The organism is Marinomonas lutimaris (genome assembly GCF_019426345.1).
Lineage (GTDB): Bacteria > Pseudomonadota > Gammaproteobacteria > Pseudomonadales > Marinomonadaceae > Marinomonas > Marinomonas lutimaris.
This window is the reverse complement of the sequence record NZ_JAHLLW010000002.1, coordinates 288,358-346,028: the sequence shown is the minus strand read 5'-3', so window position 1 is coordinate 346,028 and position 57,671 is coordinate 288,358. Positions and strand designations below refer to the sequence as shown.

Below are 57,671 nucleotides of genomic sequence, written 5' to 3'. Positions count from 1 at the left end.
TTCTTATTTAATTAAATTAGAATAAACTTATATAAACCTAAAAGGCTTCAAACATGGATACTATTTTTAACCCGCTGGTCGGTGGCCTTCTGATAGGTCTCGCCACAGTCATTTATCTTCTGAGTGTAGGCAAAGTCATTGGCATTAGCGGAATACTATCTCAAGCGCTCTTTAGTAAAGAGCGTTTTTTGCCCTTTCTATTCATTGCTGGGCTCATCATCGGTGGTAGCGCATACGGTATTTTGACTGAGCAAACCGTTGCTTTTCCTGAAACAAGGAGTCCTCTTCTTTTAATCATATCTGGATTACTCGTCGGTTATGGAACAAGGCTTGGAGGTGGTTGTACTAGCGGGCATGGCGTTTGTGGGATATCGCGACTATCCCCTCGCTCAATAATCGCCACTTTGGTCTTCATGGCTGCCGCAATTATCACTGTTGCAGTCCTTAAATAGGAGAATAGTTATGTACGCAATTATCACGCTCGTAGCAGGTTTATTATTTGGTCTGGGTTTAGCCTTTTCAGAAATGACGAATCCTACTGTCGTTATTGGTTTCTTAGATATTTTTGGCAATTGGAATCCTTCCTTAATTATCGTAATGGCAAGCGCCATTGCCGTCGGCATGATTGGCTATGCTATTAAAGGAAAACGTTTAGCACCTTTTCTAGCCAGTAAATGGCAAGTTCCAACACTTCGTAATATTGACGCAAAACTCATTATTGGGTCGTCACTTTTTGGTATTGGTTGGGGGATTAGTGGTTACTGCCCTGGACCAGGATTAACAGCTTTAGTGAATAATCCAAGTGAAGGTTTTTACTTTATGGCGGCTGTAATTGCTGGCAGTGGGTTACATTATTTCCAGACTCGCAACATACAAAAGTAGTGCTAGAAATCCCTAAATAAAAAGGAGACTTTTGTAGTCTCTTTTTTTTAGTCTAAAATATGAAAAAATACTTGACCCAAGACGCCTTGCGTCTTAAATTTCGCCCGCGTCATTGCTGAACATAATCCGCACCGCTTCAACTGCTGCGCTAGTCGCTTAAGGCTTTATAGCCGGATAAGTAACAGCCATAAGTAGGACGGGAGAAGGTAAAGACGTTTACTTATTTAATCGGTTTATGTTTTGCATAATTAAGGAGCCTCTAGCCCATGACTATTGACGTCAATTCTTTTTACACACCTGAGCGTTTTGCCCGTTTTAAAGCGTTTGCTGAAACTAAAGACACCCCTTTTGTTGTTATCGATACAGACATTATTGATGAAGCTTATACTGAACTTACAAAAGGCTTTCCTGTTGCTGATATTTTTTATGCCATTAAAGCAAACCCAGCACCAGAAATTCTGACTCTACTTCGTGACCGTGGCTCAAACTTTGATGTGGCGTCTCGTTATGAGTTGGACAAACTATTTGCAATCGGTGGCATCTCACCTGATCAAGTTAGTTATGGCAATACCATCAAGAAAGCAAAAGACGTTCGTTACTTTTACGAAAAAGGCGTGCGCATGTTTGCGACAGATTCTGAAGCCGATTTGCGTAACATTGCAAAAGCGGCTCCAGGCTCTCGCGTTTATGTTCGCATCTTGACTGAAGGTACAGTAACGGCTGATTGGCCACTTTCTCGTAAATTTGGCTGTCGTCCAGATATGGCGATGGACTTACTAGTACTTGCAAAAGAACTTGGTCTGATCCCTTACGGCATTTCTTTTCACGTTGGCTCTCAGCAGCGTGATATCGGTGCATGGGATGCTGCAATCGCTAGTGTTAAAGTAATCTTTGAGCGTCTTAAAGAAGAAGATGGCATCGTTTTAGAAATGATCAACATGGGTGGCGGATTCCCTGCAAACTATATTGCTCGTACTAATGACCTTGCAACTTATGCGGAAGAGATTACTCGTTTCTTGGAAGAAGACTTTGGAACAGATTTACCTCGCATCATTTTGGAACCTGGTCGCTCTTTGATCTCTAACGCAGGCGTTCTAGTAAGTGAAGTCGTTTTGATTTCTCGCAAATCACACACCGCGCTAAATCGCTGGGTCTTCACTGACGTCGGTAAATTTTCAGGCCTTATTGAAACGTTAGATGAATCTATAAAGTACCCGATTCATGTTGAAAAAGGTGGCGAGTTAGAAGAAGTTATTATCGCAGGTCCTACCTGTGACAGTGCCGATATTATGTATGAAAACTACAAATATGGTCTACCACTGAATTTGGCTATTGGGGATCGCATGTACTGGCTATCAACTGGCGCTTACACAACAACTTACAGCGCAGTAGAGTTTAACGGCTTCCCACCTTTGGCTTCTTACTACTTGTAAGTACTTTTTGTAAATAATTTGCCTAGATAGCAATAAAACGCAAGCCTCAGAAATTGATTTTCTGGGGCTTTTTTATTGGAATGATCTTATTGCTAAGTAATAATAAGGTCTAACTAACAAAAAACTTAAAAGGGAATTTTCATGCAGTACACCCTAAGTGAACTCGTCATCTATCCAATAAAATCCATCCAAGGTATCTCTTTGCCATCAAGCCATGTTGAGAGTGCCGGTCTTTATGGTGATCGACGTTATATGCTGGTAAAACCTGATGGCGAATTCATTTCCGGTCGAAAGCACCCTAATCTAACATTAGTAACGGCCAAGCGAGCTAAAAGTGATGCATGGCATCTTTCTCATCCAGAAATACCCAACGATCTTATTATGGATTCATCGACCTTTTCCAGTAACCACACAGAAGTCACAGTGTGGGACAGCACAGTTAATGCACAACTTGCCCAAGAAGAGGCCAATGCGTGGTTTAGCGAGGTAGCAGGCGAAATCGTAAAGCTGGTTTATTTCAGTGAAAAATCAGAACGCTTTACAAACCGTAGACCGGAAGTCCCTGTTGGTTTTGCTGACGGCTATCCTTTTTTATTGACGACAGAAGCTTCACTAAATGAACTTAATCGAACTTGTCCAGAAAAGATTCAAATGGCTCAATTTCGTCCAAATTTAGTTGTTAAAGGGAATAAGCCGTTTGAAGAAGATGGCTGGAAACGAATTCGTATTGGTGAAGTAGAATTTGAAAATGTTAAGCCTTGTGATCGTTGTATTTTCACAACATTGAATCCAACCACAGCGCAACGAAGTAAAAAAGGTGAGCCGCTTAAAACACTAGCCAAGTTCCGCCTACTCGGAAAGGAAAGTATTACTTTTGGCCTTAATATGATCGCGTTGAACACTGGAACGGTTAACGTAGATGACAAAGTTGAAGTTCTTGAATACAAAGAACCAGAAGTGTATGTAGACAAACGTAAGGCCTAAACACTTTAAGCCACTCTCATCTTTTTCCACCATTAAAAATACATAAAAAAAGAAGGCCGAGCGCCTTCTTTTTTTAACAAAATATAGCTTCTTAGCTTAGCCTTCTATTTTAGCCAAGTACTCATCGTATGTACCGTGGAAGTCGACGATGCCTTCACTAGTAACTTCTACAATGCGAGTTGCCAAAGAGGACACAAATTCACGGTCATGACTGACGAAAATCAAAGTACCAGGGTAGTTTTCAAGTGCCAAGTTCAATGACTCGATGGATTCCATATCCATGTGGTTAGTTGGCTCATCCATAACTAGAACGTTAGGCTTTTGCAGCATCAACTTACCGAATAACATACGACCCTGTTCACCACCAGACAGCACTTTTACAGATTTCTTGATGTCGTTTTGTGAGAAAAGCAGACGACCTAACGTGCCGCGAATCACTTGCTCATCATCGCCTTCTTGTCCCCATTGCCCCATCCATTCGATTAGATCAACGTCTTTTTCGAATTCATGAGCATGATCCTGTGCGTAATAACCAATATTCGCATTTTCAGACCATTTCACATCCCCTTTGGTTAAATCGGTATCACCCACCAAACATTTTAGTAGAGTAGTTTTACCAATACCGTTTGGACCGATAACCGCAATACGCTCCCCTACTTCGACCATCATGTTTAAACCACTGAACAGCTCTTCATCGTAAGACTTGGCAACGTTCTCAATTTGCACCGCCATACGATGTAGTTTTTTCTCTTGCTCGAAACGGATGAATGGATTCTGACGGCTTGAAGGTTTAACTTCTTCAAGTTGGATCTTATCAATCTGTTTAGCACGAGATGTCGCTTGTTTAGACTTAGATGCGTTGGCAGAGAACCGGCTAACAAACGATTTTAGTTCGTTAATTTGCGCTTTTTTCTTCGCGTTGTCAGACAATAGACGTTCGCGAGCTTGAGTCGCTGCAGTCATGTACTCATCATAGTTGCCAGAGAACAAACGCAATTCGCCGTAATCCAAATCTGCCATGTTAGTACAAACAGAGTTCAAGAAGTGACGGTCATGAGAAATGATGATCATGGTGCAATTACGCTCTACCAAGACACCTTCCAACCAACGGATAGTATTGATGTCCAAGTTGTTTGTTGGCTCATCCAACAAAAGAATTTCTGGGTCAGAGAACAAAGCTTGAGCAAGCAAAACTCGAAGCTTTAAGCCCGGAGCTACTTCACTCATCAAACCATAATGCTGCTCTGTAGGAATACCAACACCTAGCAATAGCTCTCCGGCACGCGCATCAGCAGTGTAACCGTCCATTTCAGCAAATTCAGCTTCTAGGTCACCTGCACGCAAGCCATCTGCTTCCGTCATTTCTGGGTTAGCATAAATAGCGTCTTTTTCAGATTTGATCGCCCAAAGCTCTGTGTGACCCATGATAACGGTGTCAATAACAGAATATTCTTCGTAAGCAAATTGATCCTGTTTCAATTTACCAAGACGCTCATTAGGATCTTTGGAAACATTGCCTGAGCTTGGTTCCAAATCGCCACCTAGAATTTTCATGAAGGTGGATTTACCACACCCATTCGCACCGATAAGACCGTAACGTTTTCCTTCTCCGAATTTCACAGAGACGTTTTCAAAAAGAGGTTTTGCACCAAATTGCATGGTGATGTTGGCCGTCGTTAACAAAGTATTCTTCCGTTTATCATGAGGTAAATAATTGTGCTCTTAATAGACTAAATCGTCAGAGCAAAGCTGATGCGCGCATTATCGCACAGATTAGCTCGACTCTTTAAGGGTGAAAATGCTTATTACTAAAAAAAGCTCGAACTTACTGTTACAGATAGAGTCCAAAAAGTTGTAAATAGCATACAAAACAACACTACCTGTTTAGCATGAATAAGCCTAAAACTAATATAGCTCACTCGGCTATCAAGCAATTCATTTTTGGGCCGATGATATAAAAGAACTCATATCGACGGAGAGAGAAATGAAAACCGTCCTAGTAAAAGAATCACAATACGATATATCGCCAGCACATTTGAAAGAAGGCTCTATTTTTGGTGCTTTATCAGATACATCTATACAGTTCCTGTTAGATGAAGGTATTTTGCACAAAGTAGCTAAAGGTGATGAGGTTTTTTCTTATGGCAGCAAGGGTGGCAGCTTTCATACAGTACTGCATGGTAAGCTGGATTTTTATAAGCAGCATGGTGATAAAAAATTACGAACTAGAACCATTTGCTTTGGGGAAGCAATCGGCTTTGTCTCAATGATTGCCTTACATGAGCGAGCTGGTAGCCTTTACACGTTAGAAGAATGTTTATTGTTAGAAATATCGAGTCAGTTATTTAGCGACTTCCATGACAAGTATCCATTCGATTTCGGGATTTTGCTGATGAATCTATCACGCGATATGGCGAGAACCATCCGTGTGTTAAGTAATGCTATGGTTGAAAGTGACGTGATAGTGAAACAGAACTAAAACTTGACGAGATAGGCTGACACGATGCCTGCCTATCTCAGGGTATTATTTTATTGCAGCAACAACGGATATTTCAACCAGCAACTCAGGTCTTGCCAATCGGGCTTCTACACATGCTCTAGCTGGAGCATGTCCTTCAGGAATCCACGCATCCCAAACAGCGTTCATCGCTGCAAAATCCTTCATATCACGAAGATAAATAGTAGCTGATAAAATATAGGATTTATCGGTAGCAGCCTGTTCCAACAACACATCCACTTTATCTAACATTGTGCGTGTTTGCTCAGTGATGTCCGTATTTGCATCAGCACCAACTTGGCCGCAAAGGTATACCGTTTCATTGTGCTTAACAATACGACTCATGCGTTGACCAACTTCCATGCGCTCAATGGTTGCCATAAAAACCTCTATTAAATTGAGAGTGAAAAAATCATAATTTTATTATTAGAATATGCCCCACAAGATTTTCTAAAAAATCACAGGGCGACTAATATAAAACGACAAAGCATTAAAACTCCAGCCCTTTTTGCGCTTTTATTCCTCGTTTAAATGCATGTTTTACTTCTTTTATCTCGCTGACTGTATCAGCCAATTCAATCAGAGCATCTGAAGCGCCGCGACCAGTGACCACAAGATGCTGATTCTCAGGACGATTCATCAAGCCATTAAGTACATCATCTTCAAGTAAATACTCATAATGCAATAAGTAGGTTAACTCGTCGAGCACCACCAAATCGATACTTGGATCGGTCAACATAGCGGCGGCTTTTTCCCATGCTTGTAGTGAGGAAGCGATATCAGATTCACGGTTCTGCGTTTCCCAAGTAAACCCCGCTGGCATGATTTCCCATTGCACGTTTGCTTGCTGCTTGAAGAAATCGATCTCGCCTGTGTTCCATTCACCTTTTAAAAACTGAACCACTCCAACCTTCATACCATGGCCCAAAGCACGAGCAACCATACCCAACGCAGAACTCGATTTACCTTTGCCATTACCTGTCAAAAGAACAAATGTACCTTTGTCTTCTTGGGCTTTAGCAATACGTTTATCAACATGTGACTTAATAGCTTGCATGCGTTTTTTATGTTGATCTGGATCTTTAATGGCTTTTGACATGTAAATACCCTTTTTAAATAGAAAAAACCTAAGCTGCGCGAACTAGCGACACAGATTAGGCTTGATCAAAAAAAAACTATAAAGAAAAATTAAATACGATCGTCTTCAGGATCATAACCAAGATTTGGTGCTAACCAGCGTTCAGCTTCATCTTTGCTCATTCCTTTACGCTCTGCATAGCTATCCACTTGATCTGGGCCGATTTTACCGACGCCAAAGTAAGTAGCATCTGGATGAGCGAAATACCAGCCGCTTACCGCTGCTGTTGGCAGCATGGCAAAGCTCTCAGTGATCTCCATATCAATTTTTTCTTTTACATCCAACAAGGCCCAAAGCTTGGCTTTTTCAGTGTGATCAGGACAAGCTGGATAGCCTGGCGCTGGACGAATACCTTGGTATTTTTCTTTGATCAATTGCTCGTTGGTTAGCTCTTCAGCTGCTGCATAACCCCAAAACTCTTTACGCACTTTTTCATGTAAATACTCTGCCGTCGCTTCGGCTAAGCGGTCTGCAACCGCTTTGATCATAATAGAGTTGTAATCATCATGATCTGCTTCATATTTCGCCACAAGAGGATCAATACCAAAACCCGCAGCACAGGCAAAAGCACCAATATAATCCGCTACGCCACTTTCTTTTGGCGCCACAAAATCCGCCAAGCTGTGGTTATATTTACCCGGAGCCGTTAACTCATTCTGAATTCGAAGGAAAGACAAACGTTCGACGACTTCGCTACGAGATTCATCTGCATAAATTTCAATATCGTCATGATTTGCTTGGTTAGCAGGGAATAAACCAACCACTGCGCGAGCTTGCAAGCACTTAGTAGCGATTACTTCATCTAACATCTTCAATGCATCTTCGAAGACACGCGTCGCCTCGACACCGACTACTTCATCGGTAAGAATGCGCGGATAAGCGCCAGCCAATTCCCATGTTTGGAAGAATGGCGTCCAATCTATGTAATCTTTAACCTGATTAAGATCGATATCGTTTTCCGTTAACACTGTGATGCCAAGCTTTTTAGGCTGAACCACGTTATTACCATCAAATGTAATCGGAGCTTTATTCAGGCGAGCTTTGTCCAAAGAGACGCGACGGCCTGCTTTGGCACGATCTTTATAACGAATTCGGGTCTTCTCATAATCAGCTTTAATTTCATCGACAAACTTCTGATAGCGCTCTTTGTCTTTGCTTAACAAAGCACTGGCAACACCTACGCTGCGAGATGCATTGGTCACATGAACCACTTGATTGCGCTTGTAGTTTTGTTCAATTTTTACTGCAGTGTGGGCTTTTGATGTTGTCGCACCACCAATCATGATGGGTAAATCAAAACCCTGACGCTCCATTTCTTTTGCCACATGCACCATTTCATCAAGCGATGGCGTGATCAAGCCAGACAAACCAATCATGTCAGCACCGACTTCTTTTGCGGTGCGCAAGATTTTTTCAGCAGGCACCATAACGCCAAGATCGATAACTTCGAAATTGTTACATTGCAGAACAACGCCAACAATATTTTTACCGATATCATGTACATCACCCTTCACGGTAGCCATAACGATTTTACCGTTACTTGAAGAAGCGGTGTCCATGTTTAGGCGTTTTTCTTCTTCGATAAAAGGCATTAAGTAAGCAACGGCTTTTTTCATCACTCGTGCTGATTTAACCACTTGAGGCAAGAACATTTTACCGGAACCAAACAAGTCACCGACTATGCTCATTCCATCCATCAATGGCCCTTCAATTACTTCTAAAGGACGAGCAAAAGCTTGGCGCGCCTCTTCCGTATCGTCATCAATAAATTCAGTGATGCCTTTAACCAGTGCATGACTAAGGCGTTCAGACACAGGTAAACTACGCCATTCTTGAGTTTCTTTTTCTGCCACTTCGCCTGTTCCAGCAAACTCACCAGCCATAGCTAGCAAGTTGTCTGTTGCATCTGGCGTACGGTTAAGTACCGCGTCTTCTACGGCATTACGCAGTTTAGTAGGGATATCCTCATACAAGGCAAGCTGCCCTGCGTTGACGATACCCATCGTCATGCCTTGTTTGATCGCGTGATATAAGAACACCGCGTGAATCGCTTCACGAACAGGGTTATTACCGCGGAATGAGAAAGACACGTTAGACACACCACCCGACACCTTGGCATAAGGTAATTCACGAGTGATGTCACCTGTTGCTTCGATAAAGTCCAAGGCGTAACGGTTGTGTTCTTCAATACCTGTCGCGATAGCAAAGATATTTGGGTCGAAAATGATGTCTTCAGGTGGAAAGCCTACTTCATCGACCAAGATGTGATAAGAGCGGCGGCAGATCTCTATTTTACGCGCCCGCGTATCCGCTTGTCCTACTTCATCAAATGCCATAACGATAACCGCAGCGCCGTATTTCATTAGCTTACGCGCTTGTTCGCGGAATTTATCTTCGCCCTCTTTCATACTGATAGAGTTAACGACGCCTTTACCTTGGATCCATTTCAAACCCGCTTCAAGGATTTCCCACTTCGAAGAATCCAGCATGATAGGCACACGAGAAATATCCGGTTCAGACGCGATGAGCTTAAGAAAGCGCTCCATTGCAGCTTGCGAATCCAACATGCCTTCATCCATGTTAATGTCGATTATCTGCGCACCGTTTTCCACTTGCTGACGAGCCACATCCAAAGCGGTATCAAAGTCACCTTCTTTAATCAGGCGCTTAAACATGGCTGACCCGGTGACGTTGGTTCTTTCACCCACGTTCACAAACAAGCTATTGCCATCAATATTAAATGGTTCAAGTCCCGACAAACGACAGGCTTTTTCGATTACAGGAATGACACGCGGTGTCGCGTCTGCAAACGCTTTTGCAAAGGTTTCAATGTGCGCTGGTGCGGTACCACAACAACCGCCGATGATATTCAAAAATCCAGAGTCAACCCAACCCTGAATCTCTTCAAGCATCTCTTCTGGTGATTCATCGTATTCACCAAAGGCATTCGGCAAACCAGCATTAGGGTGAGCAGATACGTGAGTGTCGGCAATACGTGAAAGCTCTTCCACATACTGGCGTAACTCTTTTGGACCTAAAGCACAGTTCAAGCCAACAGAAATAGGTTTAGCGTGAGAAATAGAATTCCAGAAGGCTTCAGTGGTTTGGCCAGATAAAGTACGACCAGAGGCATCTGTGATAGTGCCAGAAATCATAATTGGATAACGAACACCGCTTTTCTCGTAATAGTCTAATACTGCATAAATAGCGGCTTTGGCATTCAAGGTATCAAAGATAGTTTCGATTAAAATGATATCAACGCCACCTTTAATTAAACCATCAACGGCGGTCGTATAAGCTTCGACTAATTCATCAAAATGTACATTACGAAAGCCAGGATCGTTAACATCAGGAGAAATGGTACAAGTGCGGCTAGTCGGGCCAACAGCCCCAGCCACAAAGCGTGGTTTATTTGGGTTTTGTTTAGTGAATTCATCTGCAGCTTCACGTGCTAAACGAGCGGATTCGAAGTTTAGCTCATAGCTAAGATCTTCCATGTGATAATCAAGCATGGAAATGTAATTGGCGTTGAAAGTGTTGGTTTCAATGATGTCAGCGCCAGCAGCAAGATAGCTAGAATAAATGTCTTTGATGATCTTTGGCTGAGTCAAAGAAAGCAGGTCGTTATTGCCTTTTAAGTCACTATTCCAATCAGCAAAACGTTCGCCTCGATAATCTTGTTCTTCTAATCTATATCCCTGAATCATGGTGCCCATGGCGCCATCAAGAATCAATACGTTTTCAGCTAGTCGTTTCTCAATAATAGAATACGAATCGGACTTTACCACTCTCACCACCTCAAAAAAGAATATGCAAACGTACTATACCGAAAAGTGCAGCTTTGCGCGTTGAAAAAAAGTAATGAGGAGTTGAATGATCCGAGGGAAAGAAAAATGCGAAGCCAACAAATCAATGCTAGCTTCGCAGTTTTTGTAATCTAGTAATGGTTTTAAGAATTTAGCTCTTGATTGCTTTTTGATTTATTAACACGACCAATAAGAAAACCGCCTAACAAACCAAGCAAAATAGCGCCCCCCCAATAACCATACTTCTCAAACAAATTAGTATTGATTAAAGATAAGGTTTCATTGCCTCGGTAAACTTGTCGTTGAATCGTTTGATCTTGGAAAGCAATTTGCTGACTAACAAATAAATTAAGTTGAGCTTCCGGCTTTTCGTTTAAACCAGCTACGCGCCAACGCCATTGCAAACGACCATTTTGCACAACTGCACTCGCGACTCGATCACTGATCATTTGAATATCACTGTCTGTTACTAATTCCGCTTGATAGACCTGACCGGAAAGCGAAGGACTGACGTCAGCAGAAACCAAAATTTCAAAATTGTTATGTAAAGCGATTTCATTTGGCACTTGCCACTTTACGTTCTGTAATGCAGAGCTCATTTGCGACTGCAAAGCTTCTATTGCGGCAGTAACTGATATACCGCTATTTTCTTTTACTTCTAAAGCCTGTTGTGTGCTGGCCAAACGTGCAGACAAAGCACTAAGTTCAGCCTGGCTAGCGGCGAGCTGCTCTCCAGTAGCATTAAGTTGAGCGGTTAGCTCCGCATTATTTTGTTGCGCTTGAGCTAGCTTATTATCAAGATCTTTCCAGCGAGCTTCATAATCTGCGCCTTCATCAAGCACAGATTCTAATTTTAAGATGTCATTTTTGTATTCTTCAATAAGCGCTTTTTGCTCGACCAGTTGATTTTTTAAGTTAGCCAGCTCAATACGCATTTGCGCATTTTCACGCTCATAATTAACATCGTCATTGGCAAGGGGTAATGGTTTTGTGTCGATTATTGGCTGTGCAGATTCCGGCTGCCCACCTCCCAAAGAGCGAATTTTATCCCACAACACTTGATGCTGGGCTCTCGCATCAGACAAAGCGCCACCTAGCATGAGATTCTCTTTCTTAAGCGCAGTAAGTCGTTTTTGGTTAGCTTGATTGTCTGCCTCTAAATTGGCATATTTTTCCTGTAGCTCGGTATTCTCACCTAATAGATTAAGGTAGCTTTGCTTGAAGCCATCTTGGGTTGTGGGCATGTTTTCTAAGCTTGACACCTGCCGCTTTAGTGAAGAGTTTTCATTTTCCAACTGACCGATACGACGCGTAAGTAAATCATTATCTAATTTTAACGCGGCATAACGTGATTCAAGCGATTCACGTAATTTTTTTTGTTCTTCTAATGCCGCTAAAGATTTAGCGCTCGACGGTGATTTCTGCAAGTTGGCAATGATGATGTCTTTATCATCAAGAGATTTATTTAAGGAAGCAAGCTGCCTTTTGTTATCAGCAAGTTGCTTTTGAAGGGAATCAATAAGAGATTCTTTTGACTCTACCTCTTTTTCTAATTCTATTTCTTTTGCGCTAACAACTGTGGTTTGAGACGTAATTGGAGATACTGATTCGGCAGAACTCACAGCTGGCTCAATCATAGAGTCAGTCTGCTGGCGTGACGATGTCGTGCAGGCTGACATCATTAGGCCCAATGTAACGGGAATCAAAATCGTCGCATGTGCTTTCATGTTTCGCTCCTTAATAAACTCAAGGTCGACAATAGGTTACCTCTCTTATGCCAGATTTAAGTATAGAATGCAAAGAAGTAGTAAAGACAACTCTCTAAACAATATCAAGCAAACCATAAAAAAGCCCTTGTGGAAAAATCCGCAAGGGCTTTAAATCACTTAAATATGTGCTTTCTAAGTTTTAAGCAAGGCTTTTAGAAATCACTTCATAAACATCTTTAGACAAATCTTCCGCTAAAATTCGCTCAAGTTCCGCTTTCATTTTTACACTTAGCTCTGGCTGCAATTTTTTCCAGCGAGTTAATGGTGTACAAAGACGAGAAGCAATTTGCGGATTGCGTTTATTTAATAAAATAATTTGGTCAGCTAAGAAATGATAACCGCTGCCGTCTGCCTTATGGAAACCTGCAACACTCTGTCCAAAACCTCCAAGTACAGAACGAACTTTGTTTGGATTCTTCAAATCAAAGGCCGGATGTTCCATCAAGCCTTTAACAGTAGCCAAAGCAGTTTCTTGCTCTTGGCTAGCACTTAGCATTAACCATTTGTTCACAACCAATGGTTCCTCTTTCCACTGCTCATAGAAAGCAGCCAATAGGTCTGCAGCCTGCTTGTGTTGAGAGTTAACAGCAATAGAAAGCGCAGCAAATTGATCTGTCATGTTATTTGCAGTCTGGAATTGCGTCACAACCTCTTGCTGAGCAAGCTCATGGCCAGCTTCAACCCAATAAGCTAAAGCAATATTCTTCAATGAACGATGCGCTATATCTTTCGCAGTCGCTTGGTAGTCACCTTGGATTTTATGCTCACGATACACTCGTTCAAAATCCGTTGACAACGCATGAGCCAACTGAGCTTTTAAATATTGGCGTGCTTGTTTAATGGCGGCTGGATAAATTGGGTTCGCGAGTTCAGACAAATACGCCTGGCTAGGTAAAGCCAAAATCAATGCAACCATCGCAGGGTCTAGCGTTTCATCATTTAATAAGGCTTTAAAGCCATGGACCAACTGAGAATCAATCGATAATTCTTTTCCTTCAATTACTTGATTGATTAACGCTGTAAGATCATTAACCGCCAATTGTTGCGATGCACTCCAGCGATTGAAGCCATCAGTATCTGCAGACAACAACAGCAATAAATCTTTTGAAGAATAGTCGTAGCGTAATTTCACTGGCGCCGAAAAGCCACGTAGCAAAGATGGCACAGGCTTCGCAGTTAAACCGCGAAACTCAAAAACTTGCTCACTAGATTTCAAATGCAGCACATGATCTTTTGCAACAATGCCATTCACTTCTGTTGACAAAGCTGCGCCCTGCTCATCAAGCAAACCGACACGCACAGGAATATGCAAGGGTAATTTTGTTGGTTGACCAGGAGTAGCTGGTGTATCTTGTTTCATCGTTAACCGATATGTTCCTGTTGCTTCGTCAAAGCTATCAATCACTTTGACAATCGGCGTACCTGCTTGGGAGTACCAGCGTTTGAATTGAGAAAGATCCACCCCGGAAGCGTCTTGCATCGCAGCGACAAAGTCATCACAAGTCACAGCTTGACCATCATGACGATCAAAATATAAATCTGAACCTGCTCGAAATTTTTCAGCGCCTAACAATGTATGAATCATACGGACAATTTCTGCGCCCTTTTCATAAACAGTCAGAGTATAGAAGTTAGATATTTCAATGAAAGACGCTGGGCGTACAGGGTGTGCCATTGGACCTGCATCTTCAGCAAACTGCGCCGTTTTCAGGAAAGAAACGTCTTCTACGCGTTTTACGGTTTCTGAATGCATATCAGCAGAGAAGGTTTGATCACGGAAAACAGTAAAACCTTCTTTTAAGCTCAACTGGAACCAATCACGGCAAGTCACACGATTGCCGGACCAGTTATGGAAGTATTCGTGAGCAACAATGGCTTCTACACGCAAATAAGTATCGTCAGTTGTTGTTTCTGGGCTGGCTAACAAACAAGATGAATTGAAAATATTCAGCCCTTTGTTTTCCATGGCGCCCATATTAAAGTCATCAACGGCGACGATCATAAAAATATCCAGATCGTATTCACGCCCGTAGGTTTCTTCATCCCAACGCATAGAGCGTTTTAGTGCTTCCATTGCGTAATCGACTTTATCGATGTTATGAGACTCAGTGAAGATTTGCAGCTTAATTTCGCGTTTGCTTTGAGTGGTAAATACGTCATTTTTTACCGCAAGATCACCCGCAACCAAAGCAAAAAGATAAGCAGGTTTAGGGAATGGGTCGTGCCATACAACAACTGTTTTACCCTCGTCCGTTTTTCCGCGTTCGATTTCATTACCGTTAGACAACATAACAGGGTAACGAGATTCATCGGCAATAATGGTTGTGGTAAACACAGACATCACATCAGGACGATCTAGGTAATAAGTAATATGGCGGAAACCTTCGGCTTCACACTGGGTGCAGAACATAGAAGACGAACGATATAAACCTTCTAAACGTGTGTTGTTTTGCGGCTCAATTAAGGTTTCACAGGTCAGAATAAATTCATCAGCGGTCGCAGTAATAATCAGTTTATCTTCACTGATGCGGTATTCTTCTGGAGGCAAGGCATAGTCATCCATAGCAACACCAATCAATTTAACATCTTCGCCACCGTCTAGAATCAAAGGGGCTGTTGATTTGCCAAATGCTGGGTTACGGCGCATATGTAAACGCGAAGTGACAATGGTTGTTGCTTCGTCTAGATCAAATGTGAGCTCTGTTTTATCAATGAGAAAAGGAGGAACTTTATAGTCTTTTAAATAAATCGCTGAAGGTTGACTCTCTTTCATGTGCTCTCTCCTAAAAGTTCAATGTCGCTTGATAACCGGTGTATTTACGAATGTTTATCACGCCAGTGTCTAGCATCCAATATTGGCCTTTAATTCCCATCAAAGTGCCTTCGATGAGTGGCGTTTTTTCTGCGTTAAGGCTAGTGATTTTGGTCGGATATTCTAAGACTGGATAGGTAAATTGATGAGTTTCATTTTCATCGGACAAATCGGTGATGGACTGCAAGCCAAATTCATTTTGCAAGGAATCTAAACCTTCATAAAGTCGATCGATTAAACGCTCTTGCTCATGCTCAAGGTCCATCTCGATTGATGATCCTTTGAGCATATTGCGCCAATTGGTTTTATCAGCCACTTGGGTTTTAAATAAGGTTTCGACTAAACCAGACATTCGTCGGTTTTGTACTCTAAACAAGGCTCTAGCCTGGGTGGCACCCTGATCTATCCAACGCGTGGGTAATTGATCACCACGGGTAATACCTACTTTTAACGCTGATGAATTGGCCAAATAAACATAATGGCTTTGCATGCAATACTGCTCGGCCCACTCAGGTTCCCGACACGTTCCTAAGTGAAAATGGCATTTTTCTGGGCTCATGATGCAAGTATCGCAGGCGGCTAACTTTCGAAAGCAATTAAAGCAAAAACCTTGGCTGAACGATTTTTTGGTCACCTTGCCGCAATTTACACAATGAATCGTGCCATCAAGATGCAAAGAAACTTTTTCACCTAACAAATCGTTAACCAGTACACGATCGTTTCCTAGGTTCAAATGATAATACACTTGGCCATCACGAACCTCAGTCGACATTTTTTTAAGGTTACCCTGTAACATCAAACTTGTCCCTCGGGACCATCGCCAACCCATTTAATGGTATCTTGCTCTTTTGTTGGATCTTTTTTACCGACGTTTTTGTGGCCTGTGGTATCGATGTAACCAACACGATCTTTTTCTTCTTTATTGCTGTAGTCATAAGTTATAACAGCTTGAAGACATAATTCTGTTTGATCAGGCGTTAATCTCACACCATTGGGCCATTTACCAAGTTCTACTGCTTGTTTCAGTCTGACGTACACTTCAGGCGACATATTGTCGATCATTTCTTTAAAATTCATTTTTCGTATCTCCCTGCGTTCAAGCAGGCCGTTGTTAAAATCTGATAAGTAAAATATAAGTTAAAAGCCCAGCTTAATTAACTCTGACGGCGTTTGGTTGCGAGCCAATAGATAACACCAAGCACTAATCCCGACAACAAACCAATCGTATGTGCGGTATTGGCAATACTGCCAAGTCCTAACATTGCAGGAAAAGGTGTATAACCTATACCCAGCCAAATGACAAAAAACACCATCAATTGTTTACTGATAATGATTGGCCAACGCTTGCTTAAAATAGGCAACAGCCAAGCAAAACCAATTAAACCGTACACCACACCAGATAAACCACCAAACAAAGGGTAACCACTTATCTGATACTGTAAAACGTTACTTAGTACAGCAATGATGACAACACCAACACTCCAAACAGCCGACCCTAGAATACGCTCTAATTTACCGCCAATATCCCAGACCCATAAGGTGTTAAAGACAATATGGAGCACACTAAAATGCAATAATGCTGGAGTAAAAAAACGCCAATACTCACCTTTAGAGAAGACTTCTGCTAAATCATAAAAGTAAATATGCCCATTTTTAATATCGAATGGACTGATAGAAAAATAGCCAACTGTCTTGATGTCTGCACCAAGTTGAGTAATCACCGCCACAAGCAAAGTTAGCAATAATAAGATTGTCGTTACTGGAGACAGTTTGAGCTGAGAAAGAATCCCAGCTCTAGAGGTTGCTCTAAGTACAGAAGAAGCTGTTTTAGCTTGCTGCAACAACGCTGGATCGTCTTTCCAAATCGTCATAAGTTGTTCGACTGCGGGTAATTGGCTTGGATCCAACAACCACAATTCATTATGACCATCTTTGAAAATAATTTGGTGTGCCACTTTATGGTGCCACAAGGCTTCGGTTAACCCTTTAGGATCTTCTGTTTCTTTGAACTGATAGACAAAATACATGGAGCCCCTAAAGAGGATATTTTTATAAAATGATTAAAAATTTAACTATAACCCAACGGTTTAAGGTCGGTAACTGGATTGCCAACCTAGCTTGTCACGACACACGTTATAAAAATCATGATTTTTAGGGTGTATTAGTCGAATTCCCCCCGTCTTTTTAGTGATGTGGATCTCATCCCCTGGCGCCGCTGTAATATTAAGCTGGCCATCGCAACTGACGCTCGGGTAAGTAAGGTTAGATTCACACACTACGATGCGGATTCTTGCATTTGCATCAATCACGATAGGTCGATTACTTAACGTGTGCGGATGCATAGGCACTAAAACCAAGGCATCCAACTTAGGCAGCATGATAGGACCACCAGCAGATAGTGCGTAGGCAGTAGACCCCGTTGGTGTTGCCACAATCAAACCATCTGATTTTTGGTTCATTACAAATTGATCATCAATGAAAAGATCAAAACGAATCATTCGTGCGGATTTACCAGGATGGAGAACCAAATCATTAAGCGCAATGCCCTCGCCACTGGGACGATTTTGACGCTTAATTTTTGCTTCAATCATAAAGCGCTTCTCTTCATGGTATTCACCACGAAAAATAGGATCTAATTCTTCTTGAAGATTGTGCGGAGAGATATCCGTTAAAAAACCCAACGTACCTCGGTTGATCCCCAATACAGGAATGTCGTAATTACATATTGCTCTAGCAGCGCCAAGGAAACTGCCGTCACCTCCCACCACCATGACCATGTCACAATGATCACCTAACTCTTTTAGTGCCGATGATGCAACTTTCACTCCCGGCATCATGGTCGCCAATTGGTCTTCCAGCACCGGCGCAATGTCTTTTTCTTGAAGATATTCCATCAGTTTCTTAACCGTATCAAGAATCTGAGGTTTATCTAATCGAGCAATAATACCAACACGTCTAAAAAGACTCATGTGTCATTCTCTTCCCGTCTATCGATGTCAACAAATCAACCCACTTAAAGTATGTATAACGGTTTTTATTTTCATATGGGTTTTACATAAGTTGGGCCACTTTAACATGAAGACGCCGACTATCGCCATCTCGTTAAGAGTACGTAAAGGGATTAGTATCTTTTGAAAACCCTCGCCAGCCTTGTAAACCACCAGTGTGAATAAATAATGTACGCTTATAAGGCCAACAGCCATTTTGCATTGCTTGAATAACCGCAAACATGCTTTTACTGGTATAAACAGGATCAAGTGGATAATTGGGGTTTGCACGGGCAAATTTTGATATGAAGGACTTTAGAGCTGGACTGTGTTTGGCATAACCACCTTCGTGACAATCGGCATGAAAAAACAACTTTGCATTTAAGCTCTCTTTCGACATTGACTCGGCTGCTAGCTTACTCGCTAAGTCTAAAATCAAGCGTCTTTGAGCGGGCTCACCTTTCAGTGCACTGAATACATGTAAATCAGGGGTGTTTATATTTGACAACAACCCTGCTGCGGTTGTCCCCGTTCCAGACGACACCACCCACGCATCGTATTTATCATCAATAGCATTAATGTAATTCGCCCAATCATGACAACCCATTGCTCCAAGCGCCCCACCACCGCCTTCTGGAATCCAGTAAACATTTCCGTAGTGTTCATTTATCTCATTGACTATTTGTGAACTCATTCCAAGCCGATAATCTGATCTTGAAGAGGGCCATAATTCAACACCATTTTCGACCATATCCTTTAAAGTAGGAGTCAATTTAGGCTGTAACTCCCCCCGAACAACAGCAACGGCTTTAAAAGGTAAAATTCTGAGTGTCATACCAAAAGCATGAAGATGATTTGAAAAAGGTCCACCAAAGGTCGCGATCACAGAGGCGTTTTGTTTTTTTGCCGCCTTAAGATGATATTGGAGCTTATGCCATTTATTGCCAGGGGCATTGGGGTGCTCAAGGTCTCCACGATAAATGTCTAATTCAAAGCTGCCTTTATGGGTACTTTTCTCTTCGAATAAAGATAAGTTAATAGAGTGAACGAAGGACACAATTAAACCCAGTTATAAGATAAATAGAATGAAAGCATAGGATGTAACTTATTAAAAGCAACAACAATGTCGCAAAAATTTGCGACTGAGCTCTCAATTAGAGCCCCTTACCAATACCAAGAAACGAATTTCCTCATATGATTTGATGAAAAATGCGTATTTACGCCGAATACTCCATTAAAATCACCAATTCAAAAGCAATTAATGAAGCCTAGGATTAAAGCTCATACACAATCATAAAAGGAATTAAACTATGATAAATGAGCTACACTCCCCTAGCCCCCGCCTGAATCATTTAACCATTACCCAAAACCTGATTGATGCAAATAAACCAGAGAATTATCCAATAATTGGACATTCGGCAGCCATTAAGAAAGTGAAAAAGCAAATAGAGTTTGCTTCAGAGCTAGTGTACGTTATCTTCATTTCGGGTGAACATGGTTGTGAAAAAACAACGGTTGCTTGGCATATTCACCACCTGAGTAGTGATAAACCAGGTAAATTCATTACTATTCCAGCCAATATAAACAACTCAACTTCTTATAAGGATAACCTACTTAAAAGCATTGTTCTTGCTAAGAATGGGACACTTTATATTGAAGATGTCGATGATTTATCCAGCGAAAAAAAAGACGAATTGATTTTCTTATTTGCATTAGAAGACTTTTCTAAAAAATTAAAAGAAAACAATATTCGCTTGATCATTTCTTGCGTTGAACCATTATTTATACAGGAACATCGTCAATTCATCGCTGAACTCATGGGACCAGTAACTCCACAGTTCAATTTTCACCTTCCACCGCTAAGAGAACGGATAGAAGATATTACTGACCACATTGGCTTTATTCTATCTGGCTTACAAGCTAATATAGATGTTACAGATTCAGCGTTGGCCTTGCTACATCAATATAATTGGCCTGGAAATATTGTTGAGCTGCAGAGACTTATTCTCTTTTTGGCATCATATTGTGACGAAGAAATTACAGAAAAGGATATTCTATCATTAGGTATCATTGACAATACTTTACAATTCAGTCAACAAAATATAGTAGACAAAATTCTAAGTCAAAATCTAGAATGCTTTAAATGTATGCACGCAGGCATTTACAAAGCTCTTTTATTTCTAAGTCAGCACTATCTTGATGAGATATCTCTAGATCAATTGGCCAGCTCAGCATACACCAGCCCTTCTCATCTTTCTTACCTATTCAGAAAATATTTGCATATGCCGTTTAAGACTTTACTGAATCATACTAGAATTCATTTTGCGAAACTTAAAATTGATGCATCTCCTGTTACAAGTATTACCGATATTTGCATGCAATCAGGTTTTAGCGATCTCAGTCATTTTGAAAAAATGTTTAAACGCTATATAGGGTGTACACCAAGACAGTATAGAACAAAACAAAGGAAGCGTAACGAAACTTTTTTATATTGACCGAGTTAGCCCTTCCCTCTGTTGTTTATTCGCAGAGGTTTAAAAATAAGCACTCTCACTCTATTATAAAAATAATAGAGTGAGAGCAATACAGATGATAAAAATACTAGGCCAATACCACTGCTTTAAAAGTAGCGAGTTTTTTTGACTCATTGTCTCTATGTCTATTTTAGAAGTATATAACAAAGAGCCGATAGCAATAAGAATAATTTGCAAATAAGAAATAAAATAGAAATACTCAATAAATACTACACCCTGAACGTTCAATGATTCTCTCAAAGCAACGTGAGATATTACTAAAATAAAGAATAGAGATGCGCTGTATTGTAATTCAGTTGCGGTACTAAACCCCCATAATGCTTGTTTCTTTTTGTCTTTTGTCCAAAGAAGCAACATGCAATAAGTTAAAAAGCTAATGACACATAACGGCATTACATGACTAATCAGTGGCCCTACCAGCCCTCTTTGTACAGCAATATTGTATCTCAGTCCTAGAAACTGATTATCTGGATATAGAGATACACTATGATAACTAAAGTAAGCCTGCTCAATTTTCCATCCACCAGTAGCACGAGCTCCCGTCATAATTCCTGGAAGCGATTGTGTAGCCATACTATTGTATGAACTAAATAATGGGGTCAATATCGAATTCTCAACTGTAGCTGGAGCTAACAGTGTGAGAGTCAATACATCCTGGTCGAAAGGAAAGGCATGATAATCCATCGACTGCTTTAGTTTGACCACGAAATGCCACTCCTGAATATCGTCCAGCTGACGCTGTAAATGCCATGTACTGCTTATAGCATCTTGTATTTGTACAGGAGGTGACGAATCAGCATTCCCTATTACCACCACATTACCTGACAAAGTTATTTCACTAGCATCTGTTAGTTGAATATGATGTATCTCTATGTGTATCGGTTGGGACACTTCATCTAACTCTCCTACTACATTTTCCTTGGAGCGTCGCCAAGCCAGTTCTGTACTCTCTCTATCCACAAGCAAGGTTTCTCCCTCGTGAAGAGGGATATCGTCTAATGCTTCATACCAGAGAGTAATCAAAAAGCTAAGCAAACTCGCAGAAATAACCATGAATATGCGACGAGTAATGAGATTAGGTTCTTCAGGAAATCGCCAACTACCCAGTAGTATGACGCCTCCGGCTAGAAATAAAAAAAATACACTATCCCATTGCCAGTAAAACATACCATCTCTGTTACGGAGTTCCTCTGCATCAATAATCAGCCCTAAGTCCGCATCTAGGCTTTGAACATAACTCAACACCATCCACAACTCCTTCCCTGTAACAGGGTGACTGAATGTCATTAATTGCCCTCGTTGTAGCTGCTGAACAATGGGGGTTAAAAGATTATTGTGACCCGCGAGAACGAGCAATGCATTGGTCCCTAATAACCTTGAATCGGGATAGGCAAGTAGTGTTCCTGAACGAGCAATAAGTACACCAAACCCCTGCGCTCCTAAATTCAGCCTTAAAACAGCTTGATTAACTCCTTTCGTTATACTTTCACGAGTTTGGGGATCTTGAATGGATAGCAATTCATCTTCATTAAACTCTTTGTTATCTTGAATGAAGATTTTTTTCAAATCTTGTTCAATTTGCTGCATTGCTTGCTTACTTTGCATGACAAGATGCTGCCTTATTTTCACATCTACGTTTTCCTGCCAATAAAAAGACCATAGCATAAGAGCGCCTGCCAATAACCAAAGCAATACTGCTAGCCATCTTAAATGATTACCATTAATTGGAAGAATTTGTTGCGCTATTTTCATCTTCTTCCTCTCTATTCCATGAATATTTTTTCGCAAAGGTAAAACCGTACATGCGGTTAAATATGTAAAACAATATTTGGATACACAATCCACTGATAACAAAAATTAGCACCACCACAAAATAGACTTTTAGCATCATGCTAACATCCCCTTTTGAGGCAATATAAGCATTGGCTGTTGCCATAATTTCAGGAACACCAATGACAGATGCCGTGGTAGAAGCCATCAGAATGACAATGAAAAACTGCTTAAACGTGGCTAGTGAAAAGTGTGTTTTCCCTCTTAGTATTTGCTCAAATACATCACTGTAATAACCAATTACTGGAATAGAGAGTGCAAGCACGGCTTTGGTAAATGGTGTGATAAACCAAATAGCACCAAGAACATCCAACTGTGATGGCACTATTAACGTAAAGTAGAATAACAAAACAAAACTCGGGACATTACAGAATAATGATTTGAGAATTTTAAGTGCAAATATCAACAACTTATTTGAAAGAGTCGACATATAACCCAATAAAAAGCTTATAGGGCTCCCAATTGCCATCGCTAATACAGCAATCGCAAGGTTATAAGTAAATGCATCTAGAAATATCTGCACAACAGAAAAAGGGAATTCATTCCACATTACGCATCCTCCTGTGTTAGCTGTAATATATCTTCAGAATCAGGTGATAAATAATCTTCCAAACGGTGGACTACATAATTGATTAATGCTGCAAAAAGCATCACTTCGGTATAATAAAAGAGCGCTAAAAGCGTCATGAGTAATAGCGGATGATCAGATCCAGACACGAGACTATTTATGACCAGCACGGCATTAGGTGATGCTAAGACGCTTGCAATGCCTGCTGCTTTAGCTAAATTCACCAGATTCGCTCGGACCCCTACTTGATGCTGCAAATACAAATTTAACAAAGAGGATTTAGCAGGATAGCCAGCGGAAACTAGATTGTTAATTCCTGCCGCAGTATATAAAGACAAAATTATTAACGATACAGCACCACCACTAAATAAATGTGTTTTATCTGGGGCAATTAAGTAAGGCAATGCGCCGAAATACACCAGATACAACATCAAAATAGGTGGAATAGAACTTTGTACACTAGTAACAAAAGCAACAACATGACCCAACCCCCATGGGCTCTTCAATGTTAAAAAGCTAAATAAAATGGCAAGTCCTTGGGCTAATATCACAGCGAACAAAGTAAAAAATGCAGTATTTAAAAGGGACTGTATTAACCTTTGTGTATCAAAGTTATCAAATGGCCAAAAAGATGAATACTGTATACTAGTGAACTCTAATGGTTCAGGGAGGCAGTCTCTATTTTCCGCTGTTCGTACCTGCCCAACATCACAATGCCATCTTCCCTGCTCATCTTTTTCTAACCACTTAGATCGCTGAGCTAGTAGATATTCTCGCTCAGGTAGCTGCCACTTATTGGCTAAGTCTACCAATCCACCGGAGCGAATATAGGTTTGCAAATAATGAGACAACCAATGATTCAATGAAATCGATTCTTTATCATTGCGTGTCACAATAGACCAATAAACAGGAAGAATCGTCTCTAGGCCCAATTGGTATGCATGCCATTCCGGTTGGTTAGCAAGGTGGAATAAAATACCGCTGTCATAAGCCCAAGCAACACACTTGTTAGTTAATAAGGCAAGCTCAGCATCACGATTACTCATCATAATCACCGGATTGATTCTATAGCTTTGCACAAGTACTTTATTAAAATAGGCACCAGCAGTAAGGCAAACAGGCTGGCCTATCAGGTCAGACCACTGATATACAGGACTGTTTTTTTTCATCAACACCTGCACCCCACTTTTAAAATAATGGGGCTGTACCATATTTACCTGATGGCGACGCTGGATCGTATCTCCTACTGTGGCAATCAATATATCTACGTCTTTGTCGTTTAATTTACGAAAGCGATTAGCAGAACTGACGGTTTTAAACTCCACAGCGACTTCGTCTGAGTCTTGCCCAATTGCTTCTGCAATTTGCTGAGCTAGATCGGCTTCAAATCCACTATTCCCCCCCGAATCGTTAAGCATTCCCCAAGGGGGATAGTCAACCTTTACCCCCACAACCAATCGCCCAGAGTCACGAACTTTATCAAGTAGTTCTTCAGCATGAACCTGAGTGCTAATTAATAAAGCAATAAACCACCATAAAATAGAAGGTATCTGTCTCATAATGGCCTCCTTGCTTCCACTAAAATACCGTACCCAATCCATGCGGGGAGAATTTCGCATAGCATCCAATCTAGACGAGCCAGCCATGAATAACGGATAACCCATTTTTCCGGGAAAAAGCTTTCGGCACTCACTCGCCTAATCACAAATCCTACATCTTCAAGCTCTTCGATTAATTCCTTACAAGTATAAAGATGGTAGTAAAGTGATATTTTTTGTGAGTCGCCTCCTCGCTCATAACAAATACCCTCTTTGGTCTTAGGGGATCTAAGAAAATACACTTTTAGTTGTAACCACCAAAATCGACGTAATCGATTAGGAACAGATACAAGCAAATGTCCATAACCAGATTTTAAATGCTCGAATAACCAACTGAGCACTTCACGACGATTTTCCTTACCTTCGATATGGGCTAAAACGCCAAACAAAAGTAAAGCCACATCCACTTTAGATGTATGTAATAAGGCACGGTTTAAGGTGTTTCGCGAGCTAAACAAAGAAACACGAAAATGATAAGGCTGCAGTTGATTCTTCGCCTGCTGAATGGCCACTTCACTTACATCAAAGCCAATTGTACGAGCCAATGTGTGCTCTAAAACTTGCTGTAAATAGCGCCCATTCCCACACCCATAATCTAGAACGTTCGACGTCTCCGTTAATGGAGCCGTATGAGTAAGAACGCGATCCGTTACATTGGGATTAGCCTTGGGGTAACGGTTGGCATAAAGTCCATTCCCATAATATTCATTGTATGCTTTTGCGATATGTGCATGATTTGATTTGTCCATAAATTACTCCTTGTGTATTTAAAATGAATCAATTAGTCGCATCCGTGCACTATTGAGCATGCTGCTCATAAGCATTTTTAAGTTTTACGTCATACTGATTTTTCGCATACGCACTGCCGTTGTAATAACGAGCGAATGTTGGCCAATCTTTTTGCTGTATTGCATCAAGCAAGAACTTGTTAGATTTGATAAAGTTCACAAATGCAATTAAATGATGGGTTTCCGCTAGGAACATATCGCGTACAAAGGACTCTACTTCAGCATAACCAGCGGCTTGATGATTAAAGCCCATAATTTGATAACGACCATAGGAAGCAGATTGCAGAGCAGCATTACGGTTTAACATCATGGCTTTTTGCAAACGCATGTATTCCTTTATTCCACCGATATAAAGTGAACGATTCCAATTTGGCGACGAAATATCAGGATGAGACTCGTCATATTGATGATTGGTTAGCTTAGAAAAATGCTGAGCTTCAAAGAGTAAGCAAGGAGTTCCATTTGAAAAGTAGCCAGAGCCAGACGATTCCACATCAGACACCGCTTTAATGGCTGGCACCTCACAAGCCAATAGTTGTGATGCCTGCTGATAAGCTTCTTCAGTAATACCTTCTTGCGGCACGATTTTAGGTAAAAATAAACTTATCTCATCCGTTTGCTCACCAGATAAAGCATTATTTATAGCTTGATAACTTTTACCATCTACATCGATCCGCATATCAGGATTTTGATAGCCAAGTAATGTTTTTTGCATCAAAGCAATGGCCTGACAAGTCTTAGTCCTTGCCGGATATTCTCCTATGCTCCCATCCTCGATAAGAGGCGTTTTCAAACCTATTTTATTGGCGATTAGATTCAGGGCTTTTTGTACATTCAACACGTCATCATGCTGATTTACGCCACTTACACCAACCGTTGCTGATAAGGTTAATTTATCCATGTCTCTCTCCTTTTATTGATAAATAGGACCTCAACACTATTGTCAAACTGGCTCAGCTTGATCGGTGAAAAAACGCAAATTTCGGGAGAAAAAGACGGATCTTTGGACACGTTAATGAGGGCGTTTAAAACAAGTCAAATCGCGGATAAAAGTTAGTTCATTCAACCAAGTTTTATAACGTTAGCTTCTCTAATCTGAATCTATCGTTATGTCGCCCCTTCGATACAAAGCACACAGTTCTGATAAGTTGATTCAACTCGTCGCCACACTTTGAAAGAAAGGACGTAAGGAGATTAAACAACAGAGCAAGGTGATGTCAGACATAACGATAGAAATAACAAAGCAAACAACGCTGCTCTGTTATTACCCAAAAATTGAAAATCAAGGAGAAATACTATGTCTGGATTAGTTTCAATGGCCCAGCAATTTAGCGGTTTACCGATGAAATCTTTACTCGGTGCACCACTGAAAGCCGCAACGGATGCCAATGGCATGATGGCGCGTACTCAAACGCAATTTATGTTGAGCACCTGCTTCGATAAAAAGGGGGATGATCTAGAGCCTATTATGGTCTCTTTCAACATCACTCGCTCTATTGTGAAACAAGATGGTACCGCTGCGACACCACCCACCGCAACGGTGAAATTTAACTTGCCCCTACTCACTTTGATTCCGCTGAACTCATTGGCTGTTGATGATGTAAAAATTCACTTTGAAATGGAAGTGAAAAGCTCCACATCAAAAGATAATGAAAGCAGCAATGAACAAGAAACAGCGGCTAAAGCTGACATTACTGCGAAATATAATGCTGGCCTGTTTTCTGTTGAGGTACATGGTTCTGTTTCCCATAACAGTAAATCAACCTCTTCTCAGAAAGAACATTACGAAGCCTCTAATCAGGCAAAATATGAAGTAGATGTACATGCCGGTCAGCTTCCGTTGCCAACGGGTGTCACAACTATCATCAATGCCTTCACTAAAAACATCGACCCAATCATGTTGAAAGACGATAGTGCAACACCACCTCCTGCTGGCGGCTAATTCCTCAGCTTAGTGGAAGTAGGTTTAGCCTGCTTCCACTACATTTTTTGACTCATTTCATTGACGCAAAGGACAAACATCATGATTGAATTTCAAGCATTAATGCGAGCAATACATAAAAGCGTAAAAGACGCTGCAAAATCAGTTGAAGGTGAAACTATCGACTTTATTAAACGTTTTTTTGATGAAGAAGAAAGAAATGATCCCAAAGACCCTCATAATACTGAACCAGTATTAAGACCAAAAACCTGCTCGATGGAATTTCCCAGTCGTACTGCAGATGGCATAGAAAATGTCACTGCCGAAATTCCCATTTTGGCTCTGTGTCCCATTTCTTCCCCTAGAATTACAGAAGTTAAATTTTCAACAGAACTGGAAGTCACTACAAATACCGACGGAAAACTGATGGTTTCCTTTCCCGATCCTAACAAGAAAAAAAGTCTCTTAGGTGGTAAAGGAGAGAAACAGGAATCGTCAAACACTCGGATCGAAATCACACTAACAGGAAGTGAACCACCTGAAGGGCTAAAACGACTAATTGAAGGTTACGAACGAACATTAAGAGCGCAAATACCAGGTTAGGTGATATTCAAATATGGATTAGAGGTAGGAAAAACATTATGGCAACAAAAAATATTGCTAACCAATTTTCAGGATTGCCCATGAAGGCTCTCATTGGCGCGCCATTAAAAGCTGCGACCGATGCGAACGCCATGATTGCCCAATCCCAAACACAATTTATCATTAACAACTGCTTCGAAAAGATCTCTGAGGATGACGAAAGCCTACGGCCCATTATGATAACCTTTCAAATGGAAAGACAAGTACTCACAGCTCAGGGGGCGTACAGTAAATCACCCGTTAAAATGGATTTTTCGATTCCGTTGATGACTCTAATACCCATTAACTCACTGGCGATTGAAACTCTAAAAATCTCTTTTCAAATGGAAGTCAAAAGCTCACGTGAGTTCACTAGAGAAACTTCTAGCGAGCGACAACAACGTTCCAATGCGAAAGGAATATCAAACAATTACAAAGCTCATGAATTTGATACTGAACTGCACGGTACATTGTCTAGTAAAGGGAAGGATTCTGGTAATGCCTCATCTGGCGCCAACTATGAAGTCAGTCTTACCGCAGGTCAATTACCCTTACCCAAGGGCATGACGGCCATTCTGGATATATTTACTAAAAACATGGTTCCGTTACCCACCAAAGACTGAACATAAATAGTAGATAAAAGGAGAATAAAATGAGTGTCAAAATCCAAATTAATTGCCCTGACTGTCATTCGCCTATTTTTATGGAGTCTATGTTGCTCCTAGCGGGACAAAGTTTCAAATGCTCAAACCCAGAATGTCGCACCGCCATTTCTCTTTCCCTTTCGGAAAGCGAAAAAGTGGCTCAAGCGTTCAATAAATTTGAGCACATACGTGAAAATGCTGTTAATCAGGCTAGGCAAGTGTCATAAAATCCCCTAATAGCCTACATCTATGTAGGCATCATGGATAAAAGCTTGCTATTCGAGGCAAACACTGCATCTCAATAGAGACCTATTGATGAAGTGCTTAACAAAGAATACATGCTTTTAGACCATGCCCTTGGGGGCCCCAGAGAAATAGTTACTCATCTTTACGATATTTCAAAGGCACTACCGTACCTTCAACATCACGTCTTAATTGCCGATTTTCTCTGAAAGCCTGAGACTTAGATGACTATTCATACAGTCCCTAGGATCAATAACCAAAGCGCATATTGAATCAGGTCCTTTAATATGTAAGTGATTATTTAACTAAGGGCCATGCTGGCAGAAATATTAGTCTATTAAATAAAAAGCCAGTCATAAGGTATGACTGGCTTTGGTGAGTAAATTCAATGATATCAGATAGGCTTTACTGTCACTTATTTTGGATAAAGCCTTGTCACAACTTTAGTAAAGCCGTTATCTATAAGTGCCTGTTTAGCAGTTTGACCCGTTTTTTGCCACGTCATCAGCACACCATTGTTATCAATATAGATATAGTGCTGAATTTGGTCTTTATTAGGACCTGCACCATTATCTGTCATAATTCCATATATTCCAGCCCCTAGATTATTACTTGTACTAGACCAAAGCTGATCCATGGTTTTATAAGGGCTGTAAATTTCGATCATCATTTCCATACGAAATTTTCTAAGAACATAATCACAGATTGCTTCAGGTATGAGCGCAAACCCAGGTTTTTCACTCCAGTCCCAATGATTTTCCTTTAATAACTGGTCTAGAGATATTTGATATTTTGCACCAAAGTCTCCAGTAAAAAGTAAAGATTGTTTAAGCGCTGTCGCAACATTTGCATTAAGTTCTAATCTGTCGTGGTCTATTTGTATTCTTAGCCATTCATCAGCAAATGCCGTACTTGTACCATAAATACGAATGAAATCACTCAGCGTTAATTTATGGTTATCGATCAACATCTGGATCATTGATGTAAAACCACAGATACCTTTTTCATCCTGAGAAATTTGAGATTTATCTGTTATAGGCATAATTTTTCTCCTTTTATCTTGGTTAGCATGTTTATAGGCATCATTCAAAATACGATTAATGATGACTACATAAACAAGTCTATATAAAAGAAAAATTGAAACTCGGAGTTAACCACCTAGTTTTCGGCGCAACGAGTCATGTGGCATTAATGTATTACTTTACGAAGTCAGTTAAATATCAACTACCTGTCACTTGCGAGAATTTCGAAAATTTGATTTTCATAGGTAACATTTTTACTCATGATTGTACGCATTATATTAATTCCTATGAAATTTTAGCGTATGTTCAGCAATTTTTTTCGCATCAGAAAATTCACTCTAACAGGCGTTTATTTGTTAAAATCTGCGCACTCATCATTTGTGGAGATGAAACATGATTCCAAAGCTTTCTGAAGTCTCACCGATTCAGGCTAAATACCTTTCTTTCATCGAACGCCTGAAAGCTTCAGGATTTTCAGGCGATACAAATCCTGATTATGCCAACCGTGTTGTCCTTTCAACTGATAACTCTATTTATCAAGTATTACCTCAAGGGGTCATCTTCCCTAAAAATACCCAAGACATTCAGTTGTTGGTGCAGTTATCTAACCAAGAAGAATTTAACGATGTTGTGTTAAGCCCTAGAGGTGGCGGCACTGGCACCAACGGTCAGTCGCTGACGGATGGATTAGTGATTGATCTATCCAAGCATATGAACCGTATTTTAGAAATTAACCCCGAAGAAGGTTGGGCTCGTGTTGAAGCTGGTGTGGTAAAAGATCAACTAAATAAAGCCATCAAGCCCCATGGTTTATTTTTCGCACCAGAGTTATCTACCAGTAACCGAGCGACTATTGGTGGCATGATCAACACCGATGCCAGCGGACAAGGCTCGGTAATGTATGGAAAAACGCGAGACCACGTTCTTGAATTAAAAACCGTATTGTTAGATGGGCATCTATTAGAATCTTCTCCTATTGATGACGAGACACTTACTAACATCCAAAGTGGTAGCGATTATTCTGCCCACGCTCACCGTGTTGTTGATAACATTCAGAAAAGCAAAGCCCAACAAATTAAAGAAACCTTCCCTGAACTTAACCGCTGTTTAACCGGCTATGATTTGGCTCACATTCGCACAGAGGATGGCCAGTTCAATATGAACTCGGTGCTTTGCGGATCAGAAGGCACGTTAGGTTTTATTGTCGAAGCCAAGGTAAATCTTCTGGCTATTCCGACTTATGCGGCTCTGGTCAATATTCGCTATGACAGTTTTGAAGGCTCGCTTCGTCATGCACGTGAACTGCTCGCCGCCAAGCCAACCTCTATCGAAACCGTCGACTCAAAAGTGCTTGGTCTTGCAAAGGGCGATATCGTTTGGAATTCTGTTGCTGAGTTTTTCCCAGAAAAAGCGGGAGAAAATATCCAAGGGATTAACCTCGTCGAATACACCGGCAATGATGAACAAGACGTTGCTAACAAAATCAAAATTCTCACTGACAAACTTGATGCCTTAGTTGCGCAAGGCGGAAGCAGTACGTTGGGTTATACCATTGCCATGGGGCACGACAACGTTAACAAGCTCTGGGCAATGCGTAAAAAGTCGGTTGGTCTGCTCGGTAACGCCAAGGGAGAGAGACGCCCTATTCCATTCGTTGAAGACACCGCCGTGCCGCCTGAAAACCTTGCCGATTTCATTATGGAATTTCGTGAAGTATTGGACAGTTACAATGTGCAATATGGTATGTTCGGTCATGTTGATGCAGGTGTTCTGCATGTTCGGCCTGCGCTTGATCTTAAAGACGAATCCCAAGAGCCCATGATCCGCGAAATCACCGACAAAGTAGTTGCGCTCACTCAGAAATACAATGGCTTACTCTGGGGTGAACATGGTAAAGGCGTTCGCTCTGAATACGCCCCCGCTTTTTTTGGCGAACTTTACCCAAGTGTTCAACAAGTGAAAGGCGCTTTCGATCCAAGAAACCAATTAAATCCTGGTAAAATCGCCACGCCGTTTGAACTCGGTGCGGATCTATTAAAAATCGATGCTGTACCGTTACGTGGCCAATTTGACCGTCAGATTCCATTGCAGAATCGTGATCAGTTTCAAGAAGGCATGTACTGTAATGGCAACGGCGCCTGCTATAACTTCGATCCCAATGACGCCATGTGCCCTTCCTGGAAAGGCACCCGAGATCGTCGTCACTCGCCAAAAGGTCGTGCCTCATTAATGCGCGAATGGCTACGTGGAATGAGCCAGCAAGGCGTAGATACGGTTAAAGCAAGCAAAGACGCCAAAGACAGCAACTTTCTTTTCAGCTTCTTTCCAAGGCTTAAAAACACGCTAGCGAAACGTCGCGGAGACTATGACTTCTCCAACGAAGTACATGATTCTATGATGGGCTGTTTAGCTTGTAAGTCTTGTGTCGGACAATGCCCAATTAAAGTCGATGTTCCAGAATTCAGAGCAAAATTCTTGGAGCTTTACTACAGCCGCTATTTGCGACCTGCCAAAGATTATCTTATTGGCTCGTTAGAATTCATGATGCCAACCATGGCGATATTTCCGCAGCCATACAATTGGTTGGTAAGCCGTAGTTGGGTGAATCACTTCAGTAGCAAATACATAGGTTTGGCCGATAACCCCAAACTGAGCAAGCTCAATTTGAAAAAAGAAATGTCTCGCCGTGGCATTCGCCTAGCGACACCTCTGGCTATTGAATCGTTAAGTCCCAAAGACCGCACCCGCGCTGTAATTGTGGTGCAAGATGCTTTCACCAGTTACTTTGAAACCGAATTGGTACTAGACACTATGGAAACTCTAAGTCGTCTAGGCTTCCAAGCTTATCTCGCGCCTTATATGCCTAATGGCAAACCATTGCATGTACATGGTTTCATGAAAGCTTTTAACCGCACTGCTCGTAAGAACTTAGATATGCTGCAAAGCTTGGCATTCTATGGCTTGCCATTTATAGGCATTGATCCTTCGATGACGCTGACTTATCGTTCAGAATACACCAAAGCTTTTAGTGATACTCGACAAATACCTAACATCCAGTTGATGCAAGAATGGCTAATGAAGAAAAGTGCGCATCTTATTAAGCAACCTTTAATGTGCGATGACTCGACTTACCATTTAATGACCCACTGCACAGAAAAAACCAATGCGGCAGCGTCAATTCAAGACTGGCAAAAAGTCTACAGTATTTTAGGCCTAGAACTAAAAGTAGAAAACGTCGGTTGCTGTGGCATGGCGGGGACTTATGGTCATGAAACCGCCAATAAAGAAACCTCGAAAACCATTTATGACTTGTCTTGGAAAGAAAAAGTAACCGACCCTGGTTTACTCGGAAAGCTAGTGGCAACAGGCTATTCTTGCCGTAGCCAAGCAAAACGTTTTGATGATGTCGCCATTCCTCATCCAGTGCAGGCAATCTTGAAGCATCTCAGAGAAGCACGCGTCGAGTAATTTTTAAATGCTTAAAGCTTATCAATAAGGCTCGGTTATTCGAGCCTTATCTATTTTTATTGAAGGAACACTATGTTATTACATGACAGCGCCGATGAACTTGGCCCAATTCGCATTTTTGATGATGGTCAATACCGCATTCTGTCTTTTGCCGAAGGTGATGAACAAAGCCGCATTCGCCTTTCTACGCCACATATTTTGCAGCACGAATACACTCAAGCCATGATGCTACCCTTGTTGTTTTGTGAGCCAAAACGAGTGTGTATCTTAGGGCTTGGCGGTGGCACTTTGCTTAATGCGCTTCATCATACGGTTCCTGCTATTCATATCACCGCTGTAGAACTACGCCAAGAAGTCATGGACGCTGCGGAAATGTATTTCAAATTACCCAGAGGCAAGCGCATCAACTTAGAAGTCGCCAATGGCATCGACTATATGGCAGAAGGCTTGCCGAAGAAAGTCGATTTGCTGATGACGGATCTTTATAACACTGAAGGAATGGACCGTGCGGTTCTCCAAACAAGTTTCATTGAAAACTGCGCCAAAAACATTAAAGAGGATGGTTGGTTAGCCTTAAACTGCTGGATTGATCAAAAGAATAATCATGACCTCACCGCCGTTATTAAGCAGCACTTTAACGATGTCAGAGCCTTAGATACGGGAAGTGGTAACTGGGTTATCATCGCAGGCAAAAGAATGAACAACAATAACGCCAAAGAACTAAAAGCCGCCGCACAAAAGCTCAGTGATAAAATGGGCTTTCAATTAGGCAAATGGCTGTCTAGGTTGTCAGAGATTTAATGTCACTTACCTTATTATCTGAAAACAAAAATGCCGCTTATCTATTTATAAGAACAAACGGCATTTTTTATGACAGATTCAATCTAAGTAGAATATAGACTAACTACCTAGCACACTATCTACTAAAGCTTTCGCCTCACTTTCTAGTGAGGCAAGATGCTCTTCTGATATAAAGCTCTCTAAATAGATTTTATAAACGTTTTCCGTACCTGATGGTCTAGCAGCAAACCAGCCATTTTCAGTAGATACTTTCAGTCCACCAATAGGCGCATTATTGCCTGGAGCGTGAGTCAGCACTGAAATGATTTCTTCACCAGCCAGCTCGGTTTGCGTCACGTCTTTTACATCCAACGCACCCAATAAAGCTTTCTGAGCTGTCGTTGCAGCTACATCGATACGCTTGTAAAAAGGCTTTCCATAGTTGGAAACTTGCGTTTCATACAGTGTCTGTGGATCTTTACCTGTTACCGCTAATATCTCGGCAGCAAGCAACGCCATTATGAATCCATCTTTATCGGTCGTCCAAACACTTGCGTCTTTACGTAGAAAAGAAGCTCCAGCACTTTCTTCACCACCAAACGCCATGGAGCCTTCGTATAAGCCTTCTACATACCATTTAAAACCAACAGGCACTTCACAAAGCTTGCGACCAAGACCAGCTACAACACGATCAATCATGCCACTGGAAACGAGCGTTTTGCCAAATTGAATGTCTTGTGGCCACAGCTTTCGGTGCTGGGATAAGTACTCAATAGCAACCGCTAAATACGCATTTGGATTCATCAATCCAAAGCCTGCACACACAATGCCATGACGGTCATAATCAGGATCGTTACCCACTGCAATATCGAAGTCATCTTTTAGCTTTAACAAACCTTGCATGGAGTAAGGTGAGGAACAATCCATGCGGATGCGACCATCTTTATCAAGCGGCACAAAACGGAAAGTAGGATCGACTTCTTTATTAACGACGGTAATGTCTAAGCCGTATTTTTTCGCGATAGGTTCCCAGTAATGAATGCCTGAGCCGCCCATCGGGTCCACACCAATGCGAATCTTTGCATCAGCAATGGCTTTCATATCAATGACATTTTCAAGATCGTTCACATAATGATTAATATAGTCAAAAGGCTCTATTAAACCGCTGGCTTCCACTTCATCTAAAGAGAAGCGTTTTATGCCTTTAAGGTTTGCCTCTAGTAATTCATTCGCTCTTTTTGCTACCCAATCGGTAATATCTTTGTCTGCTGGGCCACCTTTGCTGGAATTATATTTAATACCGCCATCTTCTGGTGGATTGTGAGAAGGCGTAATCACAATACCATCACTAGTGTCTGTTTGTGTTTTGTTGTGAGTTAACACAGCATGGGAAATAACCGGCGTTGGCGTATAGCCGCCGTTTAACTGAGTTCGTACACGAACACCATTGGCCGTGAGCACGCTCACTGTCGTTTGAAAAGCGGCTTCCGATAAGGCGTGTGTGTCCTTACCTAAATACAATGGACCAGTAATGTTTTTGGACAAGCGATATTCCGCAATCGCCTGAGCAATGGCTAAAATATGGTTCTCATTGAAGCGGGTCGAAAAAGCACTACCGCGATGACCGGATGTGCCAAAACTGACGCGTTCATCTGGGTGAGTAACCACTCGAGGCTTTTTCAGATAATAAGCCGACATAAGTTCAGGTAGGTTCACAAGTAAATCGTGAGAAGCAAGCTGCCCTGCTTGAGGATGAATTGCCATATTTTAAATGCCCTATTAAGTCATTGAAACCGATGCAATTAGTCTCTCTTATAATCACATCTGTTTCAATGACTTAACTTAGGTATTACTTAACTTAGACAATTTATTCTGCATTGAAAAGAATCAGTAATTTGCTGTCTAAATTAACGTTTACGAAGGATCAAACTACCTATTGAGTAACCTGCACCAAATGAACAAATCACACCAATATCACCTACAGCCAAGTCTTCATGGTGCTTAGCAAAAGCGATGATAGAACCAGCAGAAGCGGTATTCGCGTATTCATCAAGAACCACTGGCGCCTCTTCAAGCGTGGCATCTCGGCCAAGCAGTCGCTTGCTAATCAATAAGTTCATATTGATATTGGCCTGATGTAACCACCAGCGTTTTAATTGTGACACTTGAATACCTTGGCTCTTCAAATGGTTTTCAATATGTTCTGCTGCCATCGGGCAAACTTCCTTGAAAACTTTTCTACCATTCTGATGAAACAACATATCTGCCGAATAAGGGTCTTCATCGGTAACACGAGTCGTATAACCAAAATTAGAACGGATATTATTCGAGTACGAAGTTATACACTTAGTGCTTAGTACATCAAAAGAATGCGTGGACTGACAAGTTTCGCTGCTTTCAACCACCACTGCGGTTGCCACATCACCAAAAATAAAGTGCGAATCTCGGTCCATGTAATTGACTTGAGGCGATGTCAGTTCAGGGTTAATAACCAACACACCTTTTGACGATCCCGCTTTAATTGCATCAACGGCCCGCTGCAAACCAAAAGTAGCGGCCGAGCAGGCAACCAGCATATCAAAACCAAAACCTTCGATACCTAATGCCGCTTGCACCTCAATGGCAATCGCTGGATAAGAGCGCTGAGTATACGCGCAAGACACAATAACCATATCGATATCGCTGGCTTTTTTGTTTGCTGCGGCTAACGCTTTTTTCGCAGCGGCGATAGCCATTTCAGCTTGATGAGACATTTGTTCATCGCTGCGCACTTCCAAAATAGGACGCATACGATTAATGTCTAATGCGCCCTCTTTTGAATAAATGTAGCGGCTTTTTATACCCGATGCTTTTTCAATAAAAGCGGCACTAGAAAGAGGTTTAGCATCTATTTCGCCTTTTTCAATAGCATCAGAATTTTTGGCATTAAATTGTTCAGCCCAAGCGTTATAACTGTCTACCAGTTCTTCATTACTAATACTGTGCGCGGGTGTCCAAAGACCAACACCGCTAATGACGACAGAAGAGTTCATAGAGTTATCCTTTTTCTTATTATTCAAAAAGTATCAATTTATTTTTTTAAATAGTGATTTAAAGAGTATAGATGGGATTGTGGAATAGATTACCTAGACAGTCCACAATTAGTAATAATAAAGGCGCCATATTATTCAAAATACTTATATCTGGATATGGCATTATTCACTGCGTCACACCATACTACATACAAGCGAGTGATTGTTTTAATAGAAGAAAGCAGTATTTTATAAGACACATGGAATGCTTGAACAGATTCAGACTAAGCGAGCCTTTATGACAAATAACAATGCATTAATATTATCTGGTGGTGGCGCTCGTGCGGCATATCAAGTGGGCGTTTTATCAGCAATGGGGAAAATGCGCCCTAAACATACACCTCTCCCTTTTCCCATATTATGTGGCACATCAGCTGGGGCGTTAAATGCCACTATGCTCGCCTCTCATGCTGATAATTTTTCCAAAGCCGTATCTTCACTGGCTTTTGTCTGGCGTCACCTAACGCCAGATCAAATATACACTGTAGGCCGATGGCCTGTGGCCAGCTCTCTCACCAAAACTCTATTATCGTTATTCCATCTCCATAATCACGATAACTCTATCGCACTGATGGATAACTCGCCGTTAAAAGAACTACTCACAAATCATTTAGACTTTTCAAGAATAAAGAATGCTATTGATAAGCAGCAGTTAAAAGCCTTGGCCATCACTGCCATGAGTTACAGTACTGGTGAATCGACTACTTTTTTCCAGGGCACCCCTGAATTACAGGCATGGCAAGGAAATCGCCGAAAAGGCGTGGCGGCCAGTCTAGGTGTCGATCATCTACTAGCATCTAGTGCGATTCCAACAATATTTCCCGCGCACAAAATCCATAACCACTATTATGGCGATGGTGCGATACGGCAGAAATCAGCCATTTATCCAGCCCTTAAATTAGGCGCAGATAAGCTGTTTATCATAGGTGTGAGTGGCAACCGAAGCGCTAAGAAATGGGCAACACAAGAAAAAGATGTCGATACGAGTGCGCCAAGCATGGCGCAAATACTCGGCCAATTGTTAAACAGTGCGTTCATTGACAATCTTGAAGATGACATCTATCAGTTAGAAATAATGAATAGCCTTATTCGGGACCTTCCAAAAGATAAACAAGCCAATCACCAAAACCTTCCTACTGAGACATTAATTATTTCTCCATCAGAAGAGTTGAATGAGATAGCTCACCATTACATAACTACGCTGCCTAAAAACATTAGAATTCTGTTAAAAGCAGCAGGAGGCTCAACCAGGGAAAAAATCAGTTCTGCAGCGAGCTATTTGCTCTTCACCCCACAATATTGTCGGGCATTAATGGATTTAGGGTATCAAGATGCTATGTGGGAAAAAGATAGAATTATCGCTTTCTTTGAAAAGAATAATTAACCACTAAATCAATACATGTCTGCGGTCTTTAATAGCGTCGGATGAGATCACCCATGAAGTCAGACGCTGCATATTTTGAAAGCCTAGAGAACTACAAAGCTCGATGCCACCTTGATTTTGGCTGTTGTCTTGATTTTGGCTGTCGACCTTATGTTTAGAAGCAGCATCAAGTAACTGGCTCATTTCATCAGAATAAGACTCAGTTAGGCGACGAATTAGTTGCGCTGTCACGCCTTCACTAGGCTCTATGATCTCGCATTCGTTTCCAAGTATTTGCTCAAACAGATGCTTAACCAATGGATAATGAGTGCAAGCCAATACCAAGGTATCGATATTTTGTGCGAGCATTTCTTGGCTTAATTGCTGAATTGTTTGCTTAACTTTTTCTTCTGTTTCTGGCCAGGCATCAATATCAAAGGCTAATGTTGAACTGGACATAATAGAAACATGACTGTCCGCTTTCCATAGATCAATCAATTGATTTAAGCGCGGGCTTTCTGCCGTTACTGGTGTTGCAAGTACCGCCACTCTACGTTTTTTACTAAGGCGAAAAGCAGGTTTTACAGCAGGCTCGACACCAATAATCGGTAGCGAGGTACAAGCTCGAAGCGCATCAATAGCTGTCACCGTGGCGGTATTACAAGCAACAACAATTGCGCAAACCTTTTCATTTTCAAAAAAACGTCCGACTTTCACAAGTCTATCTTGTAACTGCTCAGCGCTTTTGCTGCCATATGGCGCAAAGGCATCATCAGCCAAGTACACCAAATCAAGATAAGGGTGTTTTTGATGTATGGCATTAAGGATGGTTAAGCCTCCAGCCCCAGAATCCATCACGCCAACTTTCACTTAAGTATCTCCATACCAAGAGGCAACTGGACCGGCTCTCGTTCCAGCTGAACACCATATTTATCATAAACGGATTGCTTTATTTGCGCTTCCAGTTCCAGCAAAGCAGTAGCGTTGGTTTCTGAATGATTTACTAACACCAAGGCTTGTTTTTCATAAACTCCCACGCCTTGATATTGTTTACCTTTCCAGCCAGCTTGGTCAATCAACCACCCTGCTGCCAATTTAAAACCCTCTTCAAATGGAAAAGACACTAGGTTTGGAAAACGATCTTTTAGCTCATCATGCTGAGCCGGACTAACAATCGGGTTTTTAAAGAAACTGCCGGAGTTTGCTAGTACTGCAGGATCTGGTAATTTTTCATTTCGAACATGACACACTGTATCAAAAACGGTCTGAAGGCTTGGCTTTCCTTCAATTTTTTCGGACAAGCCACCATAGTTTAATAATAGTTCTGATTGTTTTTTCAAAGACAGCTCAACCGAAGTAATGAGCAACAAGTTCTTCCATTGGCCTTTAAAATAACTGTCTCTATAAGCGAAACCGCAGTCTTTACCATTTATCCAGTAAACATCACCAGTGTTTCGATTGATGACCTGAACACGGGCCAAGACATCTTTTATTTCAACACCGTAAGCGCCGATATTTTGTACTGGAGCCGCACCGGTAGTACCTGGAATTAAAGCGAGGTTTTCAATTCCATACCACCTTTGAGCGACAGCGTATTCGACTACTTTATGCCAGTTTTCACCAGCCGCAACCGTCAAACTCACAAGATTTCCCGCGTGCTCTCTTGCGCTAATACCAGATAATCGATTAATAATAACAAGACCAGATACATCGGCCGAAATAAGCAAATTACTGCCACCGCCAATCATGGTCACGTTTTTTTGAAAATATTTCGCCCAAGCCAATAAGGCTTTTAAGGAATCTAAAGTATCTGCTATTGCAAAATATTCAGCAGAGTAGTCAAAACGAAAGGTATTGTAAGTTGCTAGGGAAACATTTTCTTGAATGGAGTTTTCAATGCGCTGCGCAAAGGCATCTTCGGTATTGAATCGCATTTTCATTGTCTAGTTTAATCTTCTCTATTGGAATGAAGGTGATGCACAAACGCGTCGGCAATATTCGTAAGGTGCTTTCTCATCTCAGAAAAACCTTCGTCGCCACCATAATAAGGGTCCGCCACTTCACCAAATGCAGCATGATCATAAAACTCACCAAACATAACTAATGTCGCTTTGCTGTTTTTAGGTTGAATTTTCTTAAGGTTAGACAGATTTTCTCTGTCCATCGCCAAAATCCAATCAAACTCATCAAAATCGGCCTTAGTAACTTGTCTAGCTTGTTGACGGCTGATGTCAATGCCAACCTGATGAAGCGCTTTAATTGACCGTGCATCTGGCGGATTACCTACGTGATAAGCCGCCGTTCCAGCTGAATCAAGCTCTAAAAATACATTATGCTTAGCCGCAACGTTTTCTAAAATACCTTGCGCCGCGGGTGATCGACAAATATTGCCTAAGCATACCGTTAGCACTTTATAGGATCTCATTTTGCCGAACCTGACTCTAAGCGCTCATCAGTAGTTAAGGTGCGCGCTTCTGTTTCTAACAAAACAGGAATACCATCGCGAACTGGATAAGCCATTCCACCCACTTTGCTGATCAATTCAGTTCCGTCTTTGCTTAACGTCAAAGAAGCTTTAGTTACAGGGCAAACAAGGATATCAAGTAAGGTTTTATTCATGGGAGTAATCCATTTTTAATAAGGTTAAGTTTTTCTAAAAATGCTTGCTGAAAGCTTATTGGCAATACCAAAGACACGGGTAAATACCAAACATTTGAATTCGATAACTCAAGAGATTGGCATTTAACTGCATCTTTCTCTGTCATCACCACTGCGCCATCAATAGGAACGTCAGTTTCTTCAAACGCATGATGATCAGTAAACCATTGATGAGTGATGTTGTTCTTGTGTAATCCTAAACGCTCTAGGGTTGCCATAAAGCGCTCAGGATTACCGATTCCCGCCATAATATGCCAATTTGAATTTGCTGCAAAAACGTCATGGCAATCTAGACTCTTACTTCCATCCAGTGACACCAATTTAGTGGGCACTAATGGTGCTAGCGTAATAGGCAAGTTTAAGGCCTCTAGAGGCTTAGTCATCGACTCAGAAATACTAACCACAAAATCGACTTCAGAAAGACGCGTAATAGGCTCTCGCAATGGACCTACAGGTAGCAGATGCCCATTCCCAACGCCACGGGTGGCATCTAGCATCGCGACTTCAATATCTCGATTGAGCTGATAATGCTGCATACCATCATCGCTCACTACAACATTCACATCTGTTGTACTCAATAGAAACTTTACCGCTTCATCCCTTTTAGGGAAAACTACCATAGGACAAGCCGCTCGGCGAGACAGCATGACAGGTTCATCCCCCACATCTTGAGGCAGACTATCTGGGTAAACATGGGTCGGCGTTTCAACTTTTGCACCGTGGCCACGAGAAACAATACCTGGACGATATCCATGCTCGACTAAGAGTTTGCACAGAGCCACAACCATAGGTGACTTGCCAGTTCCACCCACACTAATATTACCGACAACAATAACTGGAACGGGGGCTTTATATGATAATTCAGGGTGAGATAAAAACGCTTTGCGCTTATTCACTACTGCTTTTTTTATCAAAGGCTGCAGCGGCCGAAATACATTTGTCCAACCGTAACGAGCATACCATGAGCGTGTAAATAAAGACTCTACACTCACTGGGCAGGCTCTTTCTGAGCAGTATGCGCAAGTTTCGTAATACCAAGGCTTGCGGCTGCATCGTATACTCTTAGAACCATGTCATAAGAGGCCTTTGCGTCAGCGGTAATAATAAGTGGTCGAGTATAATCGCCTTCACTTACTTCTTTTAAGCCTTGGATCAAGGTGCTTACTTTTTCATTAATCAATGTCTGACCGTTGATAACATATTGACCATCTGCAGTAATTACCAACTCGACATTCTTAGAACGATCTGAACTTGGGGCATTTGATGTTGCCGTTGGTAAATCAATTGTCAACTCAGTACTTTGATTAAAAGTCGTGCTGACCATAAAGAAAATAAGCAATAAAAAGACGACGTCAATCAGAGGCGTTATATTGATTTGAACGTCATCTATTTTTTGACGACGAAATTTCACTGTGCGACTCCTGACTTATCTCGATCACCGTGTAGCGAGTCAATCAATTTGGTAGACTGCTGCTCCATAGTAACAACCAGCTCATCGATTCGACGACTGAAAAAACGATGAAAAATCAAAGCCGGTATCGCGACACCAAGGCCTGCTGCCGTTGTTAGCAAAGCTTCAGAAATACCGCCCGCTAATAAAGCAGTATTGCCTGCGCCACTTTCCATCAATACTGAAAATACTTTAATCATGCCTACAACAGTACCCAGCAAGCCGAGCAACGGTGAAATCGCTGCGATAGTACCTAGCGTATTCATAAAGCGTTCTAATTCATGGATCACATGGCTAGCGGCTTCTTGAACACTCTCTTTCATTGCTCCACGACCATGTTTTGAATTTAGTAGTCCTGCTGCAAAAATAGACGCCAAACCTGTTTTAGCCTGCATTGAGCGAATATACTCAATAGTCATTCTGTCATCTCGTAATCTCGCCATCACATCCGACAAAAGACCATTTGGCGCAACCCCCGCTTTGCGAAGCGTCCAAAAACGCTCAATAATAATAGCCAGCGTTAGGATGGAACACGCCATTAAGGGCCACATGAAAAAACCACCAGTTTGAATAAAGGCTAACACTTCGCTCTCCAATTTAAGTTTGAACGTAATTTAACACACTCTCTAACTTTTCTACACGTTTGCAAGTGTCAGATTTTAAGAGAAAAAATGAATAGATACAGGATGAATGACGCAATGAGATATAGTCACCTTGGAAATAAAATGCTAAGGATTCACCCGGCGAAATTACTAACCAATCTACATTAAGTGCATCCAGCATCACCTGTGTTTGTTCTGACTCCTCTCTTTTAAACATTACCCATTCAATGCCATGATCTAACAGCATTTGTGGCGAGAGGTTTTTTACCGAACTGGGTGATAGAATGTAAGCATGCTGTCTATCCACTTTTAAATAAGAACCAATCATTAATCGCGAAAGATCTATGCCAGTCCACGAATCGGACAACAAAACGCCATTTCGGTCAGAAAGAGTCAATGTGTTTTCTCTATTCGCCAGTGTTATATCTGCATTTGAAACATTAAACAGCATGGAAGAAAATAAAATACACCAAATTCCAAGCGCACTTACAACACCTCGCTTTAAGGGGCTCTGATAGACCCAACAAGCAATTAACAGCAGCATAATAAATCGTGGAACACTCGATACAAATTGCTCAAAAAATAGTAAAGGCAAGTTAAAAGCAATCCACTCAACAGGTATGATTACATAATAAAGTAACCTATCTAATAATTCGTAGCTATGGGTTGACCCTATAGCCAACGCCTCCAAACCAGAAACCATACCCCATGGAAACCATACAAAAGCCGCAAACGGAATCAACAACACATTCACTAAAATTGAGACACTAGAAATAGCATCTTGCCAGCCGAGTATTAGCACCATTGAAGCGGTACTCAGCATAACCTGCACCATAAATAATCTGGGCACTTTAGTAGATGTTTGACAGTAACCGATTAACAGATACACCATGCTAAAAGACAGCCATAAGCCTGGACTTAGCACTGTCCTTGGGTTAGATAAGAGCACTAGCCATAAAGCAAAAGTAATAATGCTATAAGGCGAAACTTTCAAAGCCAACATGCGAGCGCATAAATAAACACTGAGCATAATAGAAGCCCTTACAACTGGCTCGCCCCAGTGTGTTATATAGGCATAAGTAAATAGTAAAGGCATAACTATGATGGCATCAAAATGCCAACGCGTAAGACCAGAAAGCATTATTTGGCTGGGCAGACATCGCCAAACCATTCGACTTATCAAGCAACCAATCGCGAACATAAAACCGGTGTGCAACCCTGAAACGACAAATAGATGAGCCAAGCCAAGAGTGCGAATTATCCAAGTATCTCGCTCACTCCACAAATCGTCCTGCCCTAACAGCAATGCTTTAGAAAACCGCCAAGAATTAAAAGATCCAAACAAGGTATCAAGTTTAGTAAATAACTGGTCGTGCAAAGAAAAATGAACTTGATCAATGCTGGATATATCTTCGTCCGCAAATTGAATAGTTAGCTGCGCCATTTGTTTTTTTACATAGAGTTGCTTTTGCCACCAAGGACCGTTTTTATCTGGTAGCAAGATATTGGTCACTTCACCTCGATATGAGGCATTCGATTGGGCTTCGTGAATTGAAGCCATGCTGCTAAAGGTTAAAGAAAAATCATCAATAGTTTGCCTGCGACCCTGACCAGAAAAATACACAATACTGACAGGCAACTCCTTAGTTAAAGCAACGACACTTGGAATTTCATTCTTATTGATGATTAAGTTTTTTCTTTCAAAATCAACCAATACAACGCTACCAACGCGCAAAAGCAAAGGTGATGTTGGTAGAAGCTCGCTAGAAATGATGGAAATAAAGGAGAGAAGTGTCAAAAACAAAACTATTAAACGCTTTGACCACATTAAGTAGAGACACACCAGAATGATATGAGTAGAATACACCCACAAATAATCGCTCGGCACCAATATGGCGCCCATCAATATGGACAAACTACTTAGTAACATAAGACCTCCTTGTCTTAAATTGCTAAATTATTTTTTACCTGATTATGCCGAAGAATTATCTAAAAAAATTCATACCAAATCCAGAAAAGTTGAAGCAAAGCAAGGCTTTAGGTCTTTTAGGCGCTCAAATTTACGAAGCTAATTTATGGCATCTAAATCGTAAATCTGTGGCAAGAGCTTTCTTTAATGGCTTATTTTGGGCATTTATTCCGATGCCATTTCAAATGCTTGCATCAGCCTTACTTGCGGTTCCGCTGCGAGCGAACATACCTCTGTCTATTGCTCTTGTATGGATCACCAACCCCCTCACTATGCCATTTGTATTTTACTTCAACTACAAGGTTGGCACATTAATCTTAGGTTCTCACGATGAGAAAAACTTTCAACTCTCCGTTGAATGGATCTGGGATAAAATGGAACACATTTGGATGCCGCTTTATGTTGGCTCAATTGTATCAGGTTTGATTGTTGGTGCGATCAGCTACGCCGTAATCACTATTTTATGGCGCCTTCATGTCATTAAACGCTGGAAAGAGCGTAAACTTAGAAACAGTAAATAACCTATTCAGTAAAAATAAAAAAACCAAGATTCTTTAATCTTGGTTTTTTTGTAACTAAATTAGCCAACCTTAACTAAGCATTCGCTTGTTTTAACGGATGCAAAGCCCCTTGCGACAAACGATAAGCAGAATCCATCCAACTCAACATTTTCTCGTCATGAGTAACGACAAGAAACGCCATATCATAAGTGGTTTTGAGTGTATTAATTAGATTCTGGATTTCTAAAGATGTTGTTTCATCTAGATTACCCGTTGGCTCATCCATCAACACACAGGCTGGGCGATTTGCTAGAGCGCGCGCAATAGCAACACGCTGACGCTCGCCACCTGATAATTGAGAAGGTTTATGGTTTAAACGATCCTTTAGACCAACCTGAGCCAAAAGCTCTTCTCCACGATGCTGAGCTTCTTTTTTATCCATGCCAGCAATCCACATTGGCATCAATACATTTTCTAATGCCGTAAACTCTGGTAGCAAGTGGTGAAATTGATAAACAAAGCCCATTTCCTTGTTGCGCATCTTAGCTCGCTTTGAATCCTTCATGCTAGACCAAGATACACCCGCCAAACTCACCTCGCCGGTTGTAGCCAAATCCAAACCTGCCAACAAATTCAATAAGGTCGTTTTACCAGAGCCTGATGAGCCGACAATGGCACAAGCCTCTCCTTTACTTAAGGTTAGATCGATTGAACGAAAAACATCTACCACCTGCTTACCATCTTGATATTGCTTAGAAAGTTCACGACATTCTAAAACGATACTATTACTCATAGCGTAACGCCTCCGCTGGCTCTACTTTCGAAGCTCGCCAAGCTGGGTAAATAGTAGCGGCCACCGTCATAATAAATGCAGATATAACAATTAGCTTCACATCAGACCATTGAAGCTCTGAGGGTAAATAGTTAATAAAGTAAACATCTGCACTCAAGAACTGAACATTTAATAGCGTCTGCAGAGCAGCAATAATCTCACTCACGTTGAGCGCTAAGGTTACACCCAAAATAACACCGATAAGTGTTCCGAGCATGCCGATGAACATACCTTGCACAACAAAGATCCACATAACCTGACTTGAGGTTAACCCCATAGTTCTTAGGATGGCGATGTCGTTTCGCTTATCTGTCACCACCATAACTAAGGTAGAAACGATATTAAAAGCGGCCACAGCAACAATTAACAGTAACAACAAACCAATCATGGTTTTTTCCATTTTTATCGCTTGGAAAAGGCTGCCATGGGTGCGGGTCCAGTCACTCACTCTGTTTTGGCCTGGTACTGCACGAGCAATATCCCAAATACGTGACGGCGCTACAAACAAGTCATCAAATGAAATTCGTAGTGCTTCTATGTCATCGTCTTTATAGCGCTTTAACTTAGCGGCATCTTTAATGTTAATGTAGGCAAGACTGCTGTCCAACTCCGCCCCAACTTCAAAGGTTCCTACTACGGTAAATCGCTTTAAGACAGGCGCGACACCTGCAATAGACACATTGGCCTTGGGCAGTATTGCCGTTACTTTATCGCCAATATCGACTCTTAACATTTTGGCTAGCTGAGCACCTAGAACAATCCCAAAGCTTGTCTCATTAAGTGCATCCAACGAGCCTGAAGCCATATTGTCGCCAATAATAGAGACCTTCTGTTCCATTTCTGGATTGATGCCATTTAGAATCGCACCATGAACACTTTCACCAGACTGAAACATAACTTGCGCTTGAATATGAGGCGCAACACCCACAACATTTGGCATTTTTTCAACTAATTTTGCGGTATCACGCCAATCATTTAATACAGGATCTCCCCACAAAGTAGCATGAGGAACCATACCTAAAATCCGTTGACGTAATTCACGATCAAAGCCATTCATCACAGATAGAACAGTAATAAGAACCATCACGCCAAGTGCAAGACCAGCGATGGAAGAAAAGCTAATAAAAGAAATGAAGTGATTGGAGCGTTTTGCTCGGGCATAACGCAAACCGATAGCAAAAGGGAGGAAGTTAATCAATGTATGTCCTTGTATAACAAGCTTGCATGGTAAAAATAGAGGAGCAAGGCTCCTCTATTTTGGACTAAGTTACCAATCCGCTTATGCGTCGAAATCGATACCTATACGACGACCTACATCTTCGTAAGCTTCGATCACGCCGCCCAAGCCTTGACGGAAACGATCTTTATCTAATTTTTCTTTGGTTTTGGCATCCCACAAACGGCAACCATCAGGTGAAAACTCATCACCCAATAAAACCTCACCTTTATATAGGCCAAATTCCAATTTGTAATCAACTAGAATCATACCACCTTCGGCAAAAATCGCTTTTAATACATCATTCACCTTGAATGTAAGCTCTTTTGCTTTAGCCAAGTCTGCTGTTTTTGCCCAACCGAATGATTCAACATGAGATTCGTTGATCATTGGATCACCCAACGCATCGTTCTTTAAAAACAATTCAAATGTTGGCGGCGTAAGAGTAATACCCTCTTCCACGCCTAGACGTCGACAAAGACTACCGGCAGCAACGTTTCGAACGACACACTCAACAGGCATCATATCAAGGCACTTAACAAGTGACTCTGTATCACTTAAAAGCTTTTCAAAATGCGTTGGGATACCTGCTTCTTGTAGTTTTGTCATGATGAATGCATTGAACTTATTGTTCACCATGCCTTTACGGTCAAGCTGTTCAATTCTTTTGCCGTCAAATGCAGAAGTATCATCACGAAACACTAGAACCATTTTGTCAGGATCATCTGTACGGAATACAGATTTTGCCTTACCTGCATATAGCTCTTGTCGTTTTTCCATTGGAGGGTCTCCAGTTTTCTTTTTGAGGGGTTAATCGTATTTAATTTACAAAGCGTTGTGCTAAATGAAATGAAGTCACTTCAGGTGAGTCCATCCCAGAAACATCAATAACTAAAAATTCACCGGCTTTTTGACACGTGATTTCGTAAGGATATTGACGCTCTTCCCAGCTAACATCGTCTAAGTTTCGACGCTTAGTCTTAAGAGATTTCGTCTGCTCTTTACTTACCAATGGTAAATTTAAATCTATTACATCACCTACACGAGCAACGTCCTCTGGTGGGACCGGCGCTAACAATTGATCAGATCCAGGCATTAAGTAAAAGCCTGCAGCATTTAATTTAGCTTCAATATCAGCAGATGAAAGGTCATTACCTAGGTAAATTGCGAAAATACCATGATGATCAACCCAAACTGGGTATGAAGAAGCATCACCACGGTTAGAAAGATAAGCTGAAGATTGATTCAATTGACGCCCCATTGTCCCCCATAAACGCACAGCAACGGAATAGGCATCATCATTCTGAACTGGGCTCATCCAATTACCTGGCTCTATATCTTTTTGTTCATCACGAAACTGAACGGATACGATTGTTTTGCCATCTTCTATTTCATTAAAACGAAAAGAGAAGGCTGTTTTAGTTGGTGGAATACGGGTGATGTTACTCCATAGTGACGCCCACCAACCTTGTGGATGAAAATCAAAAGGAACCGTTGTAATTTGATTATCCGTTTGTGAAGCAATTGAAGTGCCCGCACCATGCAACGCTGTTAGAAAATCCGTCACGATACGTTTAGATTGAGCCAAATTGGCAGGAGCAGTAAATTCTATCGCATCGTCTTGCTCAGCAACATCAACGGCAACCATAGGGTAAAATACAAACGGTGCTCTTGGCGTGGTGTAAACTGTCTTTTCTTCTAAATTAGCAATGTCTTTTTCATTAGGGATAACTAACACGTCTTTCGATGGCGTAGAGCCCGCTGGCACGACCAAAGTAGAGGTTACAGGCTTATCTTCTTGATAATCATCTGAGTGATCTGTAAAGAAAATGCTGCAACCTGACAATAAAATGGTTAACGAACCTGCGCCCATTAACTTTAAAGTAAACTTATTCATACTAATAAAACTCCAGCTTCTATCATGGCTTGTCGAACGGCTGAATGATGCTGTTCAGAAAGAGGTGTAAGTGGCAATCGAATCCCTTCTTCGCATAGTCCCAATTGACTACAAGCCCACTTAACTGGGATAGGATTAGATTCTAAAAACAAATTCTTATGGAGCGAAGAAATGGTCGTGTCAATTGAATGTGCTTGGTCAGCTTTACCAGCCAATGCTGATTCAGCGGCTTGAGCGACTGCTTTTGGAGCTACGTTTGCCGTAACAGAAATATTACCTTTACCACCCAACAGCATCAACGAGACAGCAGTCGGATCATCACCAGAATATACGGCAAAACTTTCAGGCAAGGCGTTAATTAATGCTTCGCCACGCTCTAGATTACCAGTGGCATCTTTAATACCAACAATATTCTTGACCGAAGCAAGTCTTACGACTGTATCATTTTGCATATCACACGCCGTTCTGCCCGGTACGTTATATAGAATTTGAGGAATATCAACTGCTTCAGCTATCGCTTTAAAGTGCTGATACAAACCTTCTTGAGTTGGTTTGTTGTAATAAGGGGTAACGAGTAAGCACGCATCTGCACCAGCTTCTTTAGCACGACGAGTAAGGTCGATGGCTTCATGAGTAGCGTTAGCACCGGTACCTGCAATAACAGGAACTCGACCTTTTACGGTATTAACTACTTGACGAATTACATTAGCATGTTCTTCTGGTGTCAGAGTAGAAGATTCGCCTGTGGTTCCCACAGCAACAATCCCGTGAGTGCCCTCGTTAATATGAAACTCTATTAGATCATCTAATTTTTTAGTATCTACAGCGCCATCTGGTGACATAGGTGTAATAAGCGCAACTAAACTACCTGTGATCATTTCGAGTCTCCGATAAAATTATAAGCGCGCCTATAGTAACGTCCAGACTCTGGTTTAACAATAATTGACGGACGTAAAGCAGGAGTAAATTAACAAGAAACAGTATTCGAGGGGATTTTTCACTTAGGTCTTGTTAAGCTATTGCTTGTTAAACAAATACTATTAATAGATAAACTATTTTTCTTTCAATATTTCGTTGGACAGTAGAGTAACTTTATGACAATCGAAATCGGACAAACTGCACCGGATTTTAACGCCAAAGATCAGAACGGCGACACCATTACACTTAGCCAATTCAAAGGCAAAAAAGTCGTCTTGTATTTTTATCCTAGAGACTCCACTCCTGGATGTACCGCCCAAGCTTGCGACTTGCGAGATAATTATCAAACACTTCTAGACCAAGGCTTTGTGATTCTTGGAATCAGTACTGACACTGAGAAGAAGCACCAAAACTTTATCGCTAAATATGATCTACCTTTTCCACTGATCGCAGATACAGAGAAAGAAGTTCATGAGCTATATGGTACTTGGCAGCTGAAGAAGTTCATGGGACGGGAATCAATGGGCACGGTAAGAACGACCTTTATCATTGATGAAAACGGCATCATTTCGGATATCATCAGTAAAGTTAAAACCAAAGCCCACGCTGAGCAAATCTTGAAGTAAACAGGACAAAAATGGCGCGGTAATATTCGCGCCATTTTTTACTTAGTCACCAAACTTAAATACCACCCCGAATATGCTCTCTCACTTCTTCCCGATAAAAATCCGCTAATAACGCATGCAATTCTTTACTCAAAGGCGGTAGAGACGATACAGCGGCATTGCGCAACACTTGAGAAGATCGACTGGCGCCAACAATGATACTTGAAACTTGAGGCTGATCTAGAATCCAGCGTAGAGATACATCCAATACATTATGCCCTTCTGGCAGTTTTCCCTTTAACGTTTCAACTAGCTCAACACCTTTTGCGAACGGTATGCCATTAAAGGTTTCTCCCACATGAAATGCCGCGCCATCCTTGTTATAAGAACGATGATCATGCTCACTAAAAATATGATTCAGTCCCATTTTCCCTGAAAGCAAACCACTTGCTAATGGTAATCTAACAATGATGCCAACATCATTTTTTTCAGCTAGAGGGAATAATGACTCAACTGCATCTTGGCGAAATACATTAAACAATATCTGTAAGCTGGCTAATTCTGAATGATTACAACAAAACATCGCCTCATCCAACATTTCCACACTGGCACCAAAATGTTTAATGACACCTTCTTTTTTGAGGTCTTCCATCCAAGCCAATATATCACCTGAAAACAAGACATCGCGAGGAACACAATGCAATTGAGCAAGGTCGATTGTTTCAACACCTAGACGTTGAGCGGAAGCCTGCAAGCTTTTTTTCACAGCTGCCTTGCTGTAACCATCAGGGTAAAGCTCAGCACTTCTACCTACTTTGGTTGCTATAACAGGTGATTGGCTCAACGACTTACGCCATTGCCCTATTCTTTCTTCACTTAGGCCACCACCGTAAACATCTGCCGTATCAAAAAAGCGAATACCTTCCTCTACTGCTGTTTGCAGTATCGCATTCGCTTCTTTATCTTCTACTGGACCAAAATCATTACCAAGCTGCCAACAACCCAAGCCAATTTCTGATACTTCAAATCCTGTCTTTCCTAGTATTCTGGTTTTCATAAACACTCCTATAAACGAATTAATGACGAATGCCACTACTATACGAGCCTTTTAACTGTTTATAATTATCGATACATTGAATTTATTGTTTAACAAGGCTTAACAATATGAGTGCGCATTTCCCAGAAGGTATAAGAGAATTTTTAGCCGTAGTCGAAGTACACAGCTTTTCAAAAGCTGCGGAACAACTCAACATTTCTCGCGCAAGAGTGTCTCAAATAATCAGCCGTCTAGAAAAAGACTTAGGTGTCCAGTTACTCTATCGATCCACACGCTCACTTTCCCTTTCACCCGCTGGCGAAACTTTCTACCAACTGTCTCGTCAAGGTGTTGACCAGCTAGAGCATGCCGTTTTGTCTGCTCAGAATGCTCATTCGAGTATTGGAGGACAAATCAGAATCAATTCCGTGGGCGGTTTATTTGGCGAAGAAATACTCGCCCCCATCTTAATTCGATTTATGAACGAAAACCCAAAAGTAGAAATAGAACTAAGTTTTTCTAGCACAAGAGAAGATTTGATTGAGTCGCAATACGACCTTGTTGTCAGAATGGGCTTGCTTACTAATTCAAATTTAATAGGTCGAAAAATAACGAGTTACACCAACTATCTAGTTGCTAGTCCTGATTATTTTGACAGCATGCCGAAACTAAACAGCCCGAAAGATTTGCTAGATCACACGTTAATCAATGGCTCAGTAAAAAGATGGTCGTTCACGCACATTGGCAGCAAAGAGAAGTATGAGCTTCCAGCGCAAGGTAAATTAAAATGCTCAAACGGACATGTGGTAAAACTGGCAACCCTAGAAGGAACTGGCATCTCTAGACAACCTTCCTATTATGTAAAACAAGACATTCAATCGGGTCGATTGATAACGCTTCTACCAGACTGGCAATTACCTAATTCTGATGTCACTTTACTTTATCCTCAATCAAGAAATATCAGTCTTAGGGTAAAAGCATTAGTGCACTACCTTGTGGAAGCCTTTAACATAGAGGCCATAGATAACAATGCCTAACTAAGGATTTCTATGCTCTCAGCATTAGCCAACTCACTCATTCCTATCTTACTGCTTATTTCTTTGGGCTTTTTCCTTGGTAAAAAGACAGACTATTTAGAAAGTCCATCCTTAGGGGCTTTAGTCTCAAATTTGGGTTTACCCGCCCTGTTGCTTTATTCTGTTCTATCAATGCAGATGCAAGTTTTCAGCATGCTTAAAATTATCGCTGCAACCATTATTGTTTTGGCTCTAGTATCGCTGATTTCATTTGTTTTTCTCAAAGCGCTCAAGCTACCTACGCGTTTTTACTTACCCCCCTTGGTCAATCCTAACACTGGCAACCTTGGCATTCCTGTCGCTTATGCATTATTTGGAGCGGAAGGCATGGCCATCGCGGTAGTAATTTCATCCGTGGTTCAGATTAGTCATTTCACACTAGGCGTTGGCTTTATGTCCGGAACCTACCACCCTAAGCAGCTTATAAAAAATGGTCCCGTTATTGCCTTAGTGGTTGGCGCCCTTTTCCTAAGTTTTCACATTAGCTTACCCACGCCCTTAATGAATACACTGAACATGCTCAGCCATATAACATTACCTATTATGCTAATGCTACTGGGTAAATCCATCAGTAGCCTGTCAGTAAAAGAAAGTGACAAAATAGGTCGGGCAACTCTTTTGTCACTATTTCGCCCTTTAGTAGGCGCACTCTGTGCATGTTTGGTAGTTTACTTTTTACCACTTAGCCCCTTAGAAGGCTCTGTATTAATTGTACTAAACACTATGCCAGTCGCTGTTATTAGCTATATGCTAGCAAGCAAATTTAAGGGACCAGTTGATGAAATCGCTCTTATGATTCTTTTATCTCTACCTCTTTCACTTTGTGCTGTTGGCTTATTGTGGTGGTTGTATTTATAGGAAAGTACGGTAGAAAAACTAAGATTTTAGCCAATCTAGAAAAGCAGCAACGGGGGCCGTGGGAGCCTGTTGCTTTGAAAGAACAATGTAATAACCATTGTCAGATTGCACCGTAAAGTTTGGTAGTGCGACCAATACACCACTTTTTATAAAATCATCTACTAGAGGCGACCATCCAAGACCAATACCTTGCCCAGAAATGGCAGCCTGCACTAGCAATGTATAATTATCAAACTCCATCACAGATTCTGATGGTTGCCACTGAGAGCCATTAAGTTGGAACAACAACTCCCAATCCATCCATTTTTGTCCCATATCAGCATTCAGCTTCAAGAGCGGCGCATTTACCAAATCGACCAAATCTGTAAAACCAGAGAACTCACCCAGTAGCTTAGGACTGCATACAGGATACACGACTTCAGGTAATAGCTTTTCTGTCAGATAGCCTTGATATTGACCATGGCCAAATAAGACTGCCACATCCGCCTCAAGAGAAACCAAATCCACTTCGGATTGAGAGGTTTGGATACGAATATCAATATCTTTATGTAGACGCCGAAACTCAGGTAAGCGAGGCATTAACCAAAAAGCGGCAAAAGCGAAATCCGTTGCGACAGTAATACGCTGAGATTTCGGCTTTTGCTTTATCTTTTGCATCACATTTCGCAAGTCCTGCAAACTCGACTGTGTCGTTTTTAGCAAAATATGACCCGCATCGGTCAATACCACGCCACGATAAATTCGCTCAAACAATGGCGTACCAAGTGAGACCTCTAACGCCCTTATTTGCTGGCTTACCGCTGGCTGTGTCGTCCCCAACTCTCTTGCGGCAGCGGTAAAACTCAACAGCCTTGCAGATGCCTCAAAAACGACAAGCGATTGCAATGGTGGTAATTCCGAGTTCATTAACATAAGTACAACTTATCCGATGTATAAGAATTTAGTCAGTTTACAGCATCTCTATCATAGCGCAATGTATCTAGAATAAAGCAAAGATCACCAATTACATCAAAGTTTAACTTTTTATCCATTAGGAAAAACCATGTCAAAAACACAACCTAATATTCTTTTTATTATGGCTGATCAACTAGCGACATCCGCCCTTCCAATCTATGGCCATCCAGTCGTAAAGACACCTAATCTAAGCAAGCTGGCAGAAGAAGGTGTTGTATTTGATTCCGCCTATTGCAACAGCCCCCTTTGCGCACCTTCTCGATATGTTCTTATGACAGGCCAACTGCCAAGTAAAATTGGCGCTTATGATAACGCTGCCGATTTATCTGCTGACATTCCCACATTCGCTCATTACCTTCGTGCGCAGAATTACAAGACAGCGCTATCTGGCAAAATGCACTTTTGTGGTCCAGACCAATTACACGGCTTTGAAGATCGCCTCACTACAGATATTTACCCAGCAGATTATGGCTGGTTTCCAAATTGGGACGACCTTAAAACGCGCCCAACCTGGTACCACAACATGTCTTCAGTTACTCAAGCAGGCCCCTGTGTACGCAGCAATCAATTAGATTTTGATGACGAAGTAGTTTTTCATGCTCAGCGTTATCTCTATGATTATGTAAGACGTGAGCAAGATAGACCCTTCTGTTTAACTGTTTCCATGACACATCCTCACGATCCCTACGCAACCCCTCAAGAGTATTGGGATAGATACCGAGATGACGAAATAGACATGCCAAAAATATCCATCAGCAGAGAAGATCAAGACCCACATTCTGCTCGTCTACAAGAAGTTTATGCCTACTACGATCAGGAGCTGAGCGAAAATCAAGTACGTAATGCTCGACACGCCTATTACGGAGCGATCAGTTATGTAGATGACAAAATAGGCATGCTATTAAAAACATTGAAAGAAACCGGCTTAGACGACAACACAATTATTATTTTCTCGGGTGATCATGGCGACATGTTGGGCGAAAGAAATCTTTGGTACAAAATGTCGTTCTTTGAAGGCTCTGCTCGCGTACCAATGATAGTCCATGCACCTAAACATTTTTCACCTAAGCGAGTTAAAGAGTCGGTTTCCACAATGGATCTATTGCCTACCTTTCTAGAGATAGCCACTAACACCTCTGATCACACCTATGCCATGCCTATTCAAGGAAGAAGCTTAATGCCTCACATCGAAGGTCGAACAGATGGCCACGATGAAGTGATTGGTGAATATTTTGGTGAAGGCGCAATTGCTCCTTTATTTATGATACGAAGAGCACAGTACAAATATGTCTATTGCCATATTGACCCAGAGCAGCTTTTCGACCTAGAAAATGACCCTGATGAACTCGTGAATCTAGCGACAGACCTGAAATACGCCGATTTATTACAGACATTCAAAAATGAAGCACTGGAGCGATGGGATTCTACGGTATTAACTCAAGATGTACTTATCAGCCAGCGCCGTCGTCGTTTGATAGTAAAAGCCATGGGCAAAGGCAAAAAAACAGCTTGGGATCATCAACCAATCTTTGATAGTAGTGAAATGTACATGAGAAATCATATTGATCTAGACGACCTAGAAAGCCGATCCAGATTTCCTAAAGCACAGTAAACAACATCTTAAAAAAGCACAATCACAAATAGGAGCACGAGAATGAAAGTACTTTCTTTTAGCGCAGGATTAAAAACGCTTGGTATAGCGAGTCTACTTTTAGGAAGTGGCGCCGCCCTATCTGCTGAACCCGAGCAATGTAAAAAAATCACTTTTAGTGATCCTGGTTGGACAGATATCGGCGCAACAAATGGTGTCGCCACCACACTACTAAAAGCAATGGGATATGAGACACAAGTCTACCTTCTTGGTGTTCCCGTCGGCTTTGAGAGTTTAAAGAATGGCGAGATTGATGTCTTCATGGGCAACTGGATGCCAGCCCAATCTGCTTTCATGGATAAATACAAAGACAATATCGATATTATCCGTACCAATTTAGAAGGCGTGAAGTTCACTTTGGCCGTGCCTAAATATGTCTTCGACGCAGGTGTTAAAGATTTTTCAGACCTAGCCAAATTCAGCAAAGAGTTTCGTCAGCGAATATATGGTATTGACGCCGGCGCACCAGCAAATCAAAAGCTCCAAAACATGATAGATACCAATGACTTTGACCTCAAAGACTGGAAGGTTGTCGAGTCTGGTGAACAGGCTATGCTATCTCAAGTAGCAAGAACCGTAAAACGCGATAACTTCATTGTATTCCTTGCTTGGGAGCCTCATCCGATGAATGTTAATTTCGATTTAAAATACCTAACAGGTGGAGATAAATATTTTGGCCCTAATTACGGT

53 protein-coding genes (1 of these 53 running past the window's edge) are annotated in these 57,671 nt (G+C 41.4%); 19 read left to right on the top strand and 34 right to left on the bottom strand.

What is annotated here, in order from left to right; translation table 11 throughout:
• Positions 1-53: 53 nt before the first annotated feature.
• The 4 genes from KPL72_RS04535 to KPL72_RS04520 all read left to right on the top strand — a co-directional run bounded on the left by KPL72_RS04535 (position 54) and on the right by KPL72_RS04520 (position 3,299).
• Entirely contained in the window at positions 54-452 is a 399-nt protein-coding gene (locus tag KPL72_RS04535) for a YeeE/YedE family protein (RefSeq protein ID WP_219702011.1), read from the top strand.
• A 10-nt stretch (positions 453-462) separates the two neighbouring features.
• A complete protein-coding gene (locus KPL72_RS04530) occupies positions 463-882 on the top strand; it encodes a DUF6691 family protein (protein WP_212915201.1) in 420 nt (139 codons plus the stop codon).
• Between the two features lie 266 nt (positions 883-1,148).
• The gene (locus tag KPL72_RS04525) at positions 1,149-2,315 is read left to right on the top strand and encodes a type III PLP-dependent enzyme (protein ID WP_012069876.1); all 1,167 of its coding nucleotides are present in this window, start codon (positions 1,149-1,151) and stop codon (positions 2,313-2,315) included.
• A 141-nt stretch (positions 2,316-2,456) separates the two neighbouring features.
• Positions 2,457-3,299: an MOSC domain-containing protein gene (locus tag KPL72_RS04520; RefSeq protein ID WP_219702010.1), complete on the top strand. Its 843-nt coding sequence runs from the start codon at positions 2,457-2,459 to the stop codon at positions 3,297-3,299.
• A 96-nt stretch (positions 3,300-3,395) separates the two neighbouring features.
• Here KPL72_RS04520 and KPL72_RS04515 read toward each other — a convergent pair whose 3' ends face one another.
• A complete protein-coding gene (locus KPL72_RS04515; protein ID WP_219702009.1) occupies positions 3,396-4,982 on the bottom strand; it encodes an ABC-F family ATPase in 1,587 nt (528 codons plus the stop codon).
• A gap of 301 nt (positions 4,983-5,283) precedes the next feature.
• Between KPL72_RS04515 and KPL72_RS04510 the strand changes: the two genes are divergently transcribed.
• Positions 5,284-5,778, top strand: coding sequence for a cyclic nucleotide-binding domain-containing protein (locus tag KPL72_RS04510; RefSeq protein WP_219702008.1), 495 nt, complete (start codon positions 5,284-5,286; stop codon positions 5,776-5,778).
• 45 nt (positions 5,779-5,823) lie between these two features.
• Here KPL72_RS04510 and KPL72_RS04505 read toward each other — a convergent pair whose 3' ends face one another.
• From KPL72_RS04505 to KPL72_RS04460, 10 genes are all read right to left on the bottom strand, one after another.
• Complete coding sequence (locus KPL72_RS04505) at positions 5,824-6,177, bottom strand: RidA family protein (RefSeq protein WP_212915197.1); 354 nt, start codon at positions 6,175-6,177, stop codon at positions 5,824-5,826.
• 109 nt (positions 6,178-6,286) lie between these two features.
• The gene (gene cobO / locus KPL72_RS04500; protein WP_212915196.1) at positions 6,287-6,895 is read right to left on the bottom strand and encodes a cob(I)yrinic acid a,c-diamide adenosyltransferase; all 609 of its coding nucleotides are present in this window, start codon (positions 6,893-6,895) and stop codon (positions 6,287-6,289) included.
• An 89-nt stretch (positions 6,896-6,984) separates the two neighbouring features.
• On the bottom strand, positions 6,985-10,722 hold the full coding sequence (gene metH, locus KPL72_RS04495; RefSeq protein WP_219702007.1) for a methionine synthase: 3,738 nt from the start codon (positions 10,720-10,722) through the stop codon (positions 6,985-6,987).
• A gap of 161 nt (positions 10,723-10,883) precedes the next feature.
• Complete coding sequence (locus KPL72_RS04490; protein WP_219702006.1) at positions 10,884-12,467, bottom strand: coiled-coil domain-containing protein; 1,584 nt, start codon at positions 12,465-12,467, stop codon at positions 10,884-10,886.
• 181 nt (positions 12,468-12,648) lie between these two features.
• Entirely contained in the window at positions 12,649-15,282 is a 2,634-nt protein-coding gene (gene pepN, locus KPL72_RS04485; RefSeq protein ID WP_219702005.1) for an aminopeptidase N, read from the bottom strand.
• A 10-nt stretch (positions 15,283-15,292) separates the two neighbouring features.
• On the bottom strand, positions 15,293-16,117 hold the full coding sequence (locus tag KPL72_RS04480; RefSeq protein ID WP_212915192.1) for a DUF2797 domain-containing protein: 825 nt from the start codon (positions 16,115-16,117) through the stop codon (positions 15,293-15,295).
• Positions 16,117-16,398 carry a YeaC family protein gene (locus KPL72_RS04475; RefSeq protein WP_212915191.1) on the bottom strand — a complete coding sequence of 94 codons (282 nt, stop codon included), beginning with the start codon at positions 16,396-16,398 and terminating at the stop codon, positions 16,117-16,119. Before KPL72_RS04475 ends, KPL72_RS04480 begins: the two co-directional genes overlap by 1 nt.
• A 77-nt stretch (positions 16,399-16,475) precedes the next feature.
• A complete protein-coding gene (locus KPL72_RS04470; protein WP_212915190.1) occupies positions 16,476-17,348 on the bottom strand; it encodes a rhomboid family intramembrane serine protease in 873 nt (290 codons plus the stop codon).
• A 60-nt stretch (positions 17,349-17,408) separates the two neighbouring features.
• A complete protein-coding gene (locus tag KPL72_RS04465) occupies positions 17,409-18,290 on the bottom strand; it encodes an NAD(+) kinase (protein ID WP_212915189.1) in 882 nt (293 codons plus the stop codon).
• Between the two features lie 133 nt (positions 18,291-18,423).
• Positions 18,424-19,365 carry a 1-aminocyclopropane-1-carboxylate deaminase/D-cysteine desulfhydrase gene (locus tag KPL72_RS04460; RefSeq protein ID WP_249422095.1) on the bottom strand — a complete coding sequence of 314 codons (942 nt, stop codon included), beginning with the start codon at positions 19,363-19,365 and terminating at the stop codon, positions 18,424-18,426.
• Positions 19,366-19,618: 253 nt separating this feature from the next.
• On the opposite strand from KPL72_RS04460, the gene KPL72_RS04455 reads away from it, so the two are divergent.
• Positions 19,619-20,803, top strand: a complete 1,185-nt coding sequence (locus KPL72_RS04455) for an AraC family transcriptional regulator (protein ID WP_219702004.1) — start codon at positions 19,619-19,621, stop codon at positions 20,801-20,803.
• Positions 20,804-20,866: 63 nt separating this feature from the next.
• Here KPL72_RS04455 and KPL72_RS04450 read toward each other — a convergent pair whose 3' ends face one another.
• From KPL72_RS04450 to KPL72_RS04430, 5 genes are read right to left on the bottom strand one after another with little or no spacing between them, the layout of a single operon-like run.
• Positions 20,867-22,594, bottom strand: a complete 1,728-nt coding sequence (locus tag KPL72_RS04450) for a hypothetical protein (protein ID WP_219702003.1) — start codon at positions 22,592-22,594, stop codon at positions 20,867-20,869.
• Positions 22,563-23,222 carry a hypothetical protein gene (locus tag KPL72_RS04445; protein WP_219702002.1) on the bottom strand — a complete coding sequence of 220 codons (660 nt, stop codon included), beginning with the start codon at positions 23,220-23,222 and terminating at the stop codon, positions 22,563-22,565. Before KPL72_RS04445 ends, KPL72_RS04450 begins: the two co-directional genes overlap by 32 nt.
• Positions 23,222-24,799 (bottom strand): transporter substrate-binding domain-containing protein, encoded by a 1,578-nt coding sequence (locus KPL72_RS04440; RefSeq protein WP_219702001.1) that lies wholly within the window; start codon positions 24,797-24,799, stop codon positions 23,222-23,224. The genes KPL72_RS04445 and KPL72_RS04440 overlap by 1 nt, the downstream gene beginning before the upstream one ends.
• Positions 24,796-25,587 (bottom strand): class I SAM-dependent methyltransferase, encoded by a 792-nt coding sequence (locus tag KPL72_RS04435; protein WP_219702000.1) that lies wholly within the window; start codon positions 25,585-25,587, stop codon positions 24,796-24,798. Before KPL72_RS04435 ends, KPL72_RS04440 begins: the two co-directional genes overlap by 4 nt.
• A gap of 49 nt (positions 25,588-25,636) precedes the next feature.
• Entirely contained in the window at positions 25,637-26,527 is an 891-nt protein-coding gene (locus KPL72_RS04430; RefSeq protein WP_212915182.1) for an N-acetylmuramidase family protein, read from the bottom strand.
• 396 nt (positions 26,528-26,923) lie between these two features.
• Here KPL72_RS04430 and KPL72_RS04425 point away from each other — a divergent pair, with 396 nt between their 5' ends.
• The 4 genes from KPL72_RS04425 to KPL72_RS04410 all read left to right on the top strand — a co-directional run bounded on the left by KPL72_RS04425 (position 26,924) and on the right by KPL72_RS04410 (position 29,039).
• On the top strand, positions 26,924-27,568 hold the full coding sequence (locus KPL72_RS04425; RefSeq protein ID WP_212915181.1) for a DUF2589 domain-containing protein: 645 nt from the start codon (positions 26,924-26,926) through the stop codon (positions 27,566-27,568).
• An 81-nt stretch (positions 27,569-27,649) separates the two neighbouring features.
• Entirely contained in the window at positions 27,650-28,150 is a 501-nt protein-coding gene (locus KPL72_RS04420; protein WP_212915180.1) for a DUF2589 domain-containing protein, read from the top strand.
• Positions 28,151-28,188: 38 nt separating this feature from the next.
• Positions 28,189-28,791 carry a DUF2589 domain-containing protein gene (locus tag KPL72_RS04415; RefSeq protein WP_219701999.1) on the top strand — a complete coding sequence of 201 codons (603 nt, stop codon included), beginning with the start codon at positions 28,189-28,191 and terminating at the stop codon, positions 28,789-28,791.
• A 29-nt stretch (positions 28,792-28,820) separates the two neighbouring features.
• Entirely contained in the window at positions 28,821-29,039 is a 219-nt protein-coding gene (locus KPL72_RS04410; protein ID WP_212915178.1) for a hypothetical protein, read from the top strand.
• Between the two features lie 431 nt (positions 29,040-29,470).
• Here KPL72_RS04410 and KPL72_RS04405 read toward each other — a convergent pair whose 3' ends face one another.
• Positions 29,471-30,097 carry a hypothetical protein gene (locus KPL72_RS04405; protein ID WP_219701998.1) on the bottom strand — a complete coding sequence of 209 codons (627 nt, stop codon included), beginning with the start codon at positions 30,095-30,097 and terminating at the stop codon, positions 29,471-29,473.
• Between the two features lie 373 nt (positions 30,098-30,470).
• On the opposite strand from KPL72_RS04405, the gene ydiJ reads away from it, so the two are divergent.
• Together ydiJ and KPL72_RS04395 are read left to right on the top strand one after the other, a co-directional pair.
• Complete coding sequence (ydiJ, locus tag KPL72_RS04400) at positions 30,471-33,545, top strand: D-2-hydroxyglutarate dehydrogenase YdiJ (protein WP_219701997.1); 3,075 nt, start codon at positions 30,471-30,473, stop codon at positions 33,543-33,545.
• 72 nt (positions 33,546-33,617) lie between these two features.
• Positions 33,618-34,346 (top strand): spermidine synthase, encoded by a 729-nt coding sequence (locus KPL72_RS04395; protein WP_212915175.1) that lies wholly within the window; start codon positions 33,618-33,620, stop codon positions 34,344-34,346.
• A 99-nt stretch (positions 34,347-34,445) separates the two neighbouring features.
• Here KPL72_RS04395 and pgm read toward each other — a convergent pair whose 3' ends face one another.
• Together pgm and KPL72_RS04385 are read right to left on the bottom strand one after the other, a co-directional pair.
• Positions 34,446-36,089: a phosphoglucomutase (alpha-D-glucose-1,6-bisphosphate-dependent) gene (gene pgm, locus KPL72_RS04390; protein WP_219701996.1), complete on the bottom strand. Its 1,644-nt coding sequence runs from the start codon at positions 36,087-36,089 to the stop codon at positions 34,446-34,448.
• Positions 36,090-36,232: 143 nt separating this feature from the next.
• Positions 36,233-37,357, bottom strand: coding sequence for a beta-ketoacyl-ACP synthase III (locus KPL72_RS04385; protein WP_219701995.1), 1,125 nt, complete (start codon positions 37,355-37,357; stop codon positions 36,233-36,235).
• Positions 37,358-37,634: 277 nt separating this feature from the next.
• Between KPL72_RS04385 and KPL72_RS04380 the strand changes: the two genes are divergently transcribed.
• Positions 37,635-38,780, top strand: a complete 1,146-nt coding sequence (locus tag KPL72_RS04380; protein ID WP_249422094.1) for a patatin-like phospholipase family protein — start codon at positions 37,635-37,637, stop codon at positions 38,778-38,780.
• Positions 38,781-38,783: 3 nt separating this feature from the next.
• On the opposite strand, the gene murI is transcribed toward KPL72_RS04380, so the two are convergent.
• From murI to KPL72_RS04340, 8 genes are read right to left on the bottom strand one after another with little or no spacing between them, the layout of a single operon-like run.
• Positions 38,784-39,629 (bottom strand): glutamate racemase, encoded by an 846-nt coding sequence (murI, locus tag KPL72_RS04375; protein WP_219701993.1) that lies wholly within the window; start codon positions 39,627-39,629, stop codon positions 38,784-38,786.
• The gene (murB, locus tag KPL72_RS04370; protein ID WP_249422093.1) at positions 39,626-40,693 is read right to left on the bottom strand and encodes a UDP-N-acetylmuramate dehydrogenase; all 1,068 of its coding nucleotides are present in this window, start codon (positions 40,691-40,693) and stop codon (positions 39,626-39,628) included. Before murB ends, murI begins: the two co-directional genes overlap by 4 nt.
• Before the next feature lie 14 nt (positions 40,694-40,707).
• Positions 40,708-41,184 carry a low molecular weight protein-tyrosine-phosphatase gene (locus KPL72_RS04365; protein WP_212915169.1) on the bottom strand — a complete coding sequence of 159 codons (477 nt, stop codon included), beginning with the start codon at positions 41,182-41,184 and terminating at the stop codon, positions 40,708-40,710.
• Positions 41,181-41,378 (bottom strand): Trm112 family protein, encoded by a 198-nt coding sequence (locus tag KPL72_RS04360; protein WP_212915168.1) that lies wholly within the window; start codon positions 41,376-41,378, stop codon positions 41,181-41,183. The genes KPL72_RS04365 and KPL72_RS04360 overlap by 4 nt, the downstream gene beginning before the upstream one ends.
• Positions 41,375-42,409 carry a tetraacyldisaccharide 4'-kinase gene (gene lpxK / locus KPL72_RS04355; protein ID WP_219701991.1) on the bottom strand — a complete coding sequence of 345 codons (1,035 nt, stop codon included), beginning with the start codon at positions 42,407-42,409 and terminating at the stop codon, positions 41,375-41,377. The genes KPL72_RS04360 and lpxK overlap by 4 nt, the downstream gene beginning before the upstream one ends.
• Positions 42,406-42,828 (bottom strand): ExbD/TolR family protein, encoded by a 423-nt coding sequence (locus KPL72_RS04350; RefSeq protein WP_212915166.1) that lies wholly within the window; start codon positions 42,826-42,828, stop codon positions 42,406-42,408. The genes lpxK and KPL72_RS04350 overlap by 4 nt, the downstream gene beginning before the upstream one ends.
• Positions 42,825-43,451, bottom strand: coding sequence for a MotA/TolQ/ExbB proton channel family protein (locus tag KPL72_RS04345; RefSeq protein WP_212918802.1), 627 nt, complete (start codon positions 43,449-43,451; stop codon positions 42,825-42,827). Before KPL72_RS04345 ends, KPL72_RS04350 begins: the two co-directional genes overlap by 4 nt.
• Positions 43,452-43,464: 13 nt before the next feature.
• A complete protein-coding gene (locus KPL72_RS04340; RefSeq protein ID WP_219701990.1) occupies positions 43,465-45,399 on the bottom strand; it encodes a ComEC/Rec2 family competence protein in 1,935 nt (644 codons plus the stop codon).
• Between the two features lie 89 nt (positions 45,400-45,488).
• On the opposite strand from KPL72_RS04340, the gene KPL72_RS04335 reads away from it, so the two are divergent.
• Positions 45,489-45,959: a DUF2062 domain-containing protein gene (locus KPL72_RS04335; protein ID WP_249411760.1), complete on the top strand. Its 471-nt coding sequence runs from the start codon at positions 45,489-45,491 to the stop codon at positions 45,957-45,959.
• Positions 45,960-46,032: 73 nt separating this feature from the next.
• Here the strand turns inward: KPL72_RS04335 and KPL72_RS04330 are convergent, their stop codons facing one another.
• The 5 genes from KPL72_RS04330 to dapA all read right to left on the bottom strand — a co-directional run bounded on the left by KPL72_RS04330 (position 46,033) and on the right by dapA (position 50,761).
• On the bottom strand, positions 46,033-46,731 hold the full coding sequence (locus KPL72_RS04330) for an ABC transporter ATP-binding protein (RefSeq protein ID WP_212918799.1): 699 nt from the start codon (positions 46,729-46,731) through the stop codon (positions 46,033-46,035).
• Complete coding sequence (locus KPL72_RS04325) at positions 46,724-47,968, bottom strand: lipoprotein-releasing ABC transporter permease subunit (protein ID WP_212918798.1); 1,245 nt, start codon at positions 47,966-47,968, stop codon at positions 46,724-46,726. The genes KPL72_RS04330 and KPL72_RS04325 overlap by 8 nt, the downstream gene beginning before the upstream one ends.
• Positions 47,969-48,049: 81 nt before the next feature.
• Positions 48,050-48,766, bottom strand: a complete 717-nt coding sequence (purC, locus tag KPL72_RS04320) for a phosphoribosylaminoimidazolesuccinocarboxamide synthase (RefSeq protein ID WP_212918797.1) — start codon at positions 48,764-48,766, stop codon at positions 48,050-48,052.
• Positions 48,767-48,806: 40 nt separating this feature from the next.
• Positions 48,807-49,883: a hypothetical protein gene (locus KPL72_RS04315; protein WP_219701989.1), complete on the bottom strand. Its 1,077-nt coding sequence runs from the start codon at positions 49,881-49,883 to the stop codon at positions 48,807-48,809.
• Positions 49,880-50,761 carry a 4-hydroxy-tetrahydrodipicolinate synthase gene (gene dapA / locus KPL72_RS04310; RefSeq protein ID WP_212918795.1) on the bottom strand — a complete coding sequence of 294 codons (882 nt, stop codon included), beginning with the start codon at positions 50,759-50,761 and terminating at the stop codon, positions 49,880-49,882. The genes KPL72_RS04315 and dapA overlap by 4 nt, the downstream gene beginning before the upstream one ends.
• Positions 50,762-50,977: 216 nt before the next feature.
• Here dapA and bcp point away from each other — a divergent pair, with 216 nt between their 5' ends.
• Positions 50,978-51,427 (top strand): thioredoxin-dependent thiol peroxidase, encoded by a 450-nt coding sequence (bcp, locus tag KPL72_RS04305; protein WP_212918794.1) that lies wholly within the window; start codon positions 50,978-50,980, stop codon positions 51,425-51,427.
• 55 nt (positions 51,428-51,482) lie between these two features.
• Here the strand turns inward: bcp and KPL72_RS04300 are convergent, their stop codons facing one another.
• A complete protein-coding gene (locus KPL72_RS04300; protein ID WP_212918793.1) occupies positions 51,483-52,463 on the bottom strand; it encodes an aldo/keto reductase in 981 nt (326 codons plus the stop codon).
• A 107-nt stretch (positions 52,464-52,570) separates the two neighbouring features.
• Between KPL72_RS04300 and KPL72_RS04295 the strand changes: the two genes are divergently transcribed.
• Positions 52,571-53,479, top strand: a complete 909-nt coding sequence (locus KPL72_RS04295) for a LysR family transcriptional regulator (protein WP_219701988.1) — start codon at positions 52,571-52,573, stop codon at positions 53,477-53,479.
• Between the two features lie 12 nt (positions 53,480-53,491).
• A complete protein-coding gene (locus KPL72_RS04290; RefSeq protein WP_219701987.1) occupies positions 53,492-54,376 on the top strand; it encodes an AEC family transporter in 885 nt (294 codons plus the stop codon).
• A gap of 18 nt (positions 54,377-54,394) precedes the next feature.
• Here KPL72_RS04290 and KPL72_RS04285 read toward each other — a convergent pair whose 3' ends face one another.
• Complete coding sequence (locus KPL72_RS04285; RefSeq protein WP_212918790.1) at positions 54,395-55,288, bottom strand: choline sulfate utilization transcriptional regulator; 894 nt, start codon at positions 55,286-55,288, stop codon at positions 54,395-54,397.
• A gap of 130 nt (positions 55,289-55,418) precedes the next feature.
• On the opposite strand from KPL72_RS04285, the gene betC reads away from it, so the two are divergent.
• Together betC and choX are read left to right on the top strand one after the other, a co-directional pair.
• Positions 55,419-56,942 (top strand): choline-sulfatase, encoded by a 1,524-nt coding sequence (betC, locus tag KPL72_RS04280; protein WP_219701986.1) that lies wholly within the window; start codon positions 55,419-55,421, stop codon positions 56,940-56,942.
• Positions 56,943-56,984: 42 nt separating this feature from the next.
• On the top strand, positions 56,985-57,671 hold the 5' portion of the coding sequence (gene choX / locus KPL72_RS04275) for a choline ABC transporter substrate-binding protein (RefSeq protein WP_219701985.1). 255 nt of this gene lie beyond the right edge of the window; 687 of the gene's 942 nt are visible here — the first part of the coding sequence; its start codon is at positions 56,985-56,987; its stop codon lies beyond the right edge, outside the window.

Bases quoted from the DNA above. Each gene is read 5' to 3' on its own strand.
- KPL72_RS04535 (WP_219702011.1), top strand. From the start codon at position 54: ATGGATACTATTTTTAACCCGCTGGTCGGTGGCCTTCTGATAGGTCTC.
- KPL72_RS04530 (WP_212915201.1), top strand. From the start codon at position 463: ATGTACGCAATTATCACGCTCGTAGCAGGTTTATTATTTGGTCTGGGT.
- KPL72_RS04525 (WP_012069876.1), top strand. From the start codon at position 1,149: ATGACTATTGACGTCAATTCTTTTTACACACCTGAGCGTTTTGCCCGT.
- KPL72_RS04520 (WP_219702010.1), top strand. From the start codon at position 2,457: ATGCAGTACACCCTAAGTGAACTCGTCATCTATCCAATAAAATCCATC.
- KPL72_RS04510 (WP_219702008.1), top strand. From the start codon at position 5,284: ATGAAAACCGTCCTAGTAAAAGAATCACAATACGATATATCGCCAGCA.
- KPL72_RS04505 (WP_212915197.1), bottom strand. From the start codon at position 6,177: ATGGCAACCATTGAGCGCATGGAAGTTGGTCAACGCATGAGTCGTATT.
- cobO (WP_212915196.1), bottom strand. From the start codon at position 6,895: ATGTCAAAAGCCATTAAAGATCCAGATCAACATAAAAAACGCATGCAA.
- KPL72_RS04490 (WP_219702006.1), bottom strand. From the start codon at position 12,467: ATGAAAGCACATGCGACGATTTTGATTCCCGTTACATTGGGCCTAATG.
- pepN (WP_219702005.1), bottom strand. From the start codon at position 15,282: ATGAAAGAGAGTCAACCTTCAGCGATTTATTTAAAAGACTATAAAGTT.
- KPL72_RS04480 (WP_212915192.1), bottom strand. From the start codon at position 16,117: ATGTTACAGGGTAACCTTAAAAAAATGTCGACTGAGGTTCGTGATGGC.
- KPL72_RS04475 (WP_212915191.1), bottom strand. From the start codon at position 16,398: ATGAATTTTAAAGAAATGATCGACAATATGTCGCCTGAAGTGTACGTC.
- KPL72_RS04470 (WP_212915190.1), bottom strand. From the start codon at position 17,348: ATGTATTTTGTCTATCAGTTCAAAGAAACAGAAGATCCTAAAGGGTTA.
- KPL72_RS04465 (WP_212915189.1), bottom strand. From the start codon at position 18,290: ATGAGTCTTTTTAGACGTGTTGGTATTATTGCTCGATTAGATAAACCT.
- KPL72_RS04455 (WP_219702004.1), top strand. From the start codon at position 19,619: ATGATAAATGAGCTACACTCCCCTAGCCCCCGCCTGAATCATTTAACC.
- KPL72_RS04450 (WP_219702003.1), bottom strand. From the start codon at position 22,594: ATGAAAATAGCGCAACAAATTCTTCCAATTAATGGTAATCATTTAAGA.
- KPL72_RS04445 (WP_219702002.1), bottom strand. From the start codon at position 23,222: ATGTGGAATGAATTCCCTTTTTCTGTTGTGCAGATATTTCTAGATGCA.
- KPL72_RS04440 (WP_219702001.1), bottom strand. From the start codon at position 24,799: ATGAGACAGATACCTTCTATTTTATGGTGGTTTATTGCTTTATTAATT.
- KPL72_RS04435 (WP_219702000.1), bottom strand. From the start codon at position 25,587: ATGGACAAATCAAATCATGCACATATCGCAAAAGCATACAATGAATAT.
- KPL72_RS04430 (WP_212915182.1), bottom strand. From the start codon at position 26,527: ATGGATAAATTAACCTTATCAGCAACGGTTGGTGTAAGTGGCGTAAAT.
- KPL72_RS04425 (WP_212915181.1), top strand. From the start codon at position 26,924: ATGTCTGGATTAGTTTCAATGGCCCAGCAATTTAGCGGTTTACCGATG.
- KPL72_RS04420 (WP_212915180.1), top strand. From the start codon at position 27,650: ATGATTGAATTTCAAGCATTAATGCGAGCAATACATAAAAGCGTAAAA.
- KPL72_RS04415 (WP_219701999.1), top strand. From the start codon at position 28,189: ATGGCAACAAAAAATATTGCTAACCAATTTTCAGGATTGCCCATGAAG.
- KPL72_RS04410 (WP_212915178.1), top strand. From the start codon at position 28,821: ATGAGTGTCAAAATCCAAATTAATTGCCCTGACTGTCATTCGCCTATT.
- KPL72_RS04405 (WP_219701998.1), bottom strand. From the start codon at position 30,097: ATGCCTATAACAGATAAATCTCAAATTTCTCAGGATGAAAAAGGTATC.
- ydiJ (WP_219701997.1), top strand. From the start codon at position 30,471: ATGATTCCAAAGCTTTCTGAAGTCTCACCGATTCAGGCTAAATACCTT.
- KPL72_RS04395 (WP_212915175.1), top strand. From the start codon at position 33,618: ATGTTATTACATGACAGCGCCGATGAACTTGGCCCAATTCGCATTTTT.
- pgm (WP_219701996.1), bottom strand. From the start codon at position 36,089: ATGGCAATTCATCCTCAAGCAGGGCAGCTTGCTTCTCACGATTTACTT.
- KPL72_RS04385 (WP_219701995.1), bottom strand. From the start codon at position 37,357: ATGAACTCTTCTGTCGTCATTAGCGGTGTTGGTCTTTGGACACCCGCG.
- KPL72_RS04380 (WP_249422094.1), top strand. From the start codon at position 37,635: ATGACAAATAACAATGCATTAATATTATCTGGTGGTGGCGCTCGTGCG.
- murB (WP_249422093.1), bottom strand. From the start codon at position 40,693: ATGCGATTCAATACCGAAGATGCCTTTGCGCAGCGCATTGAAAACTCC.
- KPL72_RS04365 (WP_212915169.1), bottom strand. From the start codon at position 41,184: ATGAGATCCTATAAAGTGCTAACGGTATGCTTAGGCAATATTTGTCGA.
- KPL72_RS04360 (WP_212915168.1), bottom strand. From the start codon at position 41,378: ATGAATAAAACCTTACTTGATATCCTTGTTTGCCCTGTAACTAAAGCT.
- KPL72_RS04340 (WP_219701990.1), bottom strand. From the start codon at position 45,399: ATGTTACTAAGTAGTTTGTCCATATTGATGGGCGCCATATTGGTGCCG.
- KPL72_RS04330 (WP_212918799.1), bottom strand. From the start codon at position 46,731: ATGAGTAATAGTATCGTTTTAGAATGTCGTGAACTTTCTAAGCAATAT.
- purC (WP_212918797.1), bottom strand. From the start codon at position 48,766: ATGGAAAAACGACAAGAGCTATATGCAGGTAAGGCAAAATCTGTATTC.
- KPL72_RS04315 (WP_219701989.1), bottom strand. From the start codon at position 49,883: ATGAATAAGTTTACTTTAAAGTTAATGGGCGCAGGTTCGTTAACCATT.
- dapA (WP_212918795.1), bottom strand. From the start codon at position 50,761: ATGATCACAGGTAGTTTAGTTGCGCTTATTACACCTATGTCACCAGAT.
- bcp (WP_212918794.1), top strand. From the start codon at position 50,978: ATGACAATCGAAATCGGACAAACTGCACCGGATTTTAACGCCAAAGAT.
- KPL72_RS04300 (WP_212918793.1), bottom strand. From the start codon at position 52,463: ATGAAAACCAGAATACTAGGAAAGACAGGATTTGAAGTATCAGAAATT.
- KPL72_RS04295 (WP_219701988.1), top strand. From the start codon at position 52,571: ATGAGTGCGCATTTCCCAGAAGGTATAAGAGAATTTTTAGCCGTAGTC.
- KPL72_RS04290 (WP_219701987.1), top strand. From the start codon at position 53,492: ATGCTCTCAGCATTAGCCAACTCACTCATTCCTATCTTACTGCTTATT.
- KPL72_RS04285 (WP_212918790.1), bottom strand. From the start codon at position 55,288: ATGTTAATGAACTCGGAATTACCACCATTGCAATCGCTTGTCGTTTTT.
- betC (WP_219701986.1), top strand. From the start codon at position 55,419: ATGTCAAAAACACAACCTAATATTCTTTTTATTATGGCTGATCAACTA.